Origin of the sequence: Pandoraea norimbergensis (assembly GCF_001465545.3) — a bacterium.
In the GTDB taxonomy this organism is placed as follows: Bacteria; Pseudomonadota; Gammaproteobacteria; order Burkholderiales; family Burkholderiaceae; genus Pandoraea; species Pandoraea norimbergensis.
Window position 1 is genome coordinate 4,773,238 of the sequence record NZ_CP013480.3, and the last position, 57,671, is coordinate 4,830,908.

The 57,671-nt window shown below is 62.3% G+C and carries 45 protein-coding genes, 3 tRNA genes and 3 rRNA genes (2 of these 51 only partly in view); 19 read left to right on the forward strand and 32 right to left on the reverse strand.

What is annotated here, in order from left to right; translation table 11 throughout:
• Positions 1-1,877 carry the 3' portion of an OPT family oligopeptide transporter gene (locus tag AT302_RS20795; protein ID WP_058375647.1) on the forward strand. 205 nt of this gene lie to the left of the window's left edge, so only the last 1,877 of its 2,082 coding nucleotides appear in the window; its start codon lies off the left edge, out of view; it ends in the stop codon at positions 1,875-1,877.
• Positions 1,878-2,956: 1,079 nt separating this feature from the next.
• On the opposite strand, the gene rrf is transcribed toward AT302_RS20795, so the two are convergent.
• The 5 genes from rrf to AT302_RS20825 all read right to left on the reverse strand — a co-directional run bounded on the left by rrf (position 2,957) and on the right by AT302_RS20825 (position 8,224).
• Positions 2,957-3,069: ribosomal RNA gene (gene rrf / locus AT302_RS20805) — 5S ribosomal RNA — on the reverse strand.
• Between the two features lie 140 nt (positions 3,070-3,209).
• Positions 3,210-6,088 (reverse strand): 23S ribosomal RNA (locus AT302_RS20810).
• Between the two features lie 274 nt (positions 6,089-6,362).
• Positions 6,363-6,438: transfer RNA gene (locus AT302_RS20815), tRNA-Ala, on the reverse strand.
• Between the two features lie 112 nt (positions 6,439-6,550).
• Positions 6,551-6,627: transfer RNA gene (locus AT302_RS20820), tRNA-Ile, on the reverse strand.
• A 64-nt stretch (positions 6,628-6,691) separates the two neighbouring features.
• Positions 6,692-8,224 (reverse strand): 16S ribosomal RNA (locus AT302_RS20825).
• The 16S, 23S and 5S rRNA genes sit together here with 2 tRNA genes alongside, the layout of an rRNA operon.
• 606 nt (positions 8,225-8,830) lie before the next feature.
• Here AT302_RS20825 and AT302_RS20830 point away from each other — a divergent pair.
• Positions 8,831-9,841, forward strand: a complete 1,011-nt coding sequence (locus tag AT302_RS20830; protein WP_058375649.1) for a serine/threonine protein kinase — start codon at positions 8,831-8,833, stop codon at positions 9,839-9,841.
• A gap of 93 nt (positions 9,842-9,934) precedes the next feature.
• On the opposite strand, the gene AT302_RS20835 is transcribed toward AT302_RS20830, so the two are convergent.
• Positions 9,935-10,393: a metal-dependent hydrolase gene (locus AT302_RS20835; protein ID WP_058375650.1), complete on the reverse strand. Its 459-nt coding sequence runs from the start codon at positions 10,391-10,393 to the stop codon at positions 9,935-9,937.
• A 402-nt stretch (positions 10,394-10,795) separates the two neighbouring features.
• Here AT302_RS20835 and AT302_RS20840 point away from each other — a divergent pair, with 402 nt between their 5' ends.
• Together AT302_RS20840 and AT302_RS20845 are read left to right on the forward strand one after the other, a co-directional pair.
• Positions 10,796-11,524, forward strand: a complete 729-nt coding sequence (locus tag AT302_RS20840; protein ID WP_058375651.1) for a transporter — start codon at positions 10,796-10,798, stop codon at positions 11,522-11,524.
• A 193-nt stretch (positions 11,525-11,717) separates the two neighbouring features.
• Positions 11,718-11,794: transfer RNA gene (locus tag AT302_RS20845), tRNA-Met, on the forward strand.
• An 81-nt stretch (positions 11,795-11,875) separates the two neighbouring features.
• Here the strand turns inward: AT302_RS20845 and AT302_RS20850 are convergent.
• From AT302_RS20850 to AT302_RS20860, 3 genes are all read right to left on the reverse strand, one after another.
• The gene (locus tag AT302_RS20850; RefSeq protein WP_058375652.1) at positions 11,876-12,271 is read right to left on the reverse strand and encodes a VOC family protein; all 396 of its coding nucleotides are present in this window, start codon (positions 12,269-12,271) and stop codon (positions 11,876-11,878) included.
• 103 nt (positions 12,272-12,374) lie between these two features.
• Positions 12,375-12,914: a GNAT family N-acetyltransferase gene (locus AT302_RS20855; RefSeq protein ID WP_058375653.1), complete on the reverse strand. Its 540-nt coding sequence runs from the start codon at positions 12,912-12,914 to the stop codon at positions 12,375-12,377.
• A 94-nt stretch (positions 12,915-13,008) separates the two neighbouring features.
• Positions 13,009-13,347 carry a hypothetical protein gene (locus AT302_RS20860; protein ID WP_157125843.1) on the reverse strand — a complete coding sequence of 113 codons (339 nt, stop codon included), beginning with the start codon at positions 13,345-13,347 and terminating at the stop codon, positions 13,009-13,011.
• Between the two features lie 91 nt (positions 13,348-13,438).
• Here AT302_RS20860 and AT302_RS20865 point away from each other — a divergent pair, with 91 nt between their 5' ends.
• The gene (locus AT302_RS20865) at positions 13,439-13,780 is read left to right on the forward strand and encodes a zinc ribbon domain-containing protein YjdM (protein ID WP_058375655.1); all 342 of its coding nucleotides are present in this window, start codon (positions 13,439-13,441) and stop codon (positions 13,778-13,780) included.
• Positions 13,781-13,833: 53 nt separating this feature from the next.
• Here AT302_RS20865 and AT302_RS20870 read toward each other — a convergent pair whose 3' ends face one another.
• Together AT302_RS20870 and AT302_RS20875 are read right to left on the reverse strand one after the other, a co-directional pair.
• Positions 13,834-14,268: a GNAT family N-acetyltransferase gene (locus AT302_RS20870; RefSeq protein WP_058375656.1), complete on the reverse strand. Its 435-nt coding sequence runs from the start codon at positions 14,266-14,268 to the stop codon at positions 13,834-13,836.
• 75 nt (positions 14,269-14,343) lie between these two features.
• A complete protein-coding gene (locus AT302_RS20875; RefSeq protein ID WP_058375657.1) occupies positions 14,344-15,606 on the reverse strand; it encodes a DUF1835 domain-containing protein in 1,263 nt (420 codons plus the stop codon).
• A 244-nt stretch (positions 15,607-15,850) separates the two neighbouring features.
• Between AT302_RS20875 and AT302_RS20880 the strand changes: the two genes are divergently transcribed.
• Together AT302_RS20880 and AT302_RS20885 are read left to right on the forward strand one after the other, a co-directional pair.
• Positions 15,851-17,443, forward strand: a complete 1,593-nt coding sequence (locus AT302_RS20880) for an FAD-dependent monooxygenase (protein ID WP_218918971.1) — start codon at positions 15,851-15,853, stop codon at positions 17,441-17,443.
• Entirely contained in the window at positions 17,440-19,182 is a 1,743-nt protein-coding gene (locus AT302_RS20885; RefSeq protein WP_058375659.1) for an ATP-binding cassette domain-containing protein, read from the forward strand. Before AT302_RS20880 ends, AT302_RS20885 begins: the two co-directional genes overlap by 4 nt.
• Before the next feature lie 10 nt (positions 19,183-19,192).
• On the opposite strand, the gene AT302_RS20890 is transcribed toward AT302_RS20885, so the two are convergent.
• The gene (locus tag AT302_RS20890) at positions 19,193-19,978 is read right to left on the reverse strand and encodes an HAD-IIB family hydrolase (RefSeq protein WP_058375660.1); all 786 of its coding nucleotides are present in this window, start codon (positions 19,976-19,978) and stop codon (positions 19,193-19,195) included.
• A 116-nt stretch (positions 19,979-20,094) separates the two neighbouring features.
• Here AT302_RS20890 and AT302_RS20895 point away from each other — a divergent pair, with 116 nt between their 5' ends.
• From AT302_RS20895 to AT302_RS20910, 4 genes are all read left to right on the forward strand, one after another.
• A complete protein-coding gene (locus AT302_RS20895; RefSeq protein WP_084656370.1) occupies positions 20,095-20,490 on the forward strand; it encodes a nuclear transport factor 2 family protein in 396 nt (131 codons plus the stop codon).
• A 56-nt stretch (positions 20,491-20,546) separates the two neighbouring features.
• Positions 20,547-21,374: an AraC family transcriptional regulator gene (locus AT302_RS20900; RefSeq protein WP_058375661.1), complete on the forward strand. Its 828-nt coding sequence runs from the start codon at positions 20,547-20,549 to the stop codon at positions 21,372-21,374.
• 96 nt (positions 21,375-21,470) lie between these two features.
• Positions 21,471-21,899, forward strand: a complete 429-nt coding sequence (locus AT302_RS20905; protein WP_058375662.1) for a cupin domain-containing protein — start codon at positions 21,471-21,473, stop codon at positions 21,897-21,899.
• A gap of 243 nt (positions 21,900-22,142) precedes the next feature.
• The gene (locus tag AT302_RS20910) at positions 22,143-22,391 is read left to right on the forward strand and encodes a hypothetical protein (protein WP_058375663.1); all 249 of its coding nucleotides are present in this window, start codon (positions 22,143-22,145) and stop codon (positions 22,389-22,391) included.
• Between the two features lie 36 nt (positions 22,392-22,427).
• Here AT302_RS20910 and AT302_RS20915 read toward each other — a convergent pair whose 3' ends face one another.
• From AT302_RS20915 to AT302_RS20950, 8 genes are all read right to left on the reverse strand, one after another.
• Complete coding sequence (locus AT302_RS20915; protein WP_058375664.1) at positions 22,428-23,642, reverse strand: CmpA/NrtA family ABC transporter substrate-binding protein; 1,215 nt, start codon at positions 23,640-23,642, stop codon at positions 22,428-22,430.
• Positions 23,643-23,651: 9 nt separating this feature from the next.
• On the reverse strand, positions 23,652-24,245 hold the full coding sequence (locus AT302_RS20920) for an ANTAR domain-containing response regulator (RefSeq protein ID WP_058375665.1): 594 nt from the start codon (positions 24,243-24,245) through the stop codon (positions 23,652-23,654).
• 160 nt (positions 24,246-24,405) lie between these two features.
• Positions 24,406-25,155 (reverse strand): uroporphyrinogen-III C-methyltransferase, encoded by a 750-nt coding sequence (gene cobA / locus AT302_RS20925; protein WP_058375666.1) that lies wholly within the window; start codon positions 25,153-25,155, stop codon positions 24,406-24,408.
• Between the two features lie 81 nt (positions 25,156-25,236).
• Complete coding sequence (locus tag AT302_RS20930; protein WP_058375667.1) at positions 25,237-28,014, reverse strand: nitrate reductase; 2,778 nt, start codon at positions 28,012-28,014, stop codon at positions 25,237-25,239.
• A gap of 43 nt (positions 28,015-28,057) precedes the next feature.
• Positions 28,058-28,438: a nitrite reductase small subunit NirD gene (nirD, locus tag AT302_RS20935; RefSeq protein WP_058375668.1), complete on the reverse strand. Its 381-nt coding sequence runs from the start codon at positions 28,436-28,438 to the stop codon at positions 28,058-28,060.
• Positions 28,439-28,448: 10 nt separating this feature from the next.
• Entirely contained in the window at positions 28,449-30,941 is a 2,493-nt protein-coding gene (gene nirB / locus AT302_RS20940) for a nitrite reductase large subunit NirB (protein WP_058375669.1), read from the reverse strand.
• A gap of 341 nt (positions 30,942-31,282) precedes the next feature.
• A complete protein-coding gene (locus AT302_RS20945) occupies positions 31,283-32,743 on the reverse strand; it encodes an MFS transporter (RefSeq protein ID WP_237171981.1) in 1,461 nt (486 codons plus the stop codon).
• A 63-nt stretch (positions 32,744-32,806) separates the two neighbouring features.
• Positions 32,807-33,976 carry an acyl-CoA dehydrogenase family protein gene (locus AT302_RS20950; RefSeq protein WP_058375670.1) on the reverse strand — a complete coding sequence of 390 codons (1,170 nt, stop codon included), beginning with the start codon at positions 33,974-33,976 and terminating at the stop codon, positions 32,807-32,809.
• Positions 33,977-34,295: 319 nt separating this feature from the next.
• Between AT302_RS20950 and AT302_RS20955 the strand changes: the two genes are divergently transcribed.
• From AT302_RS20955 to AT302_RS20975, 5 genes are read left to right on the forward strand one after another with little or no spacing between them, the layout of a single operon-like run.
• On the forward strand, positions 34,296-34,769 hold the full coding sequence (locus AT302_RS20955) for a MarR family winged helix-turn-helix transcriptional regulator (RefSeq protein WP_058375671.1): 474 nt from the start codon (positions 34,296-34,298) through the stop codon (positions 34,767-34,769).
• A 3-nt stretch (positions 34,770-34,772) separates the two neighbouring features.
• Positions 34,773-36,773: an FUSC family protein gene (locus tag AT302_RS20960; protein ID WP_058375672.1), complete on the forward strand. Its 2,001-nt coding sequence runs from the start codon at positions 34,773-34,775 to the stop codon at positions 36,771-36,773.
• Entirely contained in the window at positions 36,770-36,979 is a 210-nt protein-coding gene (locus AT302_RS20965) for a DUF1656 domain-containing protein (RefSeq protein ID WP_058375673.1), read from the forward strand. Before AT302_RS20960 ends, AT302_RS20965 begins: the two co-directional genes overlap by 4 nt.
• The gene (locus AT302_RS20970) at positions 36,976-37,992 is read left to right on the forward strand and encodes an efflux RND transporter periplasmic adaptor subunit (protein WP_058375674.1); all 1,017 of its coding nucleotides are present in this window, start codon (positions 36,976-36,978) and stop codon (positions 37,990-37,992) included. Before AT302_RS20965 ends, AT302_RS20970 begins: the two co-directional genes overlap by 4 nt.
• A 17-nt stretch (positions 37,993-38,009) precedes the next feature.
• Entirely contained in the window at positions 38,010-39,524 is a 1,515-nt protein-coding gene (locus AT302_RS20975; RefSeq protein WP_064675124.1) for an efflux transporter outer membrane subunit, read from the forward strand.
• 291 nt (positions 39,525-39,815) lie between these two features.
• Here AT302_RS20975 and AT302_RS20980 read toward each other — a convergent pair whose 3' ends face one another.
• The 3 genes from AT302_RS20980 to AT302_RS20990 form a co-directional block, all read right to left on the reverse strand.
• The gene (locus AT302_RS20980) at positions 39,816-40,079 is read right to left on the reverse strand and encodes a DUF4148 domain-containing protein (protein ID WP_058375676.1); all 264 of its coding nucleotides are present in this window, start codon (positions 40,077-40,079) and stop codon (positions 39,816-39,818) included.
• A 310-nt stretch (positions 40,080-40,389) separates the two neighbouring features.
• Entirely contained in the window at positions 40,390-41,157 is a 768-nt protein-coding gene (locus AT302_RS20985) for an autoinducer binding domain-containing protein (protein ID WP_064675125.1), read from the reverse strand.
• A gap of 135 nt (positions 41,158-41,292) precedes the next feature.
• On the reverse strand, positions 41,293-42,186 hold the full coding sequence (locus AT302_RS20990) for a LysR family transcriptional regulator (protein ID WP_058375678.1): 894 nt from the start codon (positions 42,184-42,186) through the stop codon (positions 41,293-41,295).
• A gap of 124 nt (positions 42,187-42,310) precedes the next feature.
• Between AT302_RS20990 and AT302_RS20995 the strand changes: the two genes are divergently transcribed.
• A complete protein-coding gene (locus tag AT302_RS20995; protein WP_058375679.1) occupies positions 42,311-43,486 on the forward strand; it encodes an MFS transporter in 1,176 nt (391 codons plus the stop codon).
• On the opposite strand, the gene AT302_RS21000 is transcribed toward AT302_RS20995, so the two are convergent.
• Positions 43,398-44,339: a LysR family transcriptional regulator gene (locus AT302_RS21000; protein ID WP_058375680.1), complete on the reverse strand. Its 942-nt coding sequence runs from the start codon at positions 44,337-44,339 to the stop codon at positions 43,398-43,400. The genes AT302_RS20995 and AT302_RS21000 overlap by 89 nt on opposite strands.
• Before the next feature lie 123 nt (positions 44,340-44,462).
• On the opposite strand from AT302_RS21000, the gene AT302_RS21005 reads away from it, so the two are divergent.
• Positions 44,463-45,059: a nitroreductase family protein gene (locus tag AT302_RS21005; protein ID WP_058375681.1), complete on the forward strand. Its 597-nt coding sequence runs from the start codon at positions 44,463-44,465 to the stop codon at positions 45,057-45,059.
• A 91-nt stretch (positions 45,060-45,150) separates the two neighbouring features.
• Here AT302_RS21005 and AT302_RS21010 read toward each other — a convergent pair whose 3' ends face one another.
• The 3 genes from AT302_RS21010 to AT302_RS21020 are packed head-to-tail and all read right to left on the reverse strand — an operon-like array spanning position 45,151 to position 51,052.
• Complete coding sequence (locus AT302_RS21010; protein ID WP_058375682.1) at positions 45,151-46,635, reverse strand: efflux transporter outer membrane subunit; 1,485 nt, start codon at positions 46,633-46,635, stop codon at positions 45,151-45,153.
• Positions 46,632-49,778, reverse strand: a complete 3,147-nt coding sequence (locus tag AT302_RS21015; protein ID WP_058375683.1) for a multidrug efflux RND transporter permease subunit — start codon at positions 49,776-49,778, stop codon at positions 46,632-46,634. Before AT302_RS21015 ends, AT302_RS21010 begins: the two co-directional genes overlap by 4 nt.
• 2 nt (positions 49,779-49,780) lie before the next feature.
• The gene (locus AT302_RS21020) at positions 49,781-51,052 is read right to left on the reverse strand and encodes an efflux RND transporter periplasmic adaptor subunit (protein WP_058375684.1); all 1,272 of its coding nucleotides are present in this window, start codon (positions 51,050-51,052) and stop codon (positions 49,781-49,783) included.
• Positions 51,053-51,357: 305 nt separating this feature from the next.
• On the opposite strand from AT302_RS21020, the gene AT302_RS21025 reads away from it, so the two are divergent.
• Complete coding sequence (locus tag AT302_RS21025; protein WP_058375685.1) at positions 51,358-52,230, forward strand: LysR family transcriptional regulator; 873 nt, start codon at positions 51,358-51,360, stop codon at positions 52,228-52,230.
• A gap of 55 nt (positions 52,231-52,285) precedes the next feature.
• Here AT302_RS21025 and AT302_RS21030 read toward each other — a convergent pair whose 3' ends face one another.
• The 5 genes from AT302_RS21030 to AT302_RS21050 all read right to left on the reverse strand — a co-directional run.
• On the reverse strand, positions 52,286-53,674 hold the full coding sequence (locus AT302_RS21030) for a histidine-type phosphatase (RefSeq protein ID WP_167365817.1): 1,389 nt from the start codon (positions 53,672-53,674) through the stop codon (positions 52,286-52,288).
• A gap of 17 nt (positions 53,675-53,691) precedes the next feature.
• Positions 53,692-55,842 (reverse strand): TonB-dependent siderophore receptor, encoded by a 2,151-nt coding sequence (locus AT302_RS21035; protein WP_058379826.1) that lies wholly within the window; start codon positions 55,840-55,842, stop codon positions 53,692-53,694.
• A gap of 276 nt (positions 55,843-56,118) precedes the next feature.
• Positions 56,119-56,535, reverse strand: a complete 417-nt coding sequence (locus AT302_RS21040; protein ID WP_058375687.1) for an ExbD/TolR family protein — start codon at positions 56,533-56,535, stop codon at positions 56,119-56,121.
• Positions 56,536-57,318, reverse strand: a complete 783-nt coding sequence (locus tag AT302_RS21045; RefSeq protein ID WP_058375688.1) for a MotA/TolQ/ExbB proton channel family protein — start codon at positions 57,316-57,318, stop codon at positions 56,536-56,538.
• Positions 57,319-57,353: 35 nt separating this feature from the next.
• Positions 57,354-57,671 carry the 3' end of an energy transducer TonB gene (locus tag AT302_RS21050; protein WP_157125844.1) on the reverse strand. It continues 405 nt past the right edge of the window, so only the last 318 of its 723 coding nucleotides appear in the window; the start codon falls outside the window, past its right edge; it ends in the stop codon at positions 57,354-57,356.

Below are 57,671 nucleotides of genomic sequence, written 5' to 3' on the forward strand. Positions count from 1 at the left end.
TCCTCGAGAACAATATGGTGCAGACGCAGGCGTCTGCGGCCGGCACGCTCTCGTCGATCATTTTCGTTTTGCCGGGCCTGTTAATGATTGGTCATTGGCAAGGCTTTCCATTTGGTTTGACGCTCGCGATTTGCGCGTCGGGCGGCATTCTCGGTGTGCTCTTCACCATTCCGTTGCGACGCGCGATGGTCGTGGATAGCGATCTGCCTTATCCGGAAGGTGTGGCGGCGGCTGAAATTCTTCGTGTCGGCAGTGAAGGCGACGATGCGTCGTCTTCGAATTCCGCTGACGGTCAATCGGATCGTCAATCGAATGCGGCGGGTGGTAGCGGCGTGCGCGAGATTGCGTTTGGTGGTGTGGTATCGGCGTTGTTCGCATTCGCCACGAATGGACTGAAGATCTTTGGTGAAAGCATTACCGCGTGGATTCCTGCCGGCACGGCGGTGTTTCGCCTGACCAGTGGCTTTTCACTGGCACTGATTGGCGCGGGCTATCTGATTGGGATTGTTTCGGGTCTGGCGATTCTGCTCGGCATCCTATTGAGCTGGGGCATTGCGGTGCCGGTGCTGACGTCGATTACGCCCAATACCGACGGGCAAGCGATGGCAGCATTCGCGAACGGGCTCTGGCAGCACAAAGTGCGATTCATTGGCGCGGGTACCATCGGTGTGGCTGCTGTCTGGACGCTTATTACGCTTGCCAAGCCCATGGTCGAGGGTGTCAAGACGTCGTTCGCGGCGTTGGGACAGTCGCGGGCTCGCGGCACGGGTGCGAAACTCGGCCGGACGGAACAGGATCTTTCGCCGCGCTGGGTCATTGGTTTGACGCTGGTTTGCGTGGCCGTCTGGGTGGTGACGTTCGGCGTGTTCCTTGCGGACGCACCGTTGTCGGTGGGCGGCATTGCGACGCTGGTGGCTTGCAGCGTGGTGTTCGCCGTCGTCTTCGGCTTTTTGGTTGCTGCGGCTTGCGGTTACATGGCGGGGCTGGTCGGGTCTTCGGCGAGTCCGATTTCCGGCATCGGTATCGTCGCGGTGGTGCTGGTCTCGTTGTTGATTCTCAGCGTGAGTCAGGCGAGCGGCCTGCTTGATACGACGGCCGGCGGCAAGCTGGCGATTGCGCTGGCGCTATTCACGACGGCGGCTGTTATCGCGATTGCCACGATTTCGAACGACAACTTGCAAGATCTGAAGACGGGTTGGCTCGTGGGTGCGACGCCGTGGCGTCAGCAGGTGGCACTGCTGGTGGGGTGTGTGGTTGGCGCGGCGGTGATTCCGCCGGTGTTGAATCTGCTCTACAACGCGTATGGCTTTACGGATGCGTTGCCGCGCGCCGGGATGGATCCGTCGCAGGCCTTGTCGGCGCCGCAGGCCATTCTGATGACGGCGATCGCCAAGGGCATCTTCACGCATCAACTCGACTGGTCGATGCTGGGCATTGGTGCGGTGGTGGGGCTAGTGATGATTGCCATCGACGCGATGTTGGCAAAGCGCGGTGGCGTTGCGCGGTTGCCGGTGATTGCCGTGGGGATTGGTATTTACCTGCCGCCGACGATTGGTTCGGCATTGGTGATCGGTTCGGTATTGGGTTGGATTTCGCACCGGGTAATGAAGGCGCGTGCGAAAGCGCATGGCAAAGATTTCGGACCATACGCGGACGCCGCTGAACGACGTGGTGTATTGCTGGCATCCGGCCTGATTGTCGGCGAAAGCCTTGTGGGTGTAGCGATGGCAATGGTGGTTGGATTTACTGGCTCGGATGCACCGTTGGCGATCGTAGGCAGCGGGTTTGCCAGGACAGCCGATTGGATCGCATTCGCAGCATTTGCCGCCGTGTGCGTAGTGCTGGTTCGCCGCGTATTGGCTGCCGTACCGCGATAAAAAACGGTGGTTTGCGGTAGTTACTCACTGCGCTGTTTGTCGGCACCAGGTCGGGTGTCGAACGCTTCGATACCCGACCAACTCCAGTTAAGACGCAACGTCACCGGTAGTGCGTAGTGCGTAGTGCGTAGTGCGTAGTGCGTAGTGCGTAGTGCGTAGTGCGTAGTGCGTAGATATTGTAGTTCTTGGATTCTGAACGTCTCTAACATTCTGAACATCAAGCTAGGCCACAAAAGTCCAATCTCGACTTCACTGTAGATGGCCTCGCGCCTCTCCCTCGCGTAACAGCCCAACAACTCCCAACCTCTCCTCGATCTCGCTCTAATCACGCGAAATCAGGAATGAGCGCGCCCACACGTAAATCAACACAACGTCCGTTCATAGCGATATCAAATAGCGATGTCGATACAGGTGTACTCGATGAACCTGAGTACAAGGCTCGGTTCGATCACCGTATGGACCGATACTCACGTTTTACGCGTCTTGTTTAAGGCTGAGCAGGAAGGGATGGGCAAGCCAGCGAGCCTGTATCAACCGTGTGGCCATGTTCGCCTCACGACGAAGATCCAACGGAAGATATCTGACCACTCAGCGCATCGATTGCACTTCCAGTATCGAAAGGAAACGCGGATCGACCGGCGGTTTTCAATCCTCAATAGACCCGGCTTATCAATCATCTATTGATCCATGCCGGCGTTCAGTGAGGGTGGCCCGTGGGTCAACCATCGATCGATCCCAGCGTTCAGTGAGGTGACCTATGAATCAACCATCGATCGATCCCAGGGTTCTGGGACGTGGCCTGTAGATCAGCTATTGATGTCGCTTTGCGTTCAGCAAGGTTAGCTGTCGACGCTCCGTTACCGGTTCCCACGCAGATGGCCGATGCGCACCGACGTGCTGTGGTTGGCGCCAAGAACTCGATGGACGTCACGGCACGTACCAGCTGCTCGATCTGAGCTCGACACCGTGTTTTACGGCAGGATTTGACTGTCACCGCGCGATGCTGCGACGTTCCCGAATTCTGTCGACACAAAGCAAAAACCCCTTGCTACGCGTTGTAGCAAGGGGTCTTTAGGGGAGCCTGACGATTACCTACTTTCACACGGGTATCCGCACTATCATCGGCGTGGAGTCGTTTCACGGTCCTGTTCGGGATGGGAAGGGGTGGTTCCAACTCGCTATGGTCATCAGGCATAACTTGTATGTTCTGCTGCACTGCGTGCAACAAAACCAATTCAGAAGAAGCGTAGTACTACATGTAGTTGGGTTGTGAGCGTATCAGCCTCGTTATGGGCACACGCAACTCACACCAGCACAAAACACACTGGTTATAGGATCAAGCCTTACGGGCAATTAGTATCAGTTAGCTTAACGCATTACTGCGCTTCCACACCTGACCTATCAACGTCCTGGTCTTGAACGACCCTTCAAAGGAATCGAGTTCCTAGGGAAGTCTCATCTTAAGGCGAGTTTCCCGCTTAGATGCTTTCAGCGGTTATCTCTTCCGAACATAGCTACCCGGCGATGCCACTGGCGTGACAACCGGTACACCAGAGGTTCGTCCACTCCGGTCCTCTCGTACTAGGAGCAGCCCCCTTCAAACTTCCAACGCCCACGGCAGATAGGGACCAAACTGTCTCACGACGTTTTAAACCCAGCTCACGTACCTCTTTAAATGGCGAACAGCCATACCCTTGGGACCGGCTACAGCCCCAGGATGAGATGAGCCGACATCGAGGTGCCAAACACCGCCGTCGATATGAACTCTTGGGCGGTATCAGCCTGTTATCCCCAGAGTACCTTTTATCCGTTGAGCGATGGCCCTTCCATACAGAACCACCGGATCACTATGACCTGCTTTCGCACCTGCTCGACTTGTCAGTCTCGCAGTTAAGCACGCTTTTGCCATTGCACTATCAGCACGATTTCCGACCGTACCTAGCGTACCTTCGTACTCCTCCGTTACACTTTGGGAGGAGACCGCCCCAGTCAAACTGCCTACCATGCACTGTCCCCGATCCGGATTACGGACCTAGGTTAGAACCTCAAACAAACCAGGGTGGTATTTCAAGGATGGCTCCACAGAAACTAGCGTTCCTGCTTCAAAGCCTCCCACCTATCCTACACAGACCGGTTCAAAGTCCAATGCAAAGCTACAGTAAAGGTTCATGGGGTCTTTCCGTCTAGCCGCGGGTAGATTGCATCATCACAAACACTTCAACTTCGCTGAGTCTCGGGAGGAGACAGTGTGGCCATCGTTACGCCATTCGTGCAGGTCGGAACTTACCCGACAAGGAATTTCGCTACCTTAGGACCGTTATAGTTACGGCCGCCGTTTACCGGGACTTCAATCAAGAGCTTGCACCCCATCATTTAATCTTCCGGCACCGGGCAGGCGTCACACCCTATACGTCCACTTTCGTGTTTGCAGAGTGCTGTGTTTTTATTAAACAGTCGCAGCCACCAGTTTATTGCAACCCTTTCACCCTCCTGGCGCAGGCCAGTCAAGCTACAAGGGCGTACCTTATCCCGAAGTTACGGTACCAATTTGCCGAGTTCCTTCTCCCGAGTTCTCTCAAGCGCCTTAGAATACTCATCTCGCCCACCTGTGTCGGTTTGCGGTACGGTCTCGTATGACTGAAGCTTAGAGGCTTTTCTTGGAACCACTTCCAATTGCTTCGTGAACAAGTTCACTCGCCCCATATCCTTGAATTCCGCGCCCGGATTTGCCTAAGCGCCTTCTCCAATACAGGGACCGGGACTTCCAACACCCGGACAACCTTCCGCGATCCGTCCCCCCATCGCATCATACGACGGTGCAGGAATATTAACCTGCTTCCCATCAGCTACGCATCTCTGCCTCGCCTTAGGGGCCGACTCACCCTACGCCGATGAACGTTGCGTAGGAAACCTTGGGCTTACGGCGAGGGGGCCTTTCACCCCCTTTATCGCTACTCATGTCAGCATTCGCACTTCTGATACCTCCAGCATCCTTCACAAGACACCTTCACAGGCTTACAGAACGCTCTCCTACCATGCGAGCAAGCTCGCATCCGCAGCTTCGGTATATTGCTTAGCCCCGTTACATCTTCCGCGCAGGACGACTCGATCAGTGAGCTATTACGCTTTCTTTAAAGGGTGGCTGCTTCTAAGCCAACCTCCTGACTGTTTTAGCCTTCCCACTTCGTTTCCCACTTAGCAATATTTAGGGACCTTAGCTGGCGGTCTGGGTTGTTTCCCTCTTGACACCGGACGTTAGCACCCGATGTCTGTCTCCCGTGATTGCACTCTTCGGTATTCGGAGTTTGCTATGGCGAAGTAATCCGCAATGGACCCTTCAACCATGACAGTGCTCTACCCCCGAAGGTGATACACGAGGCACTACCTAAATAGTTTTCGGAGAGAACCAGCTATTTCCAAGTTTGTTTAGCCTTTCACCCCTATCCACAGCTCATCCCCTAATTTTTCAACATTAGTGGGTTCGGACCTCCAGTACGTGTTACCGCACCTTCATCCTGGCCATGGATAGATCACTTGGTTTCGGGTCTACACCCAGCGACTGAACGCCCTATTCGGACTCGCTTTCGCTACGCCTTCCCTATTCGGTTAAGCTTGCCACTGAATGTAAGTCGCTGACCCATTATACAAAAGGTACGCCGTCACCCCTTACGAGGCTCCGACTGTTTGTATGCATGCGGTTTCAGGATCTATTTCACTCCCCTCCCGGGGTTCTTTTCGCCTTTCCCTCACGGTACTGGTTCACTATCGGTCGATTACGAGTATTTAGCCTTGGAGGATGGTCCCCCCATCTTCAGACAGGATTTCACGTGTCCCGCCCTACTTTTCTCAAGCTTAGTTCCACACCAGGGTTTTCTCATACGGGGCTATCACCCACTATGGCCGGACTTTCCATTCCGTTTTGATAACACCGGTGCTAAATCTTGAAGGCTGGTCCCATTTCGCTCGCCACTACTTTGGGAATCTCGGTTGATTTCTTTTCCTGCAGCTACTTAGATGTTTCAGTTCGCCGCGTTCGCTTCGCTAGACCTATGTATTCAGTCTAGGATGACCCATTCGGGCCGGGTTTCCCCATTCGGACATTTGTGGATCAAAGCTTATTTGCCAGCTCCCCACAACTTTTCGCAGGCTATCGCGTCCTTCATCGCCTGTAATCGCCAAGGCATCCACCACATGCACTTATTCGCTTGACCCTATAACGAGAATGTCTCGTTACAGGTTGAGTTTTAGCGTTGTGCCGTATTCCAAGTCATCTTTCGATCACTTAAATACTAGTTGATACAATCACAACCCGTACAATTTCCACGCGCCATCTCTAACGCGTTTCCGTTGTACTACTACTTCTTCTAAATTGTTAAAGAACAAATAACTGCATGACATTGCTGTCATTCAAAAACATTCACATTCGTTGGGATTTACCGCAGACGTAAAAGCTTTTGACTGACATCGATGTGTGATCTAAGGAATTGGTGGAGGCAGACGGGATCGAACCGACGACCCCCTGCTTGCAAAGCAGGTGCTCTCCCAGCTGAGCTATGCCCCCAAAATCAGTCTGATGCGGCGTTACAAAAACCTTTGCATACCAATGTATGCGGCAGCTTTTTGTGCCTTGCCTCAGCCTAATTTCTTTCTACCAGGCGTCGGTGGAAAGAGATTGGTGGGTCTGGAAGGACTTGAACCTTCGACCCCCGCCTTATCAAGACGGTGCTCTAACCACCTGAGCTACAGACCCGACTTAGATCTACGCAGTCAACAACCGATAAGCGTGAACACTCAACTTCCAGTGCATGCTCTAGAAAGGAGGTGATCCAGCCGCAGGTTCCCCTACGGCTACCTTGTTACGACTTCACCCCAGTCATGAATCCTGCCGTGGTAAGCGCCCTCCTTACGGTTAGGCTACCTACTTCTGGCAAAACCCACTCCCATGGTGTGACGGGCGGTGTGTACAAGACCCGGGAACGTATTCACCGCGACATGCTGATCCGCGATTACTAGCGATTCCAACTTCACGCAGTCGAGTTGCAGACTGCGATCCGGACTACGATCGGTTTTCTGGGGTTAGCTCCATCTCGCGATTTGGCAGCCCTCTGTACCGACCATTGTATGACGTGTGAAGCCCTACCCATAAGGGCCATGAGGACTTGACGTCATCCCCACCTTCCTCCGGTTTGTCACCGGCAGTCTCCTTAGAGTGCTCTTGCGTAGCAACTAAGGACAAGGGTTGCGCTCGTTGCGGGACTTAACCCAACATCTCACGACACGAGCTGACGACAGCCATGCAGCACCTGTGTTACGGCTCTCTTTCGAGCACTCTCACCTTTCAGCAAGATTCCGTACATGTCAAGGGTAGGTAAGGTTTTTCGCGTTGCATCGAATTAATCCACATCATCCACCGCTTGTGCGGGTCCCCGTCAATTCCTTTGAGTTTTAATCTTGCGACCGTACTCCCCAGGCGGTCAACTTCACGCGTTAGCTTCGTTACTAAGGAAATGAATCCCCAACAACTAGTTGACATCGTTTAGGGCGTGGACTACCAGGGTATCTAATCCTGTTTGCTCCCCACGCTTTCGTGCATGAGCGTCAGTATTGGCCCAGGGGGCTGCCTTCGCCATCGGTATTCCTCCACATCTCTACGCATTTCACTGCTACACGTGGAATTCTACCCCCCTCTGCCATACTCTAGCCTTGCAGTCACGAATGCAGTTCCCAGGTTAAGCCCGGGGATTTCACATCCGTCTTACAAAACCGCCTGCGCACGCTTTACGCCCAGTAATTCCGATTAACGCTTGCACCCTACGTATTACCGCGGCTGCTGGCACGTAGTTAGCCGGTGCTTATTCTTCCGGTACCGTCATCCCCCCGAGGTATTAACCCAAAGGATTTCTTTCCGGACAAAAGTGCTTTACAACCCGAAGGCCTTCTTCACACACGCGGCATTGCTGGATCAGGCTTTCGCCCATTGTCCAAAATTCCCCACTGCTGCCTCCCGTAGGAGTCTGGGCCGTGTCTCAGTCCCAGTGTGGCTGGTCGTCCTCTCAGACCAGCTACAGATCGTCGCCTTGGTGAGCTTTTACCTCACCAACAAGCTAATCTGACATCGGCTGCTCTTGTAGCACGAGGCCCGAAGGTCCCCCGCTTTCCTCCTCAGAGCGTATGCGGTATTAATCCGGCTTTCGCCGAGCTATCCCCCACTACAAGGTACATTCCGATGTATTACTCACCCGTTCGCCACTCGCCACCAGGTGCAAGCACCCGTGCTGCCGTTCGACTTGCATGTGTAAGGCATGCCGCCAGCGTTCAATCTGAGCCAGGATCAAACTCTTCAGTTTAAACCTGTTACTGTTTTCGGTTTTTCGTGATAAATCACTTGAACCGGTCGCTCTCAAAGTATGCTGACAAGTTAATTACTTAACTTACCTATTACTATGTGAGCCTCAATAAATTTAAAGCTTATCTGCCGAAGCAGACGCACTTTTCATCGAGTGCCCACACTTATCGGTTGTTCAATTTTTAAAGATCAATCGCTTCGAACTTCGCTTCGTCGCATCATTACCGCGCCGTCGCTTCGTTTTCTGCGTCGCTGCATCAGCAGCAGAGAAGTGAGATTATGTCGCAGCTTCTCGTCGTCGTCAACAGTTTTTTTCGCTTCTTTTCGCTCGCCGCCGTAGCGACTCACAAGCTCTAAAACCACTAACCACCGGGCTTTCCAGCCCGTCGCTTCCTTCTGCTTCGCTGCTTTCGCTGCGTCGCTGTCGTTGCGAGAGACGAGATATTAGTCAGGTTCGGCGACGCTGGCAAGGGGTTTGTGAAACTATTTTGAAAATAGTCCGCTTCTGGCTGATTTCCCGTCCGTCTCGACCGGTCAATTCCCGGCCTCCCTATATATAGAGGTGTCAGTGCGCCCCGGCGTCCAAGCCTTTGGCACAATAGCGCGCATGAACTCCGATCTTTCGCAGCAGGCCCCCAGCCACGCCCATCCGTTCGCGGCACTCCTCCCCGATACGGTGATTAGCGCCGTCGAGCATCTCGGTAGTTATAGCGACGGGCGTCTGCTCGCGCTCAATAGTTATGAGAACCGCGTCTATCAGGTCGGCATGGAAGACGGGCCGCCTCTCATCGCGAAGTTCTACCGCCCTGCCCGCTGGACCGATGACGCCATTCTCGAGGAGCACGCTTTCACACAGGAACTGGCAGAACGCGAGATCCCGGTCGTGGCACCGCTCGTCATCGACGGCAAGACACTGCACCACTTCGACGGCTTTCGCTTTGCCGTATTCCCCCGGCGCGGCGGTCGAGCACCAGAACTTCAGGACCCGGACACGCTCAGCTGGCTTGGCCGCTTTCTGGGCCGCATTCACGCGGTCGGCGCAACGCAGCCGTTCCAGCATCGCCTGACGCTGGACATCGACACCTACGGTCGCGGCCCGGTCGATTATCTATGGACACACAACTTCATCCCCGCCGATCTGCGCGACGCATGGCGCGCCATCGTCGATCTCGCGCTGGACGGTGTTGCCCGCGCGTATGAGCGGGCGGGCGATGTGAAACTGCTGAGGGTCCACGGCGACTGCCACGGTGGCAACGTATTGTGGACAGATGCCGGCCCCCACTTCGTAGACTTCGACGACACCTGTATGGCACCGGCGATGCAGGATCTGTGGATGCTGCTCTCCGGCACCCGCAGCGAGATGACGATGCAACTCGACGAAGTCCTGAGCGGGTACGAGGATTTCGCCGAGTTCAACGTGCGCGAGCTGCATCTGACGGAAGCCCTGCGCACACTGCGCCTGCTCCACTACAGCGCCTGGCTGGCACGTCGCTGGGATGACCCCGCGTTCCCGTTCGCATTTCCGTGGTTCAACACGCAACGCTACTGGCAAGACCGTGTACTGGAACTGCGCGAGCAGGTCGCATTGATGGACGAGCCGCCTCTCGTTTGGCGCTAAACGCCTCGCCGCACCACAACACGGCAAGCCACAACCGTCTCGCCCATCCGCTCAGGCCAGCAATCGCCAGCCGCTAAGCGCTAACCGCTCGGCTCACCACCATCGCCACATGGCGAAGGCGAGCGCGGCGGCGACGCACCACTCCGCTGACGACCCCGTCGTCACATATAGCGGCGAGCGAAATCGTGTGCGCAATGGCCAACAAAGCGGCACACCCGAGGGCGTCAGCCAATCGGCGAGCAGATGGGACAGATACCCGGCACAAAGCGCCAATGCCCAAGGTGGCACATGGCCCCAGCCGTAAACGCACGCCGCCACGAACAACATCAGCGGTAGCAACGAATGCGTCATGCCGCGATGTCCGAACACACTGGAGATCGCAAAGGACACGGGGGCAAGCCGTCGTCCCAACATACTTTTGGGATGATCGATATCGGGCAGCAGCGCGCCGACGAGCGTCAACGGCCACGCATGAACGCTGGCCGCCCAGCCGGTACGGTGCATCAGCCACGTCGCGCCGATACCGAAAATAAGATGACTTCTGGCTTGCATGAGGAAGAAGAGAGTGGGAGAGCCATGACACAACATCCTCGACACTCGCCATCAGCAAAAAGACAAGGTATCGCGACGCCCTGCTCGCACACGAGATGTGCCACAACGTGAAGGGCGGCGGAGTCTATCACCGACGCGGGCGGCTTCCTACGACGTTTCGACCATTACGCAAGTTCCGCGAACACATTGCCATGACATCGTCGTGACTCGCACGGCGCCAGCCCACGCGGAGTGCCCCATGTCATTCAATCGCGGTTGACGCTGCCCAGCGCCGCCACGTACGATCCGCCCGACTGTTTCGTTTTCCGATAAGCCGTCCCCAACACCACGTTTGGCCCACACCACACGTGGCGGCGCAAAAAATCCAACGTCTGGCCAACGAATTGCCAGCCGGAGTTTTCAATGAAGAAGCTTCTGATCCTCGCCGCAGCCCTCGCCCCGCTTGGCGCAAACGCGATGAACCCGCTCGTGACGGATGACACCGGCACCCAAGACACCGGTAACTGGCAGCTGGAACTCAGCAGTGAATGGACGACGCTTGCCAGTGCACGCCAGCAGCAATGGAATTCGACGCTGACCTACGGTGTGTTACCGAATCTGGATATCGCGATTCAGGCGCCGTATCAACGCAATCGTCCCGATGGCGCCGGGTGGACCAACGGATTTGCCGATCCGCAATTGCAAGCCAAGTGGCGTTTTCTGGAAGGAGACCACTGGAGTCTCGGCCTGAAGCCGTTCGTAACGCTGCCCACGGCAAGTCATGATCGCGGCCTGGGTAACGGCCGGGCAACCACCGGCGCCAATCTGCTGATGCAATACGATCTCGACCGCTGGACGTTTCTCGCCAACGCGGGCTACACCTGGAACGACAACCGGGACGGGAATCGGAAAAACCTGTGGAATGCCTCGGCAGCAGTGCTGTTCAGTGTGACCGACAAGTTCCGAGTGGCATTGGACGTCGGCTATCAAACGAACACCGACCCGACGTCGACTACGCGCCCCGCCTACGCACTGGTCGGCGCGATCTACAGCCCGACGAAAGATCTCGATCTCGATGTGGGGTACAAACGCGGCTTGAATCCGGCATCGTTGGACCACTCCGTGCAGGCAGGGGTCACGATTCGCTGGTGATTGGACGCCTCACGCTCAGCCACGGTCAGCGCCCTGACCCGTGCCTTTACGCCTCCTGTATACCGACTGAACAAGATGCGTGAGAGGCGGGAGAAATGCACGTGTCGCGCATGATATTGCGGGTGTCCTTAAAATAAATGTCATAAACGTTTGACACGATGCGCATTATTCCCGTATTATTCTATCTCTCAGACGCGGGGTGGAGCAGTCTGGCAGCTCGTCGGGCTCATAACCCGAAGGTCACAGGTTCAAATCCTGTCCCCGCAACCAAATACGAAAAGCCCGTTGATCGCAAGATCAACGGGCTTTTGTTATTCCACGATCGAAATGCGTTAGCGGGAACGCTAAACCTCATTCGTCAGCCTTACGCTGACCGATCACCTGCCCCACAACGAATCGATGTCCGTCGGGCGTCGCGATGGTGAATTCCCTCATCCCATAGGGGCGATCTGTGGGGGGCATCAGAAGAATCGCCTCTTTCAGCGCGAACTCTTTGTACAGCGCATCGACGTCGTCGACTTCCATATAGCCGAAGTAGCTATGATCGCCAATCTGCGACGGCGGCTGGGCATTCGGGCAGCCGCCCAGCATAATGCGAACCGCACCTCGGGAAACGAGCCGCCAATCGGAAGCCTCTGCCCACTCCACCTGAAACCCAAGAACTTCGCTGAAGTATGCCGCGCTGCGTTCAATGCTCGGCACGGCAAGAACGAACGCGAACGGACGTAACACATTGGTATCGGACATAAACACGCACCTCCTTCCAGACACCCCGCACTGACAATCTTCACGAATCGGCAGGTATGGCTCGTCGCCCGCAAATCCGCAACGCTACGGTCGAATCAGCGATTTACTCGTCTGTCGCCAACCGCGAATAGATGACAAAGTCGCCCGGCGTGCCACGAACCATTCGATAGGCACGCAACACCCCCTCCGTCTGATAGCCGCACGCGTTAAGCACGGCGGCCGATCTCACATTGGTTTCGAGAACCACGGCCTGAATACGAACCCAATTATTCACCTCGAATCCCCACTGTGTCACCGCGGAACAAATTGCACGCGCAATACCGCGTCCCCAATGAGACGGTGCAAGGTCATAGGCGATTTCTGCTGTCCTGTTTCGCTCGGAAATCGTGTGAAATCCGATCGTGCCGATCAGCTCATTCGAGGCATTGTCGACGACCGCCATACGACGAATGGATTCGCGGGAAGTCGATTCCAACGAATCAAACATCGGCATCAGGTCTTGGGAGGATTGCAGATTCCAACTGGTGTGTTCGACAACGCTGGGTAGCTGCAAATAGGAATACCAGGCGCCCAGATCGGCACGCTCAAGTTGCCGGAGAGAAATGCCGGCGACATTCAACGGTGGAGGATGATCGATTCGCATGATCGGATGATCTGAGAAGAAAACCGTCGTCCGATACTACTGCGATTCTCCGCGTTGATCCTGCGTCACGCGATCGATAGCGAATAGCGATTCGTCATGCACGTTCGACATCTGCCTCACGATAGCCTTGGCGAACGAGTTGAGTGCGTATCCACGTGCCCCCATGACGTGCCGCGTAGACATTCTTCGCCGCGAACAGGATCAATCCGGCCACCACCAACGCTGGTTGTCCGGCATAGACGAAGATGGCCGCCGCTGCATCGGCCGCGGCCATGCGTCCACCTTGCACCATCAGCCCTTCGGTATATGCCCACAAGGTCCCGAATAGCAGCGCACCGTTATTGAAACCACATTTAACCTGTCGCGCCGGCAGCGTGGGATGGATCATTAACGATGAACGCATAGTGTCTGATGGATTGGGATGAACGTACATGGCATAACGTCCCGGGCGCCAGCATCTTTAGCCAACGCTGGCGTTATACTCTCGCGCTCTAAATGCTTCCGTCTGCCCCAAGGATTCCGCTATGAGCGCATTGCCTCCCTGTCCGAAATGCAATTCCGAGTTCACGTATGAAGACGGGGGCCTCTGCATCTGCCCGGAATGTGCACACGAATGGTCTGCGCAAGCGGCCACGACGGCCGAGCCGACCGAAAAGGCTTATCGCGATTCGACCGGCACCGTTCTGCAAAACGGCGACACCGTGACGGTCATCAAAGACCTGAAGCTGAAAGGCTCCGGCGGCGTGATCAAGATGGGAACCAAGGTAAAGAACATCCGGCTGGTGGACAGCGATCACGACATCGATTGCAAGATCGACGGCTTTGGCGCCATGAGCCTGAAGACGGAATTCGTCAAAAAGGTTTAACGAACCACGCCAACGGTGCGCTTGCCGATCAACCGGCAACCGCACCGCGTGCCTCATAGCGTCTTCACGTGTGTCGCCGTTGCGTCGTCAACAGCAGTAAAGCCCAGCCGAACATAGAAGACTGCGGCAGATTCCGTATCCGTCGTCAGCCGCACCTGATGAAACTGAGGCGAAGCCTTTTTCAGCAACGCGGCAACAAGGGCCTCGCCGATACCGCGACGTCGAAACGCGTTCGCGACGTAAAGACGGCGCAGGCGCGCCGTTGTCCCGCCGGGCAGATAAGGATCGATGTTCAATCCACCGATCCCCGCCAGCACGCCGTTGTCCGCAGCCACGAGCAGACACTCTCCCGGCTTGTCGAACCGATTGCTCCCGTTACGCCAGTCATCCATCAAGCGCCCGATAAATCGGTAGCCTTGCGCCGATGCCTCCCGTTCCAGTTCAGCTAACTGCGGCGGAAGAGATGTCACTTGATGGATTGAGAACATAGTTGAATGGGGTCGCAATCAGATCAGTACGGAACATTGGCGCGTCAATGCCCCGATTATCGCCAGTTCCCCAGATCAGCGGGAAGGCTGCCTCAGCACCGGCTTGAGATTCTCATCCAGCGCCCAATGCGTGGCGCGAGGCTCGATCCGTACGCCACCCACCCATCGCGTGGTCTCCGCATAGTCCGGCCAGTAGGCGCCGCCGTGCAGCACCTGCTCGCCTAACGGCGTCAACCGAACGACGCGCTTTTCGCGCGCCAGTTGCGCGTCGGCATCGAATTCTGCGATGAGAGGATGCCGTCCCTCAGTCAGGCCACGCATCATCGCGTAGAACATCGTGTCCCCCAGAAACGGCAGCGGGTCGCGTCGCAAGGTCAGCTCAGAAAACACCTGCGCAAGCGTGATGCCCTCGCCCTCGCGAATGATTTCCAGCGCAAGTCGCTCGGTCAGTCCCAGACCATCGTGCAGGGACGGCAACTCCTGCAACTGGCGTTTAAGCGCGGGCACGAGTAGTGGAAGCGGTAGCGCGGAATTCGCCTCCCGACAGAGTTCCGCCCAAGCCTGCGGCGTCGAAGCCCGGTAAGCCTCCCACGCGGTGCGCGCCAACGAAAACGCGTCGTCATGCAGCACCCGGCGGCGCGGCCAGAGCCACGCCAGCACTTGCGGCGCCAATTGGCCCATGCCGACGAATCGGTCCACGCCCGGGACACTGTCGATCTCGATCAATTCCAACCGCTCGGGCCGCCGCGTCATGTTCGCGAGCACCGCAATCAGAGCCAACTGGTCGTAAGCATCGGCCTCGCACCACAGCACAGCACGTTTGGCCTGAGAGATTCGGGACAACGCGCCGTACTCGCTCTGCGCTCGCCGCCTCGCAGCTTGCAACGGAATATCGAAACACTGACTGATGAACTCACAGCGCGTCTCAATCAGCGCCGCCAGCGGCACATCCGGCACCGGCCCCATGCAGTACGGGTCGGCAAACATGTGGAATTCGCCTTGAAACCCGGCCACGCGCAGACTGTGCGCGATGTCGTTTCCGCAACGCCAATGCTGCGTGCCGGCTTCATCGTCAGCAGCAAATTGAGGATGCCGCGCGGCGAACTCAATGGCATCGGCATGAGCCTTGAGTTTCGGCCAACTGGCGAAACCCAGCTCACGCGCAATCAGCCATTGCGCATCGGCGAGCACTGGCGATGCGCCACGATGCAGCAGCGCGTTTTGCCCGACAGACGGGCCTTGTTCCTGCAATTGTTTGAGGCGTTGCTTGGCACGCTTGCGCAACTGCGCAAGGTCGATGTAACCGTTTTGCGCCGTCGCGCGAAGGTCTTGAGGCATACGATCTCCAAAGATAGCCGTATCCGCTCATTGGCCGGGAGTCGCATGAAAAATGCGGTGAAACGCTTTACCTGGGCAGAACCCTTTCCGCGGAATGGAGGCGCGGTTGCACGCCGTGGCCGATTCTACATCAACCGGATGCCGAACGAAGTGCAGCGCCACTGCTGTGCTTTCCTCAACGCAGGATGCCTATAATCGCGAAAATGAGTGACCACCGCGTCCGAACGCAATAAAGGAATTCACCTTGATCTACGAAGTCATCATTGCCGGCGCGGGCCCCGTCGGTTTATTTCTTGCCTGCGAGCTACGCCTCGCCGGCCTGTCGGTCTTGGTGCTGGAGCAAGCCGAAACACCGGAATCGCCTTTAAAACGGCTGCCCTTCGGATTGCGCGGCCTGTCGATGCCCACGCTCGATGCTTTCTATCGTCGCGGCTTGCTCGATGACATCACCGCACCACAACGTGCGAAGGCCAACACCGGCACGAATGCAAACGCAAGTGTCCCGCACTGGATGCAACAAGCCCGCCGCCCCGGCGGGCATTTCGCGGGCATCCAGTTCTTTCAGGATGATATCGACACCTCGAAGTGGCCATACTTCCAGCCCAACCCGGCCGGCACCATCTTCGCGGTCGACATGGAACACATCGAAACGGTGCTGGCGACGCGCGCCATTGCATCGGGCGCGCAAATCCGGCGGGGTTGCGGCGTCGACGGCTTCGACACCACCGATGACGGCGTCACCGTTCACGCGAACGGCGAAATCTTCCGCGCGCAATGGCTGATCGGCTGCGACGGCGCACGCAGTGCCGTGCGCAAAGCTGCTGGCATCGAATTCGTCGGCACCGATCCCGAGTTCACCGGCTACTCGGTGCAGGTCGAGTTGGCCGATCCGGACAAACTCACGCCCGGCCGCCACTACACGCCCACGGGCATGTACACCTACCAGCCGCCCGGCACCGTCGCGATGGCCGACTTCGACGGCGGCGCGTTCCACCGCACACAGCCCATCACGCGCGAACACGTACAGACGGTATTACGCCGCGTCTCCAACACCGACGTCACCGTGAACGCCCTCTCGCTGGCGACCACCTGGACCGATCGCGCCCATCAAGCCACCACCTATCGCAAGGGACGCGTGCTGCTCGCAGGCGACGCAGCGCACATTCATTCGCCCATGGGCGGCCAAGGGCTGAATCTGGGACTGGGCGACGCGATGAACCTCGCGTGGAAGCTCGCGGCGACCGTCCGGGGCGACGCGCCACCCGACCTGCTCGACACCTACACGACCGAACGTCATCCGGTCGGCGCGCAGGTGCTCGACTGGTCGCGCGCGCAAATCGGCATCATGCGGCCGGCCCCAAGCTCCCGCGCGCTCGAAGCCATCCTCCGCGACGTCCTCGACACCCGCGATGGCGCGACCTACTTTGCCGAACGCGTATGGGGAGCATGCCTGCGCTATGACCTCGGCAGCGAGCATCCGTTAGTCGGTCGCAGCGCGCCGGATTTCGAATTCGTCGATGGCAAGAAGCTCGGTGCGTTGCTCACGAACGGCAAGGGCTTGCTGCTGGACTTCGATGCCGATACGTCATTGAAGACCCTCGCGAACCGCTGGCGCGACCGCTTCGCGTACGTCGGCTGCGACGCCAAGCATCGCTTCGGTTTGCGTGCCGTTCTGTTGCGCCCCGACGGCTTCGTCGCCTGGGCCAGCGACACTAGCAATTCCAACGATCCCAACGACCCCAACGACCCCAACGCCCCCCGCAGCGCCACGCCGCCCGACCTTGACGCCCTCGCGCAAGCCGCGTCGCGTTGGTTCGGCGCGCCCAACGACGCATGACGGCGCCCGAGTCCACCGCAGCGCCGGCCGCCATCGGCCTCGGCAGCGCGGCACGCGATCTTTATCGTGCGCTCTGGCACCATGCCGCCGGCGTGCGCCCGCAAATGCTCGGCGCTGCCGGCCTGCTGTCGGCTGCCCAGTTACTGCGGCTGACCATGCCATGGCTCGCGGCGCAGGCCATCAACGCGCTCCAGCAGGACAACATGCCGCTGGCCGGCCGATGGATTATTTACCTCGTCGGCATCTACCTGCTGTCGTGGCTGCTGCATGGCCCCGGCCGCATTCTGGAACGCAACGTCGGCGTACGCGTGCGGGTACGGCTGGCCGACGAGCTTTACGCGCGCATCGCCGCCGCACCGCTGGTCTGGCGCGACGGCAGACATTCGGGCGAGCTACAGCACCGCGTGGTGCAGGCGAGCCGCGCGCTGTCCGACTTCGCCCAGAACCAGTTCGGTTATCTGCAAAGCGCCTTCAACTTCGTCGGACCGTTGGTCGCACTCGCCCTGCTGTCGCGCGTTAGCGGCGCGATCGCAATCACCGGCTACGTGATCATCGCCGTCATCATCCTGCGTTTCGACCGGGTACTGATGCAGCTTGCACGCGCCGAGAACGATGCAGAACGCCGCTACGCCGCTGCGCTGCTCGATTTCGTCGGCAACGCGGGCACCGTCATCGGGCTGCGGCTGCAAGCCGCCTCGCGCAAAGTGCTTGGCCGCCGCATGGACGCCGTGATGGTGCCGCTACGCCGCACGGTACTCGTCAACGAGGGCAAGTGGTTTGCCGTTGACCTGCTCGGCATGGGGCTTACTTGGATTCTGGTGGTGGAGTACGTGCTGCAAACGCGGCAGCCGGGGCAGGCGATCCTGCTGGGAACTGTCTTCATGATTTATCAATATGCCCAGCAGGCCGCGACGGTCGTCGGTGCCATGGCGTCGAACTTCCAGAGCTTCGCACGCATGCATACCGATTACGGCAGTGCCGAGCCGATCTGGGACGCCCCAAGCGATCCTGACGCCACCGTGCCCGCCGTCGACCCCGACGCCGCGTGGCAGACACTGTCGCTGCACGATGCCACTTGGCACTACGCCAACAACGCACGCGGTGGTCTGCATCACGTCGACCTCGTGCTGCAACGTGGCGCGCGCGTGGCACTCATCGGCCCGAGCGGCGGCGGCAAGAGCACGTTGCTGCGCATGCTCGCCGGTCTCTACCCGCCGCAGCAAGGCGAACTGCGACGCGATGGCCAAGCGGTGGCATGGTCCGAACTGCGCGCGTTGGCGACCCTGATCCCGCAGGAAGCCGATGTCTTCGAAGCGAGCGTCAGTGAAAACCTGACGTTTGGCGAACCCGCCGACGACGCCCTCGTGCAGTCGGCGGTGCATACCGGCGCGTTCGACGACGTGTTGCAGCGACTGCCCGACGGCCTGAACAGCGCCCTCAGTGAGCGCGGCGGCAACCTGTCAGGCGGCCAGCGTCAGCGTCTGGCGTTGGCACGGGGTGCATTGGCGGCGCAGGGGAGTTCGTTGCTGTTGCTCGACGAGCCGACCAGCGCCCTCGATCCGCAAGCCGAGGCCCGTGTGTTCGATCGCATGGACGCCGCCTTCCCGTCGGCCTGCATAGTCGCCTCGGTGCACCGGCCGAGCTTGCTCAGCCGGTTCGACACCATCGTCGTCATGGAAGCCGGGCGCGTGGTCGATGCAGGCCCGCGCGACGAGGTCCTCGCGCGGCGCAGCCACTGACCGTTCAAGATCAGACAGCCGTTCGCCCTCGCAAGATCGCCTCGGCAAATTCGACGAAACCGGCGCCACCGGGTCCCTGCGTGATCCACGCAGGCGGCACGGGCAGTTGCGGCAGATAGTCGACGACCGTGCTCACCCCCGCCGTATGTTTGAAATACGCGAACATTGGTGCGTCATTGGTGGAATCGCCCGAATAAGCGACCACATCGCGAGCGGTCTCGGCATCTACGCCAAAGGCCTCGGCCAGTATCCGCTTCGACATCGATAACTTGTCGTAGCCGCCGAGCCAGCCCAGCACCCAGAGATTGTTGATCGTGGCGTCGGCCCCAGCGTCGATAAGTGCACGGACAATCTGCTGGTCCTGTTCCGCTGCGCTTCGGCGATACGCCAGACTGGTGAGCCGGAAAGCCTGATCGTCGGCACGTTGCGCATGAGGAATGCTCACCTCGATCCGCTCTGCAATCGACTGAAGTCGGCGCTGAACCTCGCCAACGCCTTCCGGCGCGTGCCAATACGTCCGCGTCACGCTGTGCCCGTCATTCCCCCGGGTGAGGAACAGGCCGCCGTTCTCGGCGATCACCCCGTCAACCGGCCACATGCGCGCCATCTGGTCGCACCATCCCGCCGGCGCGGCGGTCACCGGAATCACGCGAATACCGCTATCCTGCAAACGCTCGAGCGCCGAATAGGTGGCGGCGGCCAAGCGCCCCCGGTAAGTCAACGTTTCGTCCATATCGGTTAAAACGAACTGGACGGCGGAGAACTGCTGAAGGGGCGCGAGCGACAAGGTCTGCATGATCGGTTTCATCAACGAATGGCAATGATGTTCGCGCCATTATGACGGTCGATGCCGGACACTTTCTTCCCGCTGCGGGAATGGTTATCAGCAAGACGACTAAAGGACGCCTGACCATGGACGATGACAAGACCAGCGCTGACACGGCCGCCATCACTGCCATTACCGCGCTCGAAGCCGAACTGCGCGCCGCGATGCTCGCCGGCGACGTCGCCGCGCTGGAGCGCCTGCTGGACGACGATCTGGTGTTCACCACGCCCGACGGGCGCGTGCTCACCAAACAGGAAGACCTGACGGTGCATCGCGACGGGCAGTTGCATCTGAAACAGTTGGACTTTTTCGATACGCAGATCCGCCGCATCGACACGCTGTATCTGACGACGACCAAAGCGACGCTTGCCGGCCAGTACGGGACGATGACGTTCGATGGCACGTTCGCCTACACGCGACTCTGGCGGCCGCACGGGGCGACATGGCGGGTCATTGCCGGGCAGGCGGCCAAGATCGGCTAATCTGCGGTTCTGGATCACATTCACGATCATCGGAACACCCGCACGCCCCCACGCCTATGCCGCAAACAACCAAACCTGCCACCGCCGACTGGGTCAAACGCGCCACCCCGGTCGATGGCGTCGAACGCATTGAAGCGTGGTTTCACGGCAATGCGTACGCGATGCATCGCCACGACACCTATGCCATCGGCCGCACGCTGGCGGGCGTGCAAAGCTTCAATTACCGGCGAGACCGGCGCGACAGCCTGCCGGGCCACACGATGGTGCTGCATCCCGACGAAGCCCACGACGGGCAGGCGGGGACGGAAGAAGGCTTCCGCTATCGCATGATTTATGTGCAGCCGTCGCTGTTCCAAGCCGTGCTTGGCGGGCACGCGCTGCCGTTCGTTGAGGGGGGATTGTCGACCGATCCGCGACTGGCCGCTGCCGCCGAAACCTTGCTTCAGCAGGTCGGCGACACGCTTGAGCCGTTGGAACAAAGCGACGCACTCACCGAACTCGCCCACGCGCTGGCGACCGTGGCGGGCGATCCCCGGCGCAACCCCACGGGGGACTTTTTTGCTGCGCGCCGTGCGCTGGACTTTCTGCACGCGAACTGCACCCAAGGCGTTTCGCTGGACATGCTCGAAGCCGCGACCGGCCGAGATCGCTGGAGCCTGTCGCGCGATTTCCGCCAGTTCTACGGCACCAGCCCGTACCGCTACCTGACGATGCGCCGGCTCGACGTCGTCCGGCGCCTGCTGATGGCCGGCCAACCACTGGTCAATGCGGCCGCCGACGCGGGCTTTGCCGACCAGAGCCATATGTCGCGGCACTTCCTCAAGACGTTCGGCCTGACGCCGGGCCGCTGGCTTCAGGCCGCCCGCAGCGCCGCCGGAGGATAAGCGGGCAAGCGCGAGGCCCCGCCCCGCACAAACGTTCAATACGGTCGCGGGCCGAGCGCGTAGGCTCGACGCATCCCCTCACGACCGGAGCCAACGATGCCCTCCTCCCACTACAACGCCGCCGGTGCCCCGGCGCATCGCGGACAGTCCCAAGCTATCGACCCGATAGCCAAAATCTCCCAGATCGACGGCCATTGGCAGCCTCGCGTCGTCGCCGAAATGAACGACTACCAGTTCAAGGTCGTCAAGGTGATTGGCGAATTCGTCTGGCACGCGCATGGCGACACCGACGAGACCTTCATCGTTCTGGAGGGCGAATTGAACATCGACGTGCGCGGCGGCCCCGAGGGTGAGCGCACCATCGTCGTGCCCGCAGGCCAGATGGTCGTGGTGCCGAAAGGCACTGAGCACAAGCCTTTCGCGCCGAAGGAAGCCAAGCTGCTGCTGATCGAACCGCGTGGGGTACGAAACACCGGTGACGGCGACGGCGGCGAACGCACGGTGGCTAACGATCAGTGGATTTGATGGCAGCGCCGGACAGCTGCCCGGGATTTTGTTCAGATTTCACAACAGATGTTTTCCAATCTGCGTATTTATCCGTCGCGCGTGGTCTCTTAAACTTGCAGTCATGTTGCGAGTCGGGAGGAGGCGCCCGCACCCGCAAAGCTTCCGGCGTACTCTCGAGTGCGCCGGTTTCAGTTGAACACCCCCTGCCGTCTCCATGAAGTGCGCCGCGAGTGCGGTGCGCTCGCGCCACACACGACGGTCATGACAAAAAAAATCGCATTAGCGGCCTTCCTCGCAGTACCCGGATCTTTCGCGATTCTCGCGCTGGTCTGCCTGCACCCGACGCTCCGGCGCGAACTCGCCCGGGCCGCTGGCCTTGAGCCGGTGTTCGCCAACCTCTCGCGCCAGCTCGTACTGGTGGCGCTGGTTTGCCACCTGCACTTGCATCACCACACGGGGATGCGCGCCTTCTGCACGTCGGGCGGCGACTGCGACGCCTTCGCACGCTAAGCGCGCTAAGCGTCCGAAGCGCCCACAAACACTAGTTCAGGCCGGCTTCACCCGAATCGGAAAGCCCTCGACATAGTCACGAAGATCCGCGCCCGGTCCCCAAGCGGCTTCGTCCCAGACGCGGCCATCGCATAGCACTTCGCGCACGGGGGCATCCACAACGGGCACGCCTTCAGCTCGCGCAGCCGCCTCGTAAAGCCCGATCTGATTGACCTGCGCCGCGATGTGCGCCGCCTCGGCCAGCGCGTCGTCGCCAATCATTGCCCAGCGGCGATATTGCGAAATGAACCACATCCCGTCCGACAGGCGCGGATAAGTCACCGCGCCATCGTCGAAGAAGCTCACCGGCAACAACGCGTGCCGGCCCTGCAATTTGCCGAAGTCGCCGAGCAGCCGAGCGGCGATCAGGTCGCGCGGCGCGCCGACCCACGCCGGTTCGGCCAGCCACCCGGCGGCCTCTTCCCGGTGCCCCGGCATATCGAGCCACCGGCATGCACTGAGTAGCGTTCGCACAAGGGCCAGCGCCGTATTCGGGTAGCGGGTCACGAAATCTCGTCGGCAAGCGAGCACCTTCTCCGGATGATTCGGCCAGATGTCGCTCGACACCGCGACCGTACGCCCCAGTTCGCGCGCCTGTGCCACGGCGTGCCACGGCTCACCGCAACAGAAACCGTCCAGCCCGCCCTCCTCCATCGCCGCCACCATATGGGCGGGCGGAATCACGATGCGCGCGATCTCCGAGAGCGGATCGATACCCTGCGCCGCAAACCAGTAATTGAGAAACATCGCGTGCGTGCCGGTCGGAAACGTCTGCGCAAACACCGGCGTGCGCCCGAGCGTGCCCAATGCCTCGCGCAAGCTCCCGGTCTGCGTCATCGCCTCCGCCAGCGACGGCGTCACCGTCACGGCCTGACCATTACGATTGAGCACCATGAGCACGGCCATGTCCTCGCGCGGGCCACCGATACCCAATTGCACGCCGTACACCAAGCCATACAGCGAATGCGCGGCATCCAGCTCGCCCGTGAGCAGCTTGTCGCGCACGGCAGCCCACGACGACTCGCGGCTCAATTCCAGCGTCAGCCCATGCTCGTGCCCCAGCTCCAGCCGCTTGGCGACCACCAGCGGCGCAGCGTCCGACAGCGCCACGAATCCCACGCGCAAGTGACGCTTCTCTGGCGCGCCCCCCGATGCTGCACTCAGCGTGTCAGCGCGCCCTGCGCCGAAATCCTTCCATGTTGACGTCGACATGAGCAGTGTCTATCCCAGTAATTCGGCAATCGAGACGAGCTGGCGCGCCACTTCGACGAGCTTCTCGCCCTGATCCATTGCCCGTTTGCGCAGAAGGGCATAGGCCTCCTGCTCGGAAATCTTGCGCCGGTCCATCAGCAGACGCTTGGCCCGGTCGATCAGTTTGCGGTCGGCCAGTTCGCTCTCGGCCTTGGTCAGCCGTGCACGCAACTTCTCCTCGTGCGCAAAGCGGGCCAACGCCACTTCGAGAATCGGTGCCAGCCGGTCAGCGGCGAGCCCTTCCACCGAATACGCCGTCACGCCGGCATCGACGGCGGCGCGAATCAGCGACTGGTTGCCGTCGGCAGAGAACATCAACACGGTGCGCGGTGCTGCCGCGTTCATGACAGCCAACTGCTCCAGCGTGTCGCGCGAGGGCGATTCGGTATCGATGATGATGACGTCCGGGCGCTCGCTCTCGACCACGCGCGGCAACGCCTGCGGCTTGGCCACTTCGGCGAGCATCTCGCAGCCCAGACGCGCGAGCGCCGCCCTCAAGTCGCCAATCGGCTTGTCGGTATCGGTCACGAGCAGCACGCGCAATACGCCAGCCGCGCCACTCACGCCACCCACGCCGGCAGGCGCAGCAGCAGATGTGGCGGGAGCGGCTATCGGTGACGTGTCGGCGGGGGAAGCGCGATCCCCGGTATCCGGTCGTTTTGGCAAGATCGTGGGGGCCAAGGGTTAGGGGGAAATCTAGGTATCGGTAGTATAGGCACGCCAATCAGGCGGCGATGGCGATGGTGTCCACGCTCGATGCGAGTGCCGCCTCACCGACCGCGCCGCCAACGAGCAAAATGGCTGGACTGGCGAAATCGCCCGCCCGCACGTCCTGTGCCAGACAGCCCAGCGTCGTCAGCAAGCGCCGTTCGTGTGCCGTGCCCGCCCACTGCACGGCCGCTGCCGGTGTTGCGGCGTCGAGATGCGCGAGCAGCGTCGCACACAGGCCTTCGACCCGCTGCACGCCCATGTAGATCGCCAGCGTCGTGCCTGTCGCGGCCAGTGCCGTCCAGTTCGGCGCCGTGCCGTCCTGCCGGTGCGCGGTGACGAAGGTCACGCCCGCGCAATGATCGCGGTGCGTGAGCGACATGCCGAGCCCGGCCGCCGCCGCAAAGGCCGCCGACACGCCGTTGACGATGTCCACCGGCACGCCAGCACGCCGCAACGCGCTCATTTCTTCCCCGGCCCGGCCGAACATCAGCGCGTCGCCCCCTTTCACGCGCACCACATGCGCGCCGCGCCGGGCCATCCGGCACATCAGCCGTTCGATGAACGCCTGCGGTGTGGACCGGCAGCCGCCTCGCTTGCCCACGGCAATCACGCGGGCCTGCGGCGCGAGGGTGACGATTTCCGGGTTGGCCAGATCGTCGACCAGCAGCACGTCGGCCTCGCTCAGCACCCGCGCGGCGCGCAGCGTGAGCAGATCGAGCGCGCCGGGGCCCGCACTGAGCAGGGTAACTTTGCCGAGCTTCATGATCGTTCTCCGTCAATTCTTCCACGTCCTGTTGGTGAGGTACTGCGCACGCTGGCGAGCGTTATGTCGAAGTCATGTCAATCACACGGCTCCGGCCGTGGCCGAGGGTTCCACTGCGAACGACGGCGCCTTCGATGCCACACACATGCGCTGCAACTCCGGCACGCACGATCCACAGACCGTGCCGCAGCCGAGCGTCGCCTTGAGTTTTGATACGTCTGCGCCAGAGGCAATCGCCGCAGCGATGCTCGACGCATTGATCTGCTTGCACTGACACACCGTACGGTCGCGCGCGGCACTGAGCGTCGCGGCGCTGTCGGCCACAAACACGGCGTGACGCGCCCGCGTCCACGGCGTGCCCTCGCGCACCCGCGCGAGCAACGATGCCGATCCCGCCACATCCGCTTCGCTCCCGGCCACGAGCACGCCCTCGATCACGGCGTCTCGCCATGCGACTCGCTTTGTCATGACCCGGCGCGCGTCGCGGTATTCGAGCAACGCTTCGTCTCGGGGCAGCCCCAGCGCGGTATGCAGCCGTTCAAGCCAGTCGGCATCGGCCTGATCGTCGGCAGCCGAGACCACTACGCGATCGTCGCCTTCGAGCCGCACCGTCGCGAAACGACGCTCGGCCAGCAACGGCTGCACCGCCGCGTGCAGTTGCAGCGCATCGCCGCGACGCACCGCCGACACGCGCCACGGCAACGTCAGCGGATCGACCCGCACGGCCGCATGCTTCAATTCGGGCTGTTTCGAATACTTGTCGACGGCGCCCGTCGTCGTGTCGTTGACACCGCCGCCACCAAGAAACTGGCCGCTCCAATGCATCGGCACAAAGACCGTGCCCGACGCTACGTCGTCGCTCACGGCGAGCATCAACACGCGCTCGCCGCGACGGCTGGACAGCCGTACGAAGTCGCCCGCGCGCAAGCTGCGCCGTGTGGCGTCGGTCGGATGCATCGTCAGCGTGGGCTCAGGGGCGTGTTCGAACAACTGCCCGACGCGGCCCGTGCGGCTCATGCCGTGCCACTGGTCACGCAGCCGTCCGGTAATCAGCCGGAACGGATGACGCGCGTTGATCGGCTCGGCCACCGGCTGGTACTCGAACGCGTGAAAGCGCGCACGGCCATCGCTCGTGGCAAACGCGCCGTCTTCATAACGACGCGCCTGCCCTTGCGAGGCTCCCGCCGGAAACGGCCATTGCTGCGGGCCCTGTTGCTCGAGCATCGCGTAGTCGATGCCGCCAATATCGAGATCGCGGCCGAGCGTCAGTGCGCGATGCTCGTTGAAGACCGCTTCCGTCGAATCGAAGACAAATCGCTCCACCGGCACGTCGAGCTTCGGCGCAAGACGACGCGCCACTTCGCTCGCAATCCACCAGTCGGCGCGTGCCGCCCCCGGCGCGTCGACCGCCGCACGCACGCGCGAGATACGCCGCTCCGAGTTGGTCACCGTGCCCGCCTTTTCGCCCCAACTGGTAGCGGGCAGCAGCACGTCGGCGTAAGGCACGGTGTCGGTCTGATGGAAGGCTTCCTGCACCACGACGAACTCTGCGGCATTGAGCGCTTCGCGCACCCGTGCGCTGTCGGGCATCGAATGCACGGGGTTCGTGCAGGCGATCCAGATGGCTTTGATGCGTCCGTCGCGCACGGCGTCGAACATCTCGACGGCTGGCAGACCGGGGCGATCGGAAAGCCCCTGCATGCCCCACAACTGTTCGACTTCCGCACGATGGGCCGCATTGCCGATATCGCGATGCGCGGCGAGCATCGTTGCCAGCCCGCCGACTTCGCGACCGCCCATGGCGTTGGGTTGCCCGGTGAGCGAGAACGGGCCCGCACCCGCACGCCCGATCTGACCCGTTGCCAGATGCAGATGAATCAACGCCAGATTCTTTTCCGTGCCGTGGCTCGACTGATTGAGGCCCATGCAATACAGCGACAGCGCCGCCGGGCTCTCGCCGAACCAGTCCGCCGCCTGACGCAACGCCGATTCCTCGATGCCACACACATCCGCGACGAGTTGCGGCGGATAGGCGCGCAGGATTTGCTTGAGCGCGTCGAACCCCTCGGTGTGCGCATCGATATAGCGGCGGTCGATGCGCCCTTCCCAGATCAGGTGATGCAGCATGCCGTGGAACAACGCCACGTCGGTGCCGGGCACGATGGACAGATGCAGGTCCGCCATCGCAGCCGTATCGGTGCGGCGCGGGTCGACCACGATCCAGCGAATCGACGGATCGGCCGCCCGGGCCGCCTCCAGCCGGCGAAACAGCACCGGATGCGCATACGCCATGTTGCTGCCCGCGAAGATCACCGTTTTCGCCGCTTCGAGATCCTCGTAGCACGTGGGCGGGCCATCGGCACCGAGCGCCATCTTGTACGCGCTCACGGCGCTCGACATGCACAGCCGCGAGTTCGTATCGATGTTATTGGTGCGCACCAGCCCTTTCGCGAGCTTGTTGAAGACGTAATAGTCCTCGGTGAGCAGTTGCCCCGACACGTAAAACGCCACGGCGTCGGGTCCATGCTCGCGGATGATGTCGGCGAAGCGCGACGCGACCGTGCCGAGCGCGTCGTCCCAAGTGGCGGGGATACGTACCGCGTCGCGCGACGTGCGCAGCTCGGGCATGAGCACACGCCCGGCCAGCGACTGCGCGGTGAGCGGCAGCGTCATGCCTTTGCTGCACAGGCGTCCGTAATTGGCCGGATGTGCCGGGTCGCCCTGCACGCCGACAATGCGCTCGCCATCGCTTTCGACCAGCATGCCGCAGCCCACGCCGCAGTAGCAGCAGGTCGTCTTCGTGATCGTCGTCACGGCAGGCGTCGCGATGGACGTGGAAGCAGGGGTCAGCAGATTCATGACGGACTCCGGCGCGGACATGGTGTGGGGTGCCCTGTAATGCTCAGACGGTGGCCGACACGTCGGCATCCGCTGGCGTGTTGACTGTCGCGTCACTTGTATCGTCGAACGACAACAACACGTCGCTGCCGTCGAGCCGAACGGCGAAGCGCTCCGCACAGCCCACATCGGGCGCACAGGCCTGCCCCGTCGCGAGATCGATGTTCCACGCGTGCAGCGGGCACGTCACACGCTCGCCATGAACAATGCCCTGCGAGAGCGCACCGCCCTTGTGCGGGCACTTGTCGCGCAGCGCGAAGACCTTGTCGCTCTCGGTGCGAAACAGCGCAATGTTGCCGTCAGGATGCGGCAACACACGCGTGCCCAGACGCGGAATCGCATCGATGTCGCACACATGCAGCCAGATAGGTTGAGACATTTCCATGGCGTCGTCCTCAGGCGGTGGCAGGGGCAGCCGCAGATTTCACGGCGACCGGTGTGATGGGAATGACCGGCTTGAGCGGCACATACTCATTCGCCTGCTTGCCGTCGATACGCGCTTGCCACGGGTCGGGCAGACCATCGAGTGCATAGAGCAACCGCTCAAACAACGCGCGACGATTGGCCGCGTCGTGCACCACGCGTTGCTTCACGTAATCGAGTCCTACCCGCGCGAGGTAGTGCACCGTGCGATCGAGGTAGTAGGCTTCTTCGCGATACAACTGAAGAAACGCGCCGGTGTATTCCTTGACCTCTTCGGCCGTCTTCACCTTGACGAGAAACTCGGCCACTTCCGTCTTGATGCCACCGTTGCCGCCCACATACAGTTCCCAGCCCGAGTCGACGGCGATCACGCCCACGTCCTTGATGCCCGCCTCGGCACAATTTCGCGGACAGCCCGACACGGCCAGCTTCACCTTGTGCGGCGACCACATGTTCGCGAGCATGGTCTCCAGATCGATGCCCATCTGCGTGCTGTTCTGCGTGCCGAAGCGGCAAAACTCGCTGCCCACACACGTCTTCACGGTGCGGATCGACTTGCCGTAGGCGTGTCCGGACGGCATGCCCAGATCACGCCACACGCTTACGAGGTCTTCCTTCTTCACGCCGAGCAAGTCGATACGCTGCCCGCCCGTGACCTTGACCATCGGAATCTGGTACTTGTCCGCGACGTCGGCGATGCGGCGCAGCTCACTTGCGTTCGTCACACCGCCCTTCATCTGCGGCACGACCGAGAACGTGTTGTCCTTCTGGATGTTGGCGTGCACACGCTCGTTGACGAAGCGGCTTTGCGGATCGTCCACGGCTTCCTTGGGCCACGTGCTGAGCATGTAGTAGTTGAGCGCCGGACGGCAGGTCGCGCACCCGTTGGGCGTGCGCCATTCGAGAAAATCGTAGGCCGCGCGATGCGACGTCAGCCGATGCTCGCGCACGGCGCGACGCACGTCGGCATGCGACAGGTCGGTGCAGCCGCAGATCGCCTTTTCTTTGGGTGCCGCGTCGTAAGTCGAGCCCAGCGTGCTCATCAGAATCTGCTCGCACAGCCCGGCGCATGAGCCGCACGAGCTGGCCGCCTTGGTGTGCTTCTTCACGTCATCGAGCGTGAAGAGTCCCTTCTCGGTGATGGCCTTCACGATGGTGCCCTTGCACACACCGTTGCAGCCACATACCTCATCGGTATCGGCCATGCCCGCGGCGCGGCTTTGCCCTTGCGTGCCGACGTCGCCCACGCTCGATTCACCGAACATGATGCTGTTGCGCAACTCACCCAGCGCGCGCCCTTCGCGCAGCAGCTTGAAGTACCACGCACCGTCGGCGGTGTCGCCGTACAGGCAGGCGCCGACGAGTTTGTCGTCGCGAATCACGAGCTTCTTGTAGACGCCACCGGCCGGGTCGGACAACACGATTTCTTCGGTGCCGTCCCCGCCCAGAAAATCGCCTGCCGAAAACAGATCGATGCCGGTGACCTTGAGCTTGGTCGAGAGCACCGAGCCGCGATAGCTGCCGATGCCCATCAACGCGAGGTGATTCGCGCAGACCTTGGCCTGTTCGAACAGCGGGGCGACGAGGCCGTAGGCCACGCCGCGATGGCTCACACATTCACCGACCGCGTAGATGCGCGGGTCGTAAGTCTGGAGCGTGTCGGAGACGACAATGCCGCGCGAACAGTACAAGCCCGCCGCTTCGGCGAGCGTCGTGTTCGGGCGAATGCCGGCCGCCATCACGACCAGATCTGCCGCGATCTCTTCACCATTGGCAAAGCGCACCGCGCGCACGGCACCGGTCGCACCGTCGTCACTGTCGCCGAGAATCGCCGCCGTCTGATGCGACAGCCGGAACGTCAGGCCGCGTGCTTCCAGCGACTGCTGCAACAACTTGCCCGCCGTGGCATCGAGCTGGCGCTCAAGCAACGTCTCGGCCAGATGCACCACCGTGACTTCCATGCCGCGCAGCTTCAGACCGTTGGCCGCTTCCAGACCGAGCAGGCCGCCGCCGATGACCACCGCGTGACGCTTGACGCGAGCGGTCTCGATCATGGTTTCGGTATCGCGAATGTCGCGATAACTGATCACGCCATCGAGATCCTTGCCCGGCACCGGCAGGATGAACGGGCTCGATCCGGTTGCGATCAACAGGCGATCGTAAGGCGCTTCGGTGCCATCGGCACAGCGCACGACGCGGCGCGGGCGGTCGATTTGCGTGACCTCTTTGCCCAAGTGCAGCGTGATGCCCTTCCCGGCATACCAATCGAGCGGGTTGAGCACGATGTCGGCGAACGCTTGTTCACCCGCGAGCACCGGCGAGAGCAGGATGCGGTTGTAGTTCGGATGCGGCTCCGCCCCGAACACGGTGATGTCGTATTGATTCGGCGCGATCTCCAGCAGCTCCTCGAGCGTGCGGATACCGGCCATGCCATTGCCGATGACGACCAGACGAGGTTTGCGCATGTTGACAGCTCCTGTGGCAGCGCCCGAAAAACAAAACGGCGTCCGTCCGTGCCGCAGCACGGAGGGACGCCGTTGTCCGTTGGGTGCAACGCAGGCTTGCCCCTGACGTCGCACCGGTATCAATGCTCGCGACGCCTTTGCCGCTAGCGCTAGTGCTTACGCAACAAGCATGCCAGCGGGCGCACGGTCATCGGCAAAGCGTTGCCGGATAAGGCAGGAGGGGGGGAATACCACCGGGAGCGAGTCAAGAGGCAGAGGCTGCGTGCTGCACCGCAGCAGTGCACGATCCGGTTCGCCCGCACCACGATGACGCGGGCGAACCACGATGCGGCACGCCTTGATCAGCGAACCGTCCGGGGCGAATGTCCGCTGACTTGTGCGCCGGCATCGGCCGGAAGGCGCGCGCCATCGATCAAGCCGAGCAACGCCAGCGCGCCCATCACGACAAACGTCCAGCGGAAGCTTGCCGCGCTGTAGGGCGTGGCACCGGCCACTTCGGTCATCTTGAGCACCAGCGCGCCGAGCGCGATGCCCAGCCCCGAGGTCATCTGCTGCAACGCTGAGAAGAGGGTCGATGCCCCGCTCATGTCGTCGGGCGGCACGTCGGCAAAGCCCATGGTCGCCAACGTCGTGAACTGCACCGAACGGCAGATACCGCCGAAGAGCAGTACGAGCGCACTGATCCAGAGCGGCGTCGTTGCCGTGAGCAGCGCACACAACGCGAAGCCGATCGCCACAAGCACGCCATTACCGAGCAGCACGCCACGAAAACCGAAGCGCCGCATGATCGGTGTCGTGGCGGGCTTGATCCCGAGGTTGCCCGCGAACAGCGCCAGCATCAGCAACCCCGACGTCACCGCGCTCATGCCGAACGCTAACTGAAACATGAGCGGCAGCAGAAACGGCGCGCTGCCGATGGCAATCCGGAATAGCGAACCGCCCCAGACCACCACCGCGAATGTCTGCACCCGTATCGCGCCCAGATTGATGAGCGGATGCGGTGTGCGAAGGAAGTGCCGCACCGACCACACCATGGCGACGCCGCCCACGACGAGACAACCGATCGCCATCGGCCAGTCCGCCGGTGTGCGGCTGGCCAGCTCCACGCCGAACATCAGCGCACTCGCGCCGACCCCGCTCGCGACGAAGCCCGCAAAGTCGAACGGCTTGCGCTGACCCGGCGACGGCTTGACCAGCCACAACGCCGCAGCGAACGCAGCGATGCCCAGCGGCACGTTGATGAGGAAGATCCAGTGCCAGCTCCACGTCGACGAGATGAAGCCGCCCAACGCGGGCCCAAGTACCGGCGCGGCAAGCCCGGGCCATGTGATGGTGGCGATGGCGCGAACGAGCGCCGGTTTGGGGGTGTTGCGCAACACGACGAGCCGTCCGACGGGCACCATCATCGCGCCTGCCAGCCCTTGCAGCACACGGCACACGGTGAACATGTCGAGGCTGGTGCTCATCGCGCACAGCACCGAAGCGAGCGTGAACAAGGCAATCGCCGACGGGAATACGCGGCGCGGCCCGAGCCGGTCAGCCAGCCATCCACTCGCGGGGATAAACGCAGCGAGTGCGACCAGATAGGCCGACAAGCCGATGGAAAGCGCGGAAGGGGCAACCCCGAAGTCGTGCGCCATGGCGGGCAGCGACGTGGTGATAATCGTCGCGTCGAGGTTCTCCATGAAGAAAGTCGACGCGACGAGCAACGGCAAGGCCGTTTGCGACACCGTCCGGGCGGGTTGTGCCGGCGGCTGGGGTGTTGATGGCGATTGCGGGCCTTGCGATAACGGGTCGGACACGACGGCAGCTCTTGGGGGCAGCGAACGCCAGCGAGTGTATCAGGGCGAATGCCGCCTGAAACGTCAATCGTCCTGCATCAATGCGCGGCCGATAATCAGTTGCTGAATCTGCGTCGTGCCTTCGTAAAGACGCAGCAGGCGCACGTCGCGATAGAAGCGCTCGACCTTGTACTCGTTGATATAGCCCGCGCCGCCATGCACCTGCACGCCGCGATCGGCCACGCGCCCGACCATTTCGGTACAGAACAGCTTGGCGCACGACGCCAGCATGCTCACTTCGGCGTCGCGCTTGCCCGCCGGTTTCGCGTCGTATCGATTCGCACAGTCCTGCACCATCGACCAACCGGCATAAAGCTCGGCCTGACTGTCGGCCAGCATGGCCTGCACCAGTTGAAAGTCGCCGATGCGTTGCCCGAACTGCTTGCGCTCGCGCGCATACGCTACGGCTTCGTTGAGAATGCGCTGTGCCATGCCGCAGGAGAGCGCCGCCACATGCAGGCGGCCGCGATCGAGCACCTTCATGGCAGTTTTGAAACCCTTGCCCGCCTCGCCGCCGATGATATTGGCTGCCGGCACGCGCACGCCGTCGAGCACCACGTCGCAGGTCTTCGTGCCACGCTGCCCCATCTTCTTGTCGGGCTTGCCGAGCGAGAGCCCCGGGGTGTCGGCGGGCACGATGAACGCCGAGATGCCGCCTGCGCCCTCGCCGCCCGTGCGCGCCATCAGCGTGAACGCCCCGGCGCGCGGCGCGTTAGTGATGAAACGCTTCACGCCGTCGATGACATAGGTGTCGCCGTCGAGCACGGCACGTGTCTTGAGTGCGGCGGGATCGGACCCGGCATCGGGCTCCGTCAGCGCGAACGACATGACCAGATCGCCACTCGCCACGCGTGGCAGCAGGTCGCTTTTCTGCGCGTCGGTGCCGTCCATCAGAATGCCTTGCGAGCCGATGCCGACGTTGGTGCCGAAAACCGAGCGAAACGCCAGCGACGTCTGACCGAACTCATAGGCCACGCGCACTTCCTGCGCCATCGACAAGCCGATGCCGCCGTACTCCTCGGGAATCGACAGGCCGAAGAGGCCCATCTCCTTCATGTCCTCGACCAGCGCGGCAGGCACTTCGTCGTCTTCTTCGACGTCGTTCTCGGCGGGCACAAGCCGCTCGCGAATAAAACGTTGCACGGTCGCGAGCAGCAGCGCGAACGATTCGCTATCCAGTCCTTTCGATGTCATAAGCCGTGTTTCCTGAGTGCCTGTGGCGCCATTTTAGTGTCTGTATCTTACCCGCGGGCGCGGGCGGTGACAGGTCAATAGCAAGCCCGGGGGATACCGGCAGAAGGCCATTCACACCACGTCTCCCACCGCCGAAATTCCCGTTTCTCAAAAATAAAACAGCCCCGCAGCACGAAATCGGCGCGTTGCGGGGCCGTTTCGTTACCTCGCGCGCAAGGCTAAAAACCAATACCAGCAAGGACTTACGGGTATTCCTTCGTCTGGAGCAATACCGTATTAACTAGCATCCTAATTATTAGTTAACATATAATCTTTCTCCATGACCTCCCTAGAATCGCTCCGCTTCGCTTTCACCAGCCACCTGTTGCTGGCCGGTAAGCAGTGGCGCCAGTTATCGCAAAGCGCAATCGTCGAGTACGGCATTTCTGCCGCCAGCGCCGGGCCGCTGCTGTTCATCCGCCGTCTTGGCCAGGGTGTGCGTCAGGTCGAGCTTGCCGAATATGTCGGGCTCGAAGGCGCCTCGCTGGTACGGCTGCTCGATCAGTTGTGCGCCGCCGGGCTCGTGCTGCGCGAAGTCGATGCCAGCGACCGGCGCGCCAACGCGCTGCGGCTGACGGAGGCCGGCGAAGCGCTCGCCGAAAAGCTCGAAATCGAACTCAGCCAGTTGCGCGCGAAGGTTTTCGCCAACGTGCCCCGCGAGGATTTCGAAGCGGTGTTGCGCGTGTTCGAAATCCTCTCCAGCGCGACGGGTCCCGATGCGACCATTCTCGCGATGGTGCCCCCCAAGAAGTAAACCGTGTTCAATTGGCCATCCTCACGCGACTGGATTTTCTCGATCAAGGCGTTTGTCGCCTCGATGCTGGCGCTCTACATCGCGCTCGCGCTCGGCCTGCCACGCCCTTACTGGGCGATGGCCACGGTCTACATCGTGTCGCATCCGCTCACGGGCGCCACGCGCTCCAAGGCCCTGTACCGGGTGCTGGGCACGCTGCTCGGCGCAGCCGCATCGATCGTCTTCGTTCCCGCGCTGGTCAATACGCCTGAATTGCTGATGGCCGCGGTCGGCCTGTGGACCGGCACGCTGCTCTATATTTCGTTGCTCCATCGCTCGCCGCGCAGCTATGTGTTTTTGCTCGCGTCGTACACGCTGCCGCTGATTGCTCTGCCTGCGGTGGGGACACCCGACGGTATCTTCGACATCGCCGTGGCGCGCTCGGAAGAGATCATTCTCGGCATCGTCTGTGCGAGCGTCGTCGGCGCGGTCATCCTGCCCACCAGCGTGGCGAAGGTATTGCACGATCGCTCGGGCCGCTGGCTGGTCGATGCCGCGCGCTGGACCATGGACATGCTCTCGGCCGACCCCGACGGCAAGGCCTCGCGCCACATGAGCCGCCACCGGATGGCGGCCGACATTCTGGCGCTCGATCAATTGATCAGCCAGCTTTCGTACGACGCCGACACATCGGCGCGTGTACGCGATGCGCAAGAACTGCGCGGGCGCATGACGATGATGATGCCGGTGCTCTCGACCGTCGCATCGCTGGTACAGACGCTTCGCCAGCACCCGCAAGGGGCCCCGGAAGCGCTCGAAGCCAAGATGGCCGACGTGGTCGCATGGCTGCGTCAGGGCGCCCCGTCACCAGCGCCTGCCCATCTGCTCAAGCCGGCGGCATTGCCCGGCGAGGCCTCCGACTGGTATGCCGCGCTCGTCTCGGCGACCGAAGACCGCCTGCGCTCGCTCGTGCAGTTGTGGCAGGACTGCGTGTCGCTGCAACGCCGCTTCGGCCAGACCGACGACGCGCCCGAGTGGAAACCGGCGTTTCCGTATTGGGAACTGGGCGGTGCGCGCCACTACGACCACGGCTTGCTGCTGTTCTCGACCATATCGGCAGCGTTGTGCACGTTCCTGATGGGCATGGCGTGGATATATACGGGCTGGAACGATGGTGCTGCGGGCGTCTCGCTCGGTGCCGTGGCCTGCTGCTTCTTTGCGGCGATGGACGAGCCAGCCCCTTTCATCCGCTCGTTCTTCTGGGCGACGGCCGTGTGCGTGGTGTTCGCTGCCGTGTACGTGTTCTTCATCCTCACGAACGCGCACGACTTCGGTCTGCTGGTGGCGATGTTTGCCGTGCCGTATCTGTTGCTCGGCACGTTCATCCCGCAGCCGCGCTTCACGATGGTGGCGATGCTCGTTGCCGTGAATACGGCGAGCTTCGTCGGCATTCAGGGCGGCTACAGCGCCGACTTCTCGGCGTTCTTCAACAGCAACATCGCGGGGCTTGCCGGCGTGCTGTTCGCGCTGCTCTGGACCTTGCAGACGCGCCCGTTCGGCACACGCGTGGCGATGCGGCGGCTGATTCATTCGAGCTGGCGCGACATTGCGAAGAACGCCGTCGGCCGCTCGGTTGCCGAACACGGCCGCCTGCGTGCGCGACTGCTCGACCGGCTCGGTCAACTGGTGCCGCGACTCGCCGCCAGCGAGAGCGAGACGTCAAGCGACGGCTTTACCGAAGTGCGCGTCGAACTCTCGGCGCTGGCGTTGCAGCGAGAGCTGCCGCATCTGAACTCCTCGCAGCGCGATGCCGTACAGGCCGTGCTCACCGACGTGGCGCGCTTTTATCAGTCGCGACTCGACGAACAAGTGAGCCAGCCCGACACCACGCTGCACGACAAACTGCTGGGCGCTGTGCGCTCGTTGGTGGCCCATAGCGATCAGGCCTCGCGCAGCGCGCGCGCCTCGCTCATGGACATCCACATTGCGCTGTTCCCGGCCACACGACCTGAGAGTGCCCAATGAGCGGAGAGATCGACATCTACGGCGTATTCGTGCCGATGCTGCTGGCCCTGATGATCGTGGCCTTCGTGCTGACAGGTGCGCTGCGCTTCGTGCTCGCGCGCACCGGCTTTTACAAGCTGGTCTGGCACCGTTCGTTATTCAACCTTGCTGTGTACATCATTGCGCTGGGCGGCATTGTCGCTATCGTGCGCGCCTGCCAATCATGAAACTGAAACTTCGCTCCCTTGGGCCCGTCATCCTGACGCTCGCCGTCTCGGTCGTTGCGGTCTTTGTTCTCCTGCACCTGTGGGACTACTACACCGTCGCCCCGTGGACCCGCGACGGCCGCATCCGTGCCGACATCGTGCAGGTGGCGCCCGACGTCTCCGGCCTCATCACCGATGTCGAGGTCAAGGACAACCAGCCCGTGCATCGCGGCGACCTGCTGTTCGTGATCGACCGCGACCGCTACACACTGGCGCTGCAACAGGCCGAAGCCAACGCCGCCGCGCTGCGCGCCACGCTGGCCCAGTCGCGTCGCGAAAACGCTCGCAATCATCAACTGACGGAAGTCGTCGCGAAAGAAGTCGTCGAAGCCGGTCAGGCCAAAGTCGAGTCGGGTGAAGCTGCGGTGGCGCAAGCCAATGCCGCCGTGCAACTCGCCAAGCTCAATCTCGAACGCACTCGCGTGCTGGCACCGGCCGACGGTTATCTGAACGATCGCCTGCCGCGCGTGGGCGACTACGTGAGCACGGGCCGTCCGGTGCTCTCGATGGTCGACGCGAATTCGCTGCACGTGGAAGGTTATTTCGAAGAAACAAAGATGCGCGGCATTCACATCGGCGACAAGGTTGAAGTGCGCCTGATGGGCGAGCGCCACGTGCTGCACGGTCATGTGCAGAGCATCGTCGCCGGTATCGAAGACCGCGACCGCACCAGCGGCGCGTCGATGCTGCCGAACGTCAACCCGACGTTCAACTGGGTGCGTCTTGCCCAGCGCATTCCGGTGCGCATTGCGCTCGACGATGTGCCCAAGGACATGCGGCTCGTCGCCGGCCGCACCGCCACCGTGACGGTCGTGGAAGCGCAGGGCCATAAATCGAAAGAGGGATCGAAAGAAGGATCGAAAGAAGGCAATCCGTCAAAGTCCGCCGCGGCCGCCGAGGCGACTGACAGCGCTGCGCACACCACCGTTGCCGCCGCGCGCTCGACCGGTTCCCTTCAGGGAGCACAGCAGTGAAAACCAGATTGATCTTGATGAGTGCGGTGGCTGCGGCCACGGCACTCGTCGCGGGCTGCACCACCGTCGGTCCCGACTACCATCTGCCAGAGAACTCGGTGATGCGCTCGGCGCAAGCCAATGGCCCGATCGCGACGGCCAACCAGCGCGCCGTGTCGATCGGCGAGGTGCCGGACGACTGGTGGCAACTCTATGACGACCCGAAGCTTGACGCGCTCGTGAAGCAGGCCCTCGCTGCAAACACCAACGTGCGCGTGGCCGTGGCCAACGTGCAGCGCGCGATTGCGATGTATCACGAGGTCGAATCGGAGAATCTGCCGCAAGGCGGCGTCGAAGCCAACGCAGCGCGCGCGCAGCTTTCGGGCGAGAGTTTTCTTCAGGAAGAAAAGCTGCCGGTGATCAATCTTGCCGCCGCAGCGCTGTCGATTTCATATCAGATCGACTTCTTCGGCAGACTCGCCCGTGCGGATGAAGCCGCGCTCGCCGCCGCCGAAGCCAGCCACGCGGCACTCGATGTGGCCCGCGTCAGCGTGGCCGCCGAAACCGTGCGCGCCTACGTGCAAAGCTGCGCGGCCAATCACGAATTCGACATCGCCAACGATCAACTGAAGTTGCAGGAAAAGAGTGTGGCGATCACGCGCAAGCTCGTCGACGTCGGCCGCGATCAGCCGACCGATCTGTTGCGCGCACAGTCGCAGGCCGACACGCTGCGCGCCGCCCTGCCCCACTTCAAGGCACAACACGAAGCCGCCACGTACCGGCTCGCCGTGATGCTCGGCAAGGTGCCGGGCTCGCTCGATCCGAAGGTGACCGAGTGCCGTCAGATTCCGCAACTCAAGCAGGCGCTGCCCGTCGGTGACGGTACGGCACTGCTCAAGCGCCGCCCCGACGTGCGTCAGGCAGAGCGCGAACTGGCCTCGGCCACGGCCAAGATCGGCGTAGCCACGGCAGACTTGTATCCGACCATCCGTATCGGGGCGTCGGTCGGCGCCAGCGGCATGCTCGAACACTTCGGGCAGGGCCGTACGGAACAGTGGAGCGTGGGACCGATGATCTCGTGGTCGCTGCCGACCAACGGCGTGCGCGCCCACATCAAGGGCATGGAAGCCGGCGCGGATGCGGCGCTCGCGCACTTCGACGGCGTGGTGCTCAAGGCCTTGCAGGAAACGCAGACGTCCCTGTCGGCCTACACCCACGAACTCGAACGCGACGACGCCCTGCGCGATGCCCGCGACAAGTCGAGTCTCGCGGCGGATCAGAATCGCAGGCTGTATCAGGCCGGGCGCGCGCCGTACCTCACGAGTCTCGACGCCGATCGCACGCATGCCAGTACGGAAGCCGCACTGGCCGCCTCGCAGACACAAGTCGCCATGGATCAGATCAACCTGTTCCTCGCCCTTGGCGGTGGCTGGCAGTCGAGTGCCGCTAACGATGCGACTTCACTGGCAGAATCGCATGCGAAGCACGAGAAGGGGGAGGAGGGGGAGAACGCGCAGAGCGCCCCCGAGGCACCGGTCGTCAAGACAAACTGAGCCGACCGGGAAAGCCCGACGCAGCCGGACGCAAAAAAGCGGATGTTGTCGCAAGACACATCCGCTTTTTGTTTGACTGGGTTTGCCTAGGATTGCGTAGGCCGCAAACACCGGGCCCCAGAAACACACAAGCCCCGTCGGGAACGAATCCTCGGGCGGGGCTGTGGTAAGTGACGCGGTACGGCGTCGGGTGGATTCGCGCGGCGCGGGCGGGACGGAAAGGTCAGGCGGGCCGTCGGCGAATCGGGGGCAACTAACAGCGGGTCAAACTGACAACGTAGGCTTGCGTGCTTAGTTGGTCATCGGTTGCGTTGCGACACCTTGCTGTGCGGCTTCAATTTCGGCCGTACGTTTTTGCAGTTGAATCGACTGTTCATAGGTGTACGGGAAGTTGAATTCCGTCACCGGCGACAGACCGAGTTCGCGAGCCGCTTGCAGTTCAGCGCGCACATGCGCACGCGTCACACCACCCGTTTGCGTCTGATCAGCAAATGCCGAACCGGCGGCCATGGCAAAGCCAACGAGCGCGACGGCAGTCAACAGGTTCTTTTTCATGGAAAACTCCTTTTATCGTTAATTTGACGCTCAGGGAGCGAAAACCGCATGCGAGCCAGCTTTCGTCCTGAGTAAATTATAGTTTTCCCCTAGCAATGAGCCAGCCCGATTGCGACAACACACTGTTTCGCAAAAGCTGTTAAATCAGGGCGAATTAACCGATAAATGGCGCCGGAATGGCGAACAAGCGACGGCGAGATGGCATCGATCTCTCGAAGATCGAGCCATTTCATCCCGTGGGAATTGGAAAGCGGTGTTTCCGGGGAAATGCGATGGAATTCAGGGCGATGAATCAACGCCGCCCATGAATTCAGGGGGCAATTAATCCGCTGCTAATGGCGGCGGCAATTGCCTGATGGCGATTGACGGCACCCAGCTTGCGCTTGGCGTTATTGATGTGGAACGTCACGGTGTGCTCGGAGATCTTCAGAATCAGGCCGATTTCCCATGCCGTCTTGCCGCGCGCCGCCCACAACAGACTTTCGATTTCGCGAGGACTCAACTTGCCCGCACTGCGGCTGGCCACCCACTGCATGTCGAGTTGCTGCACCGCCTGATGGAAATACAGCGCGCCCAGATAAATCTCGCCCATCATGCGCGCTTCGTGTTCGGCGCACTCGTCCGGCGATTGCGAGGTTGCCGCCGTGAAAATCGCACGCTCGCCGGCCGCACCGTACAGCGGCACGGTCACACCGCAGCCGAGTCCGTGCTCACGCGCATCCGCGAAAATCGGATGTGGCCGTTTCTGTGTGAGAAACGAGCGCCAGAGAATCGGCAGCGGCGACAGGTTTGCGGCGATGAGCACCGGGTCGACTTCCGCGTAGCCGGCCACTTGATAGCGCTCGATCCACGCGCCCGGAAACGTCGTGAAGATGTGCCGGCTCGGCATGCCCTCGGCGGTAATGCGCTCGTCGCCCGCGTGAAACGCCGCCGCCTCGCGCTCGCGGCGCGGCAGCAACGGTGCGTAGAACAGCGCGTGATAACCCAGTACGTGCGTCAGTTGCTGAAATTCTGCGTCAAGCGCCTCGACCGAGCGGGCGCTGAGGAGCCCCTCATATCGGTAAAGATTGTGATGCATTTCCAATTGCACTTTCTTGTTAAATGCCGATGTTGGCGCATTGTAGTCCGAGCTTCGCATTTTGCGGATAGTTTATTTTGAGCAGTAAAACAACACGCCCCATTGACGTGGACTGCCAATTATTAACATGCGACATCATGTCGCGCTGCCCAGACCTTCCAGCGCTTGCAACACGCGGCGCAAACCGGGCGCGAGCGGTTTATCCTGCCGTACGACAATCGCCAGCGTGCGCGAGAGTTCCGGCGTCAACGCGGCAATGCGCAGGCCTCGTCGATGGTGCGCGGCGCTCACGGCCATGCGCGGCACGATGCTGTAGCCGAGCCCTGCGGCGACCATTTCCTTGATGGCTTCGATGCTGCCGAGTGCCATTACCGGACGCACGCGCAACCCCGCTTGCAAAAACCACTCATCGATCAAAAGCCGCGTGCTGCTGCCGGTTTCGAACGCCACCATCGGCATGGCGGCCAGCGCATGCGGCGTCACTTCCTCGGGCCAGTCTTGTGCGCCCAACGCGCCGATCGCGACGAACTCGTCGCGCAACACCGGCGTGATATGCAAGCTGCGTCCGGCGGCCGGCAACGTCACCAGTCCCACGTCGAGACGGTTCTCCGTTACGGCTGCTAAAACATCGTCGGTATTGCCGGTGCTCACACGAATGTCGAGCGCCGGGTGGCGCTTACGCATCGTTCGCAGCATGGGCGGCAGCAGGTGAATGCACGCCGTGGCACCGGTGCCGATGGCGACCTCTCCTGCGATGCCCTCGGCATGTGTGGACAATGCCTGCAAAGCCTCTTCGACGACCGCGTCGATACGCCGTGCATGTTCGAGCAATGTGAGTCCGGCCGACGACGGCTTGAGTCGCTTGCCCACGCGCTCGATCAGGCGCACGTTCAAACGGTGCTCCAGTTGCCGCACCTGAAGGCTGACGGCCGGTTGCGAGAGATCGAGGCGATCGGCAGCGGCGGAGAAACTCCCCGCATCGATGACCTCGGCAAAGGTATGAAGTTGATCCAGATTCAGGCGGCGCATCTCAAAGTTTCCCTTATGGATCGAATAAGATGCCAAGACTTTACCAAGAGATGGGCTGCGCGCACCATGACAGCCTCCCCCGGCCCTTCGTTGCTGCCCGTCCCGGCATGCGCCCTACATCATCATGCCCACCGTCGTCACGCTAGGCCTCGCGCAACTTATCAACTGGGGCGTGAGCTTCTATCTGCCCGGCGCCTTTGCCTGGCGCATCGTGCAGACGACTGGCTGGGCGCAGACGGTCGTATTTGCCGGCCCATCGCTCGCCATGCTGGTCATGGCCGCTGTCTCGCCGTATTCGGGCCGTTGGCTTGAGCGCTTCGGTGGCCGGCGCGTGATGTGTGCCGGCACGCTCATCTGCTCCACAGGCTGCGCGGTGCTCGCCACCAGCACGACGCTCGTGCAGTTCTACGGCGCGTGGTGCCTGCTTGGCGTCGGCATGCGATTGTCGCTTTACGATGCCGCTTTCGCGACGCTCGCCGCGCTTTATGGCGCTGCCGCGCGCCGGCCGATGACACAGATCACGTTGATGGGCGGGCTTGCCACGACCGTGTTCTGGCCGCTGGGCAATTGGCTCGGTGATGCGTGGGGATGGCGCGCGGGGGTGTGGGTGTATGGCGGGTTCGGTCTGATCGCGTGGGGTTTGTTGTGCAGCCTGCCGCCGACGCCGCCCCGTGCGGCCACGGCAGGTGAGACGCACAGGGCATCGACAGCCTTGCCGTGGCGCCCCGCCCTGCTCTACGGCAGTGTCATGGCGCTGGTGTCGATCTTGTCGTCGGGACTCGCCGCCCATCTGACCGCATTGCTCGGCGCACAAGGGCTGCCCGTCGGTCTCGCCGCGCTATGGGGGCTGGGGCAAGTGTGTGCGCGCATGCTGGAGTGGCTGCAACCGCGTCAGACTAGCGCGGTGAAGCTGAACGTCATCGTCGGATTCGGCTTGCCGTTGTGCTTCGCGCTGGGACTGGCGGGCATGTCGTCGCTCGTGGTGGCGGCCGTGTTCATCTTCGCGTACGGCGCACTCAACGGGCTGGCCACCCTGCTGCGCGCCAGCCTGCCGCTGGAACTCTTCGCACCCGGCGCCTATGCCCGTGCGCTAGGCACGTTGCTGACGCCCGCCTTTGCCTTCTCCGCTATCGCCCCTTGGGGCTATGCACTAGCGCGCGAGCAATGGGGCGATCTCGCCATTCTCTGGGTATCGCTCGGTATCGGCCTGCTTATCGCGTGCGCGGCAGTAGCGTTGCTGCGTCAGGCGCAGCGAGCGCCTGCTCCACAAACACCCGCAGAAACTCGATCCACGATTTGACCTTCGCGTCGAGATACAGCCGCGAGGCATAGACGGCGTACACGTTGGTGCCCTGCAATTCATAGTCGGGCAGCACACGCACCAACGCGCCGCTGCGCAACGCGGGCAACGCCGAGAGCAACGGCACCGGGCCCACGCCGCAGCCGCTGATCAGTGCGGCCGCCAGCGAGTCGGCCGTATTCACGCGCAGACGCCCTGCGGGCACGGGGATCTTCACGCGCCCGTCGGGGCCTTCGAAATGCCAGTGATCGACGGAATAGTGCGGCGCGATGAGCCGTACTTGCGTGTGCTGTGCCAGTTCGTCCAGTGAGCCCGGCACACCATTCATCTCAAGATAGAGCGGCGCGGCGCACAGCACCGATGCCATGCGGCAGATACGCGTCGAGACGAGGCCGGAATCGGGCAACTGCGCCGTTGCCAGCCGCAGCGACACGTCGATGTTCTGTTCGAGCAGGTCAGGCACCCGCGACGACAGAATGAGATCGGCCTGCACGTCGGGGTGTTGCTCAAGAAATCGCGCCAGTGCGGGGATGACGAACACTTGCCCAAAGCTGGCAGGCGCGTGCAGACGCAGCGTGCCGCTCGGCGCAGCGCTTGCGGCCCCGGCCTCCGCTTCGGAGTCTTCAACCATCGAGAGAATCTCGCGGCAACGCGCGAGATAGCGATGGCCGGCATCGGTCAGCGCCAGCTTTCGCGTCGTGCGATGAAGCAGGCGAGTGCGCAGATGCGCTTCGAGTTCCGAAACCGCTTTCGAGGCTTGTGGCGTGGTCATGTCGAGCGCACGCGCCGCACCGGCAAAACTTGCCGCATCGGCCACGCGCACGAAGATCCGCATGTTCTTGAGGGTGTTCATGGAGCGTCATGATATATGCACGTGCTCCGATATTGGTTGGGATCGGTGCGCCGGCTTGGTATCCTAGCGCCCCGTTAGTCCAGCTTCATCCTTCGACTCCCCTTTGCCTACGAGACTCTCCGTATGACCGACACGACGCCCCGCCAAGCCGACCATCCGATCGACCCGCAATTCGTGGCCCGCTGGTCGCCGCGCGCGTTCACCGACGAAACGCTGCCGGAAGCCACCCTGAACACGTTCTTCGAAGCCGCCCGCTGGGCGCCGTCGGCCTACAACGCGCAACCGTGGCGCTTTGTGTATGCCCGTCGCGGCACGCCGCACTGGGAACAGTTCGTCGGCTTTCTCAACGAATTCAACCAAAGCTGGGCCAAGCACGCGGCCGCCATCGTCATCGTGATCTCGAAGTCGACGCTGACGCCTCCGGGCTCGCAGCAGGAAGTGCCGGCACCGACGCACGCGCTCGACACGGGCGCCGCGTGGGGCTACCTCGCCCTGCAAGCCTCGCTCTCGGGCTGGGCAACGCACGCCATGGCCGGCATCGAACACGACAAGATCCGCAACGAACTCGACCTGTCGTCGAAGTACACGATCGAAGCCGCCGTCGCCATCGGCCGCCCGGGCGACCCCGCCACGCTGCCGGAAGGCCTGCGTTCGCGCGAAGTGCCGAGCCCGCGCGAGCCGCTCGCGAAGATTGCTGCGGAAGGCCGCTTCGCGTTCTAAAGCGCATCGCCTGATGTAAAAAACCCCGCCGGGTCTTTCGAACCGGCGGGGTTTTTCTTTGACAGCGACTTACTGACCGCAAATCAGCCGATCAGGATGCCGACGGCTGCGGCTCCCAGCCGCCGCCCAACGCGCGATACAACGCCACGTGATTGACGAGCACGCGCTGCTTCACGTCGATCAACTGCTGTGCCGCCTGAAACTCGCTTCGCTGCGCATCGAGCAGTTCGAGGTAGCTCGCCACGCCGTTGACATAACGGCGCTTGGCCAGCCGCAGCCGCTCGCGCTCGCCATCCGACACGCGCTTTTGCGCCTGAAACTGACGTGCCAGTTGTGTCTGTGCCGTCAACGCATCGTCCACTTCGGAAAACGCCGTCTGGATGGTGTGCTCGTACGTGACCACGGCCATTTCCTTGCGCACTTCTGCAAGGTTCAGGCCTTGAATGTTGCGGCCACCGTCGAAAATCGGCACGGTGATCTGCGGCAGGAACGACCAGACACCTGAGCCCGCACCAAACAGATCGGCAAAGCGCGTGCTGGCCGTGCCGATCTCCGTCGTGAGCTTGATCGACGGGAAGAACGCTGCGCGTGCCGCACCGATATTCGCATTGGTCGCGCGCAACTGCGCCTCGGCACGGCGGATGTCCGGACGGCGCATCAACAGCGACGACGGCAGCCCTGCGGCCACGGGCACGACGAACGCGTCGTCAAGCGTGGCAGCGGCTACCGGCCGTGTGCCGACGTCGCCCGTGAGCACCTGCAACGCGTGCACGACCTGACTGCGTTGGCGCTCACGCTCGGCAAGGGACGCACGCGCGACTTCGACCTGCGTCGTCTCGGTGTTCAGATCGAGATCGTCAACCAGACCTCGCTCGGCGCGCAGACGGATGACGCGAATACCTTCCTCGCGTGCCGCCAGCACTTCGCGGGCATAAGAAATCTGCTCGCTAAGCGCAACCAGACCGATGTACGACGTGGCGACCTCGGCGACCAGACTCACCTGCGCCGCACGTTGGGCTTCTTCGCTGGCGAGATACTCCTGTAACGCCGCGTCGCGCAAGCTGCGCACACGACCGAAGAAGTCGAGTTCAAATGCGCTCACGCCTACCGTCGCGCGCAAGTCGTTGGCGACGTAATTGCCCGTGGTTCCGCCGTTGCCATCAGACGTGCCCGCATAACGCTGGCGGCCGAATGCGCCGCCTGCCTGCACGCTTGGCAGCAGGTTCGCGGCTTCGATGCCGTACAGTGCGCGCGCTTCCTGCACACGCAGCGAGGCCAGCCGAAGGTCGCGATTCTGCACCAGTGCCTTGCGGATCAGTGCTTGCAGGCCCGGGTCGGTGAACACCTCCGCCCAATCGGCATCGGCCGTCGGGGCGGCAGTGAGGGCCGTCATCGAACTGAGCGACGCCGATGCCGGCACCGAGCCGTCCGGCGAGGCGTCATAAGTGGTCGGCATCGGTGCCGCCGGGCGCTCGTACGTCGGCGCCAGCGTGCAACCGGCCAGCAAGGCGAACAGCGCCAGACTAGCGATGCGGCCCACGGTCATCCCGCTAACGCGGGGTCGAAACGTCGTCATACATTCCCCTCGGCGGCCGGCTTCACGTCAACCGCAGCGTCCGCCTGATTCGGATTCGGCCGGCGCACGAAGCGCCCGACCCACAGGAAAAACAACGGCACGAGGAAGATCGCCAGCACCGTGGCCGTTACGATCCCGCCCAGCACCGCCACACCGATCGCGCGCTGCGCACCGGAAGCAGGCCCCGTCGCGATGGCCAGCGGCACCACGCCGAAACCGAAGGCGAGCGACGTCATCACGATCGGGCGCAGGCGCAGACGCGCAGCTTCCACCGCCGCATCGATCCAGCTCATGCCGTGCTTGACCAGATCGTTTGCCACTTCCACGATCAGAATCGCGTTCTTCGCCGACAGACCGATGGTCGCAATCAAACCGACCTTGAAGTAAATGTCGTTCGGCATGCCCAGCAAGCTCACAGCACTCAAGGCACCGATCACACCCAGCGGCACCACCATGATGACGGACGCCGGAATGGCCCAGCTTTCATAGAGCGCGGCGAGTGCGAGAAACACCACCAGAATCGACAACGCGAACAGCATCGGTGCCTGCGCGCCGGAAATGCGCTCCTCGCGCGACTGACCGCTCCACTCGTAACCGATGCCCTTCGGCATGTCGGCCATCAGTTGCTCCATGCGCGCCATGGCTTCGCCACTGCTCTTGCCCGGCGCCGATTCCCCTTGCAGCGTGAACGACGGATAGCCGTTGTAGCGCTTGAACTGCGGCGCACCAAGCTTCCACTTGAGCGACACGAAGGACGACAGCGGCACCATCTCGCCGCTGGCATTGCGCACGCGCAGATTGCCGACGTTCTCCGGCGACACGCGCTGACGGCCATCGGCCTGCACGATCACACGGCGGTTCTCCGCGCCGAGCATGAAGTCGCCCACGTAGTCCGAACCGAACATCGTCGCGAGCGTGGTGTTCACCTCATCCATGCTCACTTTGAGCGCTTCCATCTTGCGACGGTCGAGCGTGACGTCGATCTGGGGCACATCGCCCTGACCGGCAAAGATCACGTTCTTGAGCACCGGATCATCGACCGCCCGCTTGAGCAATTGGTCACGCGCGGCGATGAGCGTTTCGTTGCCCACACCGGCACGGTCCTGCAAGCGCAGACTGAAGCCGTTCGACGAACCCAGCTCCGGCAGCGCCGGGCTGTTCATCGCCAGCACCATGCGGTCCGGCTGACCGCCGAATTTCGCATTCACGCGATCTACGATGGCATTCACGCCGTCGTGCTTCGATGTGCGCTCGTGCCAGTCTTTCAGCGTCACGAACAACATGCCGCCGCCCGGCCCGGCGCCGAACTCGTTCCAGCCACCCAGCACGAAGACGTGTTTGACCGGCTCATCCTTCATCAGGTAGCTCTCGATACGCGTGAGGGCCGTCATCGCTTCGGGCAGCGTCGCGCCTTGCGGCTCGGAGGCCATCACCATGAAGCTGCCGGTGTCTTCCTCCGGGATGAAGGCCGACGGCAAGCGCATGAACGCCAGCGGCACCGCGATCAGCACCACCGCGTAGACCACGATGGCGCGCCACGGACGACGCAGCGTATTGCTCACCGTGCGCGTGTAGCGCTCGGTGCCCAACGCAAACGTGCGGTTGAACCAGCCGAAGAAACCCCGTTTCTCGTGGTGATCGGCCGAGATCGGGCGCAACAACGTGGCGCACAACGCGGGCGTCAACGAGAGGGCGAGGAACGCCGAGAAGGTGATCGACACCGCGAGCGTTACCGCGAACTGGCGATAGATGTTGCCCACTGCGCCCGAGAAGAACGCCATCGGCACGAACACCGTCACCAGCACGACCGTAATCCCCACGATGGCGCCGCTAATCTGGCGCATGGCTTTGACCGTCGCCGCATAGGGCGGCAGCCCTTCCTCGACCATGATCCGTTCGGTGTTCTCGACCACGACGATGGCGTCATCGACCAGAATACCGATGGCCAGCACCATGCCGAACATCGTGAGCGTGTTGATCGAGTAACCCAGCCCCAGCAGCACGCCGCAGGTGCCAAGCAACGCGACCGGCACGACGAGCGTAGGGATCAGCGTGGCCCGCAGATTCTGCATGAACAGGTACATCACGAGGAACACGAGCACCACGGCTTCGAGCAAGGTCTTGAAGACCTTCTGGATCGACACCTTCACGAACGACGCGGTTTCGTACGGGATCTGATACGACACCCCGGCCGGGAACAAGCTCGCCTGCTCGTCCATGACGGCACGCACGGCCTTCATCACTTCGATGGCATTCGACCCGGCGGCGAGCTTGATGCCCATGGCCGTGGCCGGCAGACCGTCGACGCGCGACGAGTAGTTGTAATCCGACGCGCCCAGCTCCACGCGCGCGACATCGCCCAGCCGGATCGCCGAACCGTCGGCGCGTACGCGCAACGGAATATTGGCGAACTCTTCCGGCGTCGACAGCGCGCTGTCGGAGACGATGTTGGCGTTGATGGGGGCTGCCGTGGGCGTTGCCCCGGCACCGAGATCGCCGATGGTCACACGCGCGTTGTAAGCGCGCACTCGCGAGACGATGTCGGAGGCCGTGAGATCGAGCGCCACCAGCTTGGACGGATCGGGCCAGATACGAATGGCCTTCTCCGTGCCCCAGAACTGCACCTGCCCGACACCGGGCACGCGCTTGAGCTGGTTCATGACCTGTGCTGCCGCGATCTCACCGAGATCGAACTCATCGACCGACGGATTGCTCGACGATAGCGTGACCACCATCTGCACGTTGTCGGCCGCGCGCTCCACTTTCACGCCGTAGCGACGCACGACTTCGGGCAGACGCGATTCGATGGTCTTCAGCCGGTTCTGCACCTCGACGGCGGCCAGATCGAGACTGGTGCCCTGACGAAACGACAGGCTGATCGACGATTCGCCGTTGCCGCTTGAGGCCGACATGTACATCAGTCCCGGCGCGCCATTCATCTGGCGCTCGATCACGGCAGTCACCGAGTCTTCGACCACTTTGGCCGACGCGCCCGGATAGCTGCTCCAGATGCTGACGACAGGCGGTGCGATGTCGGGGTACTGCGCGACCGGCAGCGACCGGATCGACAACAGACCGACCAGCGTAATGATTAACGCGATCACCCAAGCGAATACCGGGCGATCGATAAAGAAACGAGCCATTGTTAGAGCGTCTCCGCTTTGGAGGCCGGTCCGGCACGCGCCGGATCGGATTCAAGTTTGGCTTGGGCTTCAGGCGGAGTGGACGCCGCAGTCGCGGCGCTGGCCGGCTTGGCGGCGGCCTTCGGCTCGCCGTCTGCCTTCACCTTGACCTGCATGCCGTCGGCGAACTGCGCCACGTTGTGCACGATCACCTGCTCGCCGCCCTTGAGGCCGTCGGTCACGAGCCAGTCGCGACCCTCGATGGCTTCGGCGCGCACCTTGGTGTCGTGCACCTTGCCTTGCGCATCGACCACGCGGACAACCGCACCATTCCCCGTACGAAGCAGCGACTCGCGCGGCACCCGCACGATGTTCGGATTGACCGCCCCTTGCATGCGCACCTGCACGAAAGCACCGGGCAGCAGCACGCCGTCCGGGTTCGGCAGCAGTGCGCGCATGGCGATGGTGTCGGTGCCCGGGTCGACCGCGAGATCGGTAAAGAGCAACTTGCCCGGCAGGTCGTATTCGCGGCCGTCGGGCAGCGTGACATGCACCTTCGGCGCGGCGGCTTCGTTGCCGTTCTGCAACTTGCCGGCGCGCAGATCGCGCGTCATGGCGTACACCTCGGCGGCCGGTTGCGAGAAGTTCACGTAGATCGGATCGATCTGCTCGACGCGCGTGAGCAGCGTCGGCGAATCGAGACCGACCAGCGCGCCTTCCGTCACCTCGGCACGACGCACGCGGCCCGCGATCGGGGAGACGACGCTCGTATAGCCAAGATTCAACTCGGCGCGACGGACTTCGGCGCGTGCGGCGAGCACGTCGGCACGCGTGCGGGCTTCCGCGGCACGTGATTCGGCGTCTTCGCGGGCACTGATGGCACGCTCTTCGAGCAGACCGCGATAGCGCTCGATCTTGTCCTTGGCGGAGTCATGTTCGGCCTGTGCCTTGGCGAGCGCACCGCGTGCGGCATCGAGCGCTGCCGACAGCGGCTGCGGGTCGATGCGGAACAGCACGTCGCCGCGCGCAACCTTCTGGCCTTCCTGATAACGACGCTCAATGACAACGCCGCCAGCGCGTGCGCGCACGTCGGCACTGCGGTAGGCCTCAAGGCGTCCCGGCTGCTGGGTCGTGAGTGGCTCGGCGCGGCGCTCGACCGTGCGCACGACGGCTTCCGGCGTGGCGTCGGCTTTGTCTTCTTTGCCGCGATCCGTGCAGGCAGCGAGCAGGAGCAGGCCCGCGAGCGCGCCCGTTAGCATTCCGAAACGGGTTCGGTATTCGATTTTCGATGACATGTAGAAACTTGGATTTACGACATCCGGTCGGGGGGGTGTCGACACGGCGTTGGGAGCGCTGCATCGACCCGGTGGCAGGGCCGGCGATGGGGAACCGGGCACCTGCGTCTCTTTCATGGGTCGCCGTGGGTGGCAGGTGCGCGTTGCGCGAAGGGGTCTGAACCTGAGACCACCGGACCGGGAGATCCGGTCGTCTGCCGCCTCGCCTGTTTCGGCGTTTCAATTCGGCGTTTCACTAGGAGAACCGCGATTCTGACCTGAAAACGATGTTAGAAAAAGTTGGAACCTATCTATAGAATGGATGGATGAACTGGACAATTGAACAATTGCGCTATTTTGTGGCGGCAGCCGAAGAGGGTTCGATATCGGCTGCCGCGCGTCGTCTGGGCAAGGCCCAGTCTGCGGTCAGCACGGCCATTGCCTTGCTCGAAGCCGATTTGGGATTCGAGCTGTTCGACCGCAGCCGGCGCAACGCCCGGCTGACCGATCAGGGCGACGTCATGTTGCTCGAAGCCAAAGAGTTGTTGCGTCAGGCCGAGGGGCTCAATCACCGGGCGAATGCGCTGGCGTACGGCGAACAGCCGCAACTCTCGCTCGCCATCGACGAAGCGTTGCCCTATCAGGCCGTGAGCGAACTGGTTCGCGATCTCGCGCACCAATTCGCCTATCTGGAGCTGACGCTGCTTAACGGCACGTCGACGGAAGTGGCCGAGTACGTGGAGAAGCAGCGCGCGGATATTGGCTTTCACGTCGACCGTGGCGCGATTTCTTCGGCGCTCGGGCACAAGTATGTGGGCTCCGCCGTGCAGGGCGTCTTTGTGGCTGGCGACCACCCGCTGGCCTTCCGCGATCACGTGACGCGCGGTGATCTGGCGAAGTACCGGCAGATTCTGTTGCAGATGGGCGACTTCACGCCGTTGCAGCTAAGCCCGTCGATCTGGCGCGCGGATAGCTCGTACGTGATCGCCAGCATGGTGGTCGACAAGCTCGGCTGGGCCGTGCTGCCCATCGACATCGCCCAGTACGAAGACCTGCACGAACTGCGCTGCGACGACTTGGGATTGCCGCAACTGCCGGTGCGCATGTTGTGGCGATTTGGGAGAGAACCCAACGACGTAATGCGCTGGTGCGAGGGACGATTCGGGGAATTGCTGCGCGGCAGCGCGGCTACGTCATAAAAACAATGGGCGACGCACAAAGCGCCGCCCATTGTCTTGCGGCTGAATGACTCGCCTACTTCGTATCGGCGTAAGCTTCCGGCGCGATGGCCTCCCGATCGATGACACCGGCGGTCAACGATTCGAACTGCGCCAGCGTCATCCACTCGCTGCCGACGGACTTCGGTTGATAGACAGCGCGCAACGGCGGATGCGCATCGTCAAGCGGCACGAGATGGCGCATCTGATCGAGGCTCTGCGCCACATACGACACGCGCACGAAGCGCTTGCCGTCTCGCTGACGCACGAATCGCTCGAACATCAGCATGCCACCCGGCACCACATCGTTCTCGCGATACACACCGAGCTTCCAGTCGAAACCGAGCATCGCGCGCACCTGCGAGATGTTGGTGTCGTGCGCCACGAACAGCGTCAGGCGCGCGGGCGGCGGACCACCCTTCACCGGCTTGGCCTTCGCCACACCCGGGCCTGATTCGATCGCCATGGCCACCTGACTCAGCAACTGCGAGGCACCGCGTCGCGCCAGATACGGCGTGTGGTTGACGAGATCGTACTTGGCGCTGCGCAGGCCCATCAGACGGATCACATCGTCCTCGCCTTTCACATGCCCGAAGGCGATGCGCTCAAGCGGCCAGCCATCGGCGTATTGCATGCGAATGGTCTCGCTCATGCTCGCGCCGACCGACACCGGCCCGGTCAGTCCGATCTTGCCGCTGTCCTTCACGCCCCACGCCTTGGCATACAGACCGCACGCATCGACACCCCGCTTTGCCGCGCAGTCCGCCGGTACGCCGACCGCCTCGACCATCACGGCGACGTCCGCCTCATACTTCTTGCGCGCCAGTTCGGGCGAGCCGCCCATGGCTTGGAGAATAGCTTCGTTCGCCTTCTTGGGGTCCGGCGTGCCGAGGCCGATCTCCGCGCCATGAAATAGCGTGTCCAACGCGTTGGTGGTGTGCTGCACGGGCACACCGCAACCCGGGAACATACCGTCAAGCATCGCCTTGGCCGTCGCCTGTGTTCGTGCCGACGGGCTCGTCCAGACGAACGTGTCAGCCGCCCCCGCGCAAGCCGCCTTGCCCAGCAGTCCGGCGCGGGTAAGCGTCTGGCGTTCCCACGCGCCAAGCAACGTCACCGCCTTGTAACCATGCGGCGTCAGTTGCCCATCCGCGACTTCGAAAGCGGGCCACGGTTGTGCAGACGCCGCGTCCATCTTGGGCGTGTCGGTCGCGGCGCGCACGCCATGACGCATCACGATCACGGCGCGCTCCAGACGCATCCCCGACGGCGCCCATGCCTTGGTCGCCGAATCTGCCGCCGAATCTGCGGCGGATACCTCCGCAGCCATCGCAGCCGGCGACACCAGCACCGTCGTCAGGCCGCTGGCGATGACTACCGCCATCGCCGCCCACATTGCGCCGCTATTCCGGCAATGTCGTTGCATGGATTTCCGTCTCCCCATCAGAAGTCGATACGCGCGTTCAGGCTGAGCGTACGCGGTGCCCCCACCTGGAGGTAGTTTTCCTGGTAGTACGACCAGTAGCGGCGATCGGTCAGGTTCGTCACGTTGGCACGCAGGGTCACGAGCTTGCCATACATGCGCGTGCGGTATCCCACACCGGCGTCAAGCAGTGCCGACGGGTTGATGTAATTCACGTTGCCCGAGTCGATGGCCATACCGCCGAGGTAGCGAACACCGAACTGGAAGTACAGGCCTTGCACGGCCGGCACCCGCCACGTTGCCTGAAAGGCGGCCTGCCAGTTCGGCGCACCGACGGCGCGCTTGCCGTTCACGCCCGCCGCCGCGTTGACGTATTCCGAATTCAGCCCCATCACGCTGGCATCGAGCGTCAGGCTGCGCAGCACGTCGACCGAGCCACCCAGTTCAACGCCCTGATAGCGCACCTTGCCGTCTTGCACGAAGTAGTTCGCGCTGTTGACGTACTCCGCCCCGCGCTCCACGCGGAACAGTGCCGCCGTGGCGCGCCAGCGCCCCTGATCCGTCTTCACGCCCACTTCGTACTGATGGCTCTTGATCGGGGCCATCTGCTGGTTGGCGTTTTTCGTCGTGCTGTCGGCGGTGCCGCCCTGCTCCAGCGATTCGACATAGCTGGTGTAGAACGTGAGATCGCTGCGCGGCGTGTACATCAACGCCACGGTCGGCGTGACCGGCGAGGCGTGGTACGTGGTGGCCGCCGCTGTCGCCGACGCGTGGGCGATTTCGTCGTACGTCTGGTAACGCACACCGGCGAGCAACGACCACGAGCCGTACGAGATACGGTCGCTCGCGAAGATCGCGCGTTGCGTCAGCTTGTCGTCACCATACGTGCCGCCGCTGAAATTCACGTTGTTGGCCGAGTAGATCGTCGGCGAGTACAGATTGCCGTTGCCGACCACCACCTTCGGCGTGTTGACCGACTTGTTCGACAGCAACACCAGGTTGCTCGCACCGAGGACGATTTCGTGCGTGAGCGGTCCGGTCTTGAACTTGCCTTCGACCGTTGCCTGCACTTCGTCGAACTCGTAGCTGTGGTATTCGGCGCTGATGCGGTCCGAGTAGTCGCCCTTGTTGCTCGAGATGTAGTACTGGTCCTTCTTGTACTGGCGCACCGAATCCGAGTAGCGATAGGCCACCTTGGCGACCCATTCCGGCGCGATCTTGTACTGCACGCCGAGCGTGGCCATCTTGTAGGTCACGTCAGTGTAGGAGCCGTTGCTGTACAGCTTCGAGCGGCCCGAAATCGGATCGGGCACCGAGTACTTCGGGCTGGTGATGATGTCGACGCCGCCGGACGTGCGGCGCTCTTGCCACATTGTGTCGAGCGTGACGGTCAGGTCGTTGGTCAGGCGCGCATCGAGGCCCAGACCCACCGACGTGCGATTGATCTTGGCGCTGTCGGCGGCGGCATTGCCTTCCTCATGCACCGCGTTGAAGCGGAAACCGAAGCGGTCGTCCTTGCCGAAGCGCCCGCCCGTGTCGAGGTGCTCCTTCCACACACCGTCTTCCGACCAGCCCTGGTCATAGCTCAGCGTGAACTGCTCGGTTGCGCGCTTGGTCACGTAGTTGACGATACCGCCAGGGCTGCCAAAGCCATACATGAAGCCGGTCAGGCCCTTGAGCACTTCGATGCGGTCGAACATTTCCAGCGGCATTTCCACGCCGCGATTCACGCTCGCGAGACCGTCGATCTTGTAGCCGTTGAGGTCGTCGAGCGGCAGGCCTCGCACGGCGAGTGTGGCCGGGTGCGTGCTGTAGCTCGTGCTGATCGAGGTAACCGATGCGTCGTACTTGACCGCTTCCGAGAGGATGTTGGCCTGACGGTCTTCGATCTCCTCACCGGACACCGATTTGATCGAGAACGGCGTTTCAATTTCCGGATGATCGCCGAGTGCACCGGCGCTGGCGCTGCGCTTGAGGCTCGTCGGTGAAGTGATCTGTGCGGCGGAGACATTCACTTCCGGCAGCGTGGCTTCACTGCCGGCCGCTGCCAACACGGTAGTGGCGGCGGCGTCTGCTTTTGCCTGCGCTTGCGCGGCGAGCGGCAGCAAGCCTGCGAGACAGAGTCCAGCCGCGACGAGGCGCGCGTACAGCGTCGAAGTATGAGGAGACACGCGTGGCGCGGCAAATGCGGCCGCGGGGGCAGTCTTGCGATGCGTCAGGCGTTGCGATAGATCGTGGCGCATGGTGATCGAAGTGATGGGCGAAGGGTTGTGGTTATCTGGCAACCGGCTACGTTGGTGTCGCTGTCGGTGCCGGTGCGGGCGCGCAAACGCCCCCACCGGTGCCGCAGCAGCGGCCGGTGTGCCTTATCGAAATAGGTGGAACTCGGTGAATCTTTGCGAAGCCGCGCACGAGGACGCGAGATCTGGATTCCGGCCGTTGGGCCTTCAGCGTTTCGCCGCCTCGCTGACGAAACCGATCTTGGCGAGGCCGCCGGACTGCGCCGCCGACATCACCTGCATGACGTCCTCGTAAGCCGTCTTGCGGTCGGCGCGCAGGTGCAGCTCGGGTTGCGGCTGCGCACGGGCGGCATCGGTAATCAGGACGCGCATGGCGTCGAGATCAACAACACGGTCGTTCCAGTGAATGACGCCCGTGGCGTCGATGGCCACGTCGATCGTTTCCGGTTTGACTTCGGCAGGAGCCGACGCCGCACGCGGCAGATCGATCTTCACGGCGTGTTGCAGGGCGGGCATCGTGATGATGAAGATCACGAGCAGCACCAGCATCACGTCCACCAGCGGCGTAGTGTTGATCTCGGGGTTGAAGTCGTCTTCGACGTCGTTATGCACGGCACCGGCCATTTACGCAGCCTCCGGCATGGCTTCGCGGCGGCGCGATTCCTTGGCCGTCACGAGCGCCTTCACTTCAGCGTCGGCACCCGCGTCGACACGTTCACCGCCTTCCGGCAAACGCTGTCCGACGACGATCATGTCGTGCAGTTCGTAGATGAACGCGGACAACGCGGCCACCGACGTCTTGTTGGCGCGCAGCAAGGCGTTGTAAGCCAGCGATGCAGGAATCGCGACGGCCAGACCGAGCGCGGTCATCACCAGCGTCTCACCGACCGGACCGGCCACTTCGCCGATGCTGGCCTGCCCCGACGCACCGATGGTCATCAGCGCGTGATAAATCCCCCACACGGTGCCGAAGAGCCCGATGAACGGCGCGCTGGAGCCGACCGTGGCGAGCACCGGCATGCCGCTTTGCATGCGCACCTGACGGCGCGCAATGCGTTCGCGCAGTGCACGAGTGAGCCAGTCGGACAGCACCGGCGGCGTACGACCGGCGGCGGTGGCCTGATGATGTTGCAGCGTGGCGTCCAGACTCGTGTGCGCCAGTTCAACGAACGGGTTACCGCGCGCGTCGCCGTCGAGCGTGGCGACACCGTCGCGCAGCGAGCCGGCCTTCCAGAATGCGCCGGTGGCCTGATCGGCCATGCGGCGCAGACGCCAGTTGGCGAACGCCTTCGTCACGATGACGTACCACGACGCCACCGACATCACGAACAACAGGAGGGCGACGCCCTTGATCACGCCGTCGGCTTGCGCCCACAGGGTTTCGAATCCGAATTGAGGAGTTGCCATAAAAGCCTCGGTAGAAATAGGCGGGTCAGGTGGGATCAGGTGTCGAGCGAAAAACGCAGCGGCACGATCACATAGACGGCTTGCGGCTTGCCGTCCTCGGTATAGGGTTTGAACACGGCGTGCTGCACGGCACGAATGCCAGCGGCATCGAGTGCGGCAGAGCCGGACGACTGGCGCACCGTGATCTCGCGCGGCAATCCGTCGGCCCCCACGAGTACGCGAACCGTCACGACGCCCTCCTCGCCCATGCGGCGCGACGACTCCGGATAGGTGAGCACAGGGGCGCGCAGGTACTGCACGCCGTGCGTGATGGTGCGCGGCGTCGCGGGAACGACGGGTGACGGCGTTGCCGC

Excerpts from the sequence above, each read along its gene's own strand:
- AT302_RS20830 (WP_058375649.1), top strand. The coding sequence starts at position 8,831 with ATGAACTCCGATCTTTCGCAGCAGGCCCCCAGCCACGCCCATCCGTTC.
- nirB (WP_058375669.1), bottom strand. The coding sequence starts at position 30,941 with ATGCGCAAACCTCGTCTGGTCGTCATCGGCAATGGCATGGCCGGTATC.
- AT302_RS20855 (WP_058375653.1), bottom strand. The coding sequence starts at position 12,914 with ATGCGAATCGATCATCCTCCACCGTTGAATGTCGCCGGCATTTCTCTC.
- AT302_RS20930 (WP_058375667.1), bottom strand. The coding sequence starts at position 28,014 with ATGAATCTGCTGACCCCTGCTTCCACGTCCATCGCGACGCCTGCCGTG.
- AT302_RS20865 (WP_058375655.1), top strand. The coding sequence starts at position 13,439 with ATGAGCGCATTGCCTCCCTGTCCGAAATGCAATTCCGAGTTCACGTAT.
- AT302_RS20860 (WP_157125843.1), bottom strand. The coding sequence starts at position 13,347 with ATGTACGTTCATCCCAATCCATCAGACACTATGCGTTCATCGTTAATG.
- AT302_RS20985 (WP_064675125.1), bottom strand. The coding sequence starts at position 41,157 with ATGCATCACAATCTTTACCGATATGAGGGGCTCCTCAGCGCCCGCTCG.
- AT302_RS20870 (WP_058375656.1), bottom strand. The coding sequence starts at position 14,268 with ATGTTCTCAATCCATCAAGTGACATCTCTTCCGCCGCAGTTAGCTGAA.
- AT302_RS20875 (WP_058375657.1), bottom strand. The coding sequence starts at position 15,606 with ATGCCTCAAGACCTTCGCGCGACGGCGCAAAACGGTTACATCGACCTT.
- AT302_RS20915 (WP_058375664.1), bottom strand. The coding sequence starts at position 23,642 with ATGTCGACGTCAACATGGAAGGATTTCGGCGCAGGGCGCGCTGACACG.
- AT302_RS21000 (WP_058375680.1), bottom strand. The coding sequence starts at position 44,339 with ATGAACACCCTCAAGAACATGCGGATCTTCGTGCGCGTGGCCGATGCG.
- AT302_RS21020 (WP_058375684.1), bottom strand. The coding sequence starts at position 51,052 with ATGTCATCGAAAATCGAATACCGAACCCGTTTCGGAATGCTAACGGGC.
- nirD (WP_058375668.1), bottom strand. The coding sequence starts at position 28,438 with ATGGAAATGTCTCAACCTATCTGGCTGCATGTGTGCGACATCGATGCG.
- AT302_RS20900 (WP_058375661.1), top strand. The coding sequence starts at position 20,547 with ATGCCGCAAACAACCAAACCTGCCACCGCCGACTGGGTCAAACGCGCC.
- AT302_RS20885 (WP_058375659.1), top strand. The coding sequence starts at position 17,440 with ATGACGGCGCCCGAGTCCACCGCAGCGCCGGCCGCCATCGGCCTCGGC.
- AT302_RS20975 (WP_064675124.1), top strand. The coding sequence starts at position 38,010 with ATGAGTGCGGTGGCTGCGGCCACGGCACTCGTCGCGGGCTGCACCACC.
- AT302_RS20840 (WP_058375651.1), top strand. The coding sequence starts at position 10,796 with ATGAAGAAGCTTCTGATCCTCGCCGCAGCCCTCGCCCCGCTTGGCGCA.
- AT302_RS20990 (WP_058375678.1), bottom strand. The coding sequence starts at position 42,186 with ATGCGCCGCCTGAATCTGGATCAACTTCATACCTTTGCCGAGGTCATC.
- AT302_RS21010 (WP_058375682.1), bottom strand. The coding sequence starts at position 46,635 with ATGACGACGTTTCGACCCCGCGTTAGCGGGATGACCGTGGGCCGCATC.
- AT302_RS20905 (WP_058375662.1), top strand. The coding sequence starts at position 21,471 with ATGCCCTCCTCCCACTACAACGCCGCCGGTGCCCCGGCGCATCGCGGA.
- AT302_RS21030 (WP_167365817.1), bottom strand. The coding sequence starts at position 53,674 with ATGCAACGACATTGCCGGAATAGCGGCGCAATGTGGGCGGCGATGGCG.
- AT302_RS21040 (WP_058375687.1), bottom strand. The coding sequence starts at position 56,535 with ATGGCCGGTGCCGTGCATAACGACGTCGAAGACGACTTCAACCCCGAG.
- AT302_RS20950 (WP_058375670.1), bottom strand. The coding sequence starts at position 33,976 with ATGACATCGAAAGGACTGGATAGCGAATCGTTCGCGCTGCTGCTCGCG.
- AT302_RS21045 (WP_058375688.1), bottom strand. The coding sequence starts at position 57,318 with ATGGCAACTCCTCAATTCGGATTCGAAACCCTGTGGGCGCAAGCCGAC.
- AT302_RS20980 (WP_058375676.1), bottom strand. The coding sequence starts at position 40,079 with ATGAAAAAGAACCTGTTGACTGCCGTCGCGCTCGTTGGCTTTGCCATG.
- AT302_RS20895 (WP_084656370.1), top strand. The coding sequence starts at position 20,095 with ATGGACGATGACAAGACCAGCGCTGACACGGCCGCCATCACTGCCATT.
- AT302_RS20995 (WP_058375679.1), top strand. The coding sequence starts at position 42,311 with ATGCCCACCGTCGTCACGCTAGGCCTCGCGCAACTTATCAACTGGGGC.
- AT302_RS21005 (WP_058375681.1), top strand. The coding sequence starts at position 44,463 with ATGACCGACACGACGCCCCGCCAAGCCGACCATCCGATCGACCCGCAA.
- AT302_RS20965 (WP_058375673.1), top strand. The coding sequence starts at position 36,770 with ATGAGCGGAGAGATCGACATCTACGGCGTATTCGTGCCGATGCTGCTG.
- AT302_RS21015 (WP_058375683.1), bottom strand. The coding sequence starts at position 49,778 with ATGGCTCGTTTCTTTATCGATCGCCCGGTATTCGCTTGGGTGATCGCG.
- cobA (WP_058375666.1), bottom strand. The coding sequence starts at position 25,155 with ATGAAGCTCGGCAAAGTTACCCTGCTCAGTGCGGGCCCCGGCGCGCTC.
- AT302_RS20835 (WP_058375650.1), bottom strand. The coding sequence starts at position 10,393 with ATGCAAGCCAGAAGTCATCTTATTTTCGGTATCGGCGCGACGTGGCTG.
- AT302_RS20970 (WP_058375674.1), top strand. The coding sequence starts at position 36,976 with ATGAAACTGAAACTTCGCTCCCTTGGGCCCGTCATCCTGACGCTCGCC.
- AT302_RS21025 (WP_058375685.1), top strand. The coding sequence starts at position 51,358 with ATGAACTGGACAATTGAACAATTGCGCTATTTTGTGGCGGCAGCCGAA.
- AT302_RS20910 (WP_058375663.1), top strand. The coding sequence starts at position 22,143 with ATGACAAAAAAAATCGCATTAGCGGCCTTCCTCGCAGTACCCGGATCT.
- AT302_RS20890 (WP_058375660.1), bottom strand. The coding sequence starts at position 19,978 with ATGCAGACCTTGTCGCTCGCGCCCCTTCAGCAGTTCTCCGCCGTCCAG.
- AT302_RS20955 (WP_058375671.1), top strand. The coding sequence starts at position 34,296 with ATGACCTCCCTAGAATCGCTCCGCTTCGCTTTCACCAGCCACCTGTTG.
- AT302_RS20850 (WP_058375652.1), bottom strand. The coding sequence starts at position 12,271 with ATGTCCGATACCAATGTGTTACGTCCGTTCGCGTTCGTTCTTGCCGTG.